Origin of the sequence: Embleya sp. NPDC059213, from assembly GCF_042754445.1 — a bacterium.
Classification (GTDB): domain Bacteria; phylum Actinomycetota; class Actinomycetes; order Streptomycetales; family Streptomycetaceae; genus Embleya.
Genome location: NZ_JBHZAV010000044.1, coordinates 1 through 57,671, shown reverse-complemented (window position 1 = coordinate 57,671; position 57,671 = coordinate 1). Strand labels below are relative to the sequence as shown.

The window sequence follows — 57,671 nt, the reverse complement described above, 5'->3', positions numbered from 1 at the left end:
GGGCCGGCGAAGGCCCATTCCATCGGGATCTGCTGATCCAGGAGCATGCCGACCAGCGCCGCCAACGCACTGCGCCCGAGCAATTCGTCCGCCTCGGCCTGCTGGGCGAGGTGCACTGTCGTATTCATCCTTCGATGATCTCCCGGCGGACACCGCACGCGCACTCGGACTCGCCGAGGTGGGGGCGGGGCGTTCAGTGGCTGCCGGTGCGCGGTACGACCAGTCCCGATTCGTAGGCGACGACCACCGCCTGGACCCGGTCGCGCAGGCCCAGTCGGCGCAACACCCGGCTCACGTGCGACTTGACCGTCTCCTCGCCGACCACCAGGCGGGTGGCGATCTCCGCGTTCGACAGGCCCTCGGCGACCAGACGCAACACGTCGACCTCCCGGGGGGTCAGGTCGGCCAGACCGGGTGGGGCCGGGCGTGGCCGCAGTCGGGTGAACTCGCCGATCAGCCGCCGGGTGACGCTCGGCGCCAGGAGCGCCTCGCCGGCGGCCACCACGCGGACCGCGTCGAAGAGGCGTTCGGCGGTCACGTCCTTGATCAGGAAGCCGCCGGCGCCCGCGACCAGTGCGTCGTAGACGTGCTCGTCCAGGTCGAACGTGGTCAGCATCAGGATCCGGGGCGGCTCGCCGTCGCCGACGTCGGTACGGATGCGCCGGGTCGCCTCGATGCCGTCCATGACCGGCATCCGTACGTCCATCACCACGACGTCCGGCCGCTGCTCGCGGCAACGCGCGATCGCCTCCGCGCCGTCCGCCGCGGTGCCGACCACGACGAAGTCCGGTTGGGTGTCCAGGAGTGCGGCGAAACCGGCCCGGACCACCTCCTGGTCGTCGGCCACCACGATCCGCAACGTCGCCTGCCCGTTCATCCCGTGCCCCCGGCGCCGGCGAACCCGCCGGCGCCGACGGTGCCGCCCGCACCGGCAAGCCCGCCGGCGCCGGGTATGCCGCCGGTGCCGGCCGGCCCACCGGTGCCTGCCGGGCGCGGGGCCGGGAGGGTGGCCTCGACCAGGAAGCCGCCCATCGGCGTCGCCCCGGTACGCACCTCGCCGCCCACGCTCGCAGCGCGCTCGCGCATGCCCGGCAGACCGTGCCCGCCCGGGCCGGCGCCGACGCGCGGGCCCGGTCCGTTGTCGCGCACTCGCACCCGCAACAGGTCTTCGTCGGAGTAGTCGAGCACTACGTCCACGGCGGCTCCGGGGGCATGGCGGCGAGCATTGGTCAACGACTCCTGGACGATGCGATAGGCCGCCAACTCGACGCCCGGGTCGAGCACCGCGATCCGCCCGTGCACGATCAGCCGCATGCCCGCGCCGGCGAAGTCGCGGGACTCGTCGATCAGATCGAGCAGTTGCTGGAGTCCGGGCTGCGGCCGGCGGGTCGGCTCGGCGCCGGCGTCCTCGCGCAGCACCCCGAGCAGGCGGCGCATCTCGGTCAGCGCGGTGCGGGCCGTGTCGCCGATCGCGAGCAGCCGTTCGGCGCCCTGCTTCGGCATCCCCGGGGTGGTCAGTCGGGCGGTCTCGGCCTGCACCGAGATCATCGAGATGTGGTGGGCCACCACGTCGTGCAACTCCCGGGCGATCCTGGCCCGTTCGCCGCGCGCGGTGAACTCCAGCAGGGTGCTTTCGATCGCGTGCCGGGAGGCGTTCCGCTCGGCGGTGCGGGTGCGGGCGCCGCGCACCCGGATCCGGACCAGCGTCGCCCACGCGGCGAGCAGCGCGACCGAAGCGGCGATCGGCACACCCTGGTAGAGCACGGCGGTGGGCACCGCGGCCGCGGTCATCGCCACCGCGACCGTCGCCGGCCGGCGCGGCGCGAACAGCAACGGCACCGTCGCGCACAGGCCCAGGATCAGCGCGATCGACAACGTGCCCGCCGCCTGGCCGGAGCGCAGCGCGGTGCGCAACACCGTCTCCGGCAGGGAGAACAGGCCGAGCGCCACCCCCGCGGCGAAGGCGAGGGAACCCCACGGCGGTTCCGTGCGCCATGGGTGGGTCGGCCACGGGTGGGCGGGCCGGCGGGGTCCGCGCCACGGTTGTGCTCGCCGCGGTCGTCCGCGCCACAGCGACTCGCTGCGCCGCCGACCGGGGTCGAGGGCGCGGCCCGGGATCGGATCGCTGTGCTTCATGGCGCCATTGTCTCGGCCGGTCCACCCGGCCCGCTTCCCCCGGGCCGGGGAATCCGCCTCCCCCGCAGCGGGGAGACGGACCGCGGGCTTCCCCCCATGCGGGGAACCCGGTTTGGCTCGCTTGCGTGATGTCTCGGAACCGGTCGCCTTCATAGCCTCGTGGACATGGAAGCAACCATCGAAGTACGCGGACTGCGCAAACGCTACGGCCCGCATACCGCCGTCGACGGGCTGTCGTTCACCGTCGAGCCCGGCCGGGTCACCGGCTTCGTCGGACCCAACGGCGCCGGCAAGTCCACCACGATGCGGATCATCCTCGGCCTGGACCGCCCGGACGAGGGCTCCGCACTGGTCGGCGGCCGGCAGTACCACACGCTGCGCACGCCGCTGCGCGAACTGGGCTCGCTGCTGGACGCCGCCGCGCTGCACCCGGCGCGTCCGGCCCGCGACCACCTGTTGTGGATGGCGCACTCCAACGGCCTGCCCGCGCGCCGGGTGGACGACGTTCTGGCGACCGTGGGCCTGACGTCGGCGGCGCGCCGGCCCGCGGGCGGCTTCTCGCTCGGCATGCGGCAGCGGTTGGGCATCGCGGGCGCGCTGCTCGGCGACCCGCCCATGTTGATGCTCGACGAACCGGTCAACGGCCTCGATCCGGAGGGCGTGATGTGGATTCGGGGCTTGCTGCGCTCGCTCGCCGCGGAGGGCCGCGCGGTGCTGGTGTCCAGCCACCTGATGAGCGAACTGGAGGACAGCGCCGACCACCTGGTGGTGATCGGTCGCGGCCGGCTGATCGCCGACACGAGCATCGGCGAGCTGCTCGCGGGTGCCTCCGGCGGGCGGATCCTGCTGCGCACCGCGCAGCGCCGCGAGGCGATGACCGTGCTGACCGGGGTCGGCGCGACCGTCGCGGCCACCGATCGCGACGCGCTGACCGTCACCGGCCTGTCGGCCGAGCGCATCATCGGGCTGCTCACCGAGCACGGCGTGCCGTTCTCCGGGATCGCCGAGCACCGGGCCTCGCTCGAAGAGGCATACATGGAACTCACCCGGGACGCGGTCGACTTCCGCGCCGCCGATGTCGAGGAGCGAGCATGAGCGGCCCCACGACCACGCCCTACCGCAGCGCGCTGACCGGCGGGCGGGACACCTTCGGTCGGCTGCTGCTCGCCGAGTGGACCAAGCTCAGGTCGGTCCGCAGATGGATGCTTACGCTGATCTCGGCGGCCGTGCTGACCATGCTGGTCGGCCTGCTGATCGCAAGCGGCTCCGGCGGCACCCGGGAGGTGACGGGCGGCGGCGCGGGCGGCAAGGTCAGGCTGGCCGACCATTACACCGACGGGGGACAGTTCGTCGAACGAGAGTTGGCCGGCGACGGCGAACTGGTCGCCCGGGTCAACACCCAGGAACGCAGCGCCGGTCGGGCCAAGGCGGGCCTGATGATCCGGGCGAGCGACGCACCCGGCGCGGCCTACGCGGCGGTGGTGGTCACCCCCGACCACGGGGTCCGGTTGCAGAGCGGGTACGACCGCGACCGGGCGGGCGGCGGAGGGCCCGTGCCGCGCTGGCTCAAACTGGTCCGGGCCGGACACACGATCACCGCGTACGAGTCCGCCGACGGCACCGGTTGGCGACGGGTCGGCCGGGTCGACCCGGGGCAACTTCCGCAGACCGCCCGGATCGGGTTGTTCGTCGGCTCCCCGGACGCGGTCGAGGTCGAGCGGCAGTTCGGCAACGAGGGCATCTCCGGGCAGACCACCACCGGCAAGGCCACCTTCGACCACGTGCGGCTGACCCCCGCACAGCCGCAACAGCCCACCGGGACCTGGCACAACCGGGTCGGCCCGGACGGTTCGACCGGCCCCTCCGGCCCGGCGGTCGAGCGCCCCGGTGCCGGCCCGCCCCCGGGCTTCACCGAGGTCGACGGCACCTTCACGGTGATCGGCACGGGCGACATCGGCCCCGACCCGTTCGGCGAGGACGGCACCCAGACGATCCTCGGTGGCGTACTGATCGGCCTGATCGCGGTGGTGGCACTCGGCGTCTTGTCGATCACCGCCGAATTCCACCGGGACACGATCCGCACCACGTTCGCGGCCGTACCCCGGCGCGGCCGGGTGCTCGCCGCCAAGGCGATCGTGATCGGCGCGGCCACCTTCGTCGCCGGACTGGTCGGCACCTTCGGCGCGTTCGCCATCACCGGCCCGGTGGAACGCGGCAAGGACCGCATACCGGCCGGCCTGTCCGACCCCAACGTGCTGCGCGCGCTGATCGGTACGGCCGCGCTGCTCGCGGTGGTCGCGGTGTTCGCGCTGGCGATCGGCGCGATCCTGCGCCGAGGCGCGCCCGCGATCGCCGTCGTGCTCGCGCTGCTGTTGATCCCGCGCATCGTCGGCTCCGGCCTGTCGGTGTCCACCGCGACCTGGCTGGAACGGCCCACCCCCGCAGCCGGATTCGCCATCCAACGCACCTTCGACCGCTACGACAGCACGGTCGGCCCGTGGACCGGGCTCGGCGTGATGTGCCTCTACGCCGCGGCCGCCCTGGTCGTCGCCGGATGGCGGCTGCGCCGGCGGGACACATGAGAAACGCCGCCCACGCCGAATGGACCAAGCTGCGCACCGTGCGCTCGACCGGATGGCTGCTGCTCGGCCTGATCGCGGCCACCGTGCTGGTGAGCGCACTGGCCACGTCGGCCATGCACACCTCGCACTGCCCGACCCCGGCCGGCTGCTTCGAGGACATCACCAAGGACAGCCTGATCGGCGTGCGGGTCGGCCAGATCGCCGTCGTCCTGCTCGCGGTGTCGGTGATCGGCAACGAATACGGCACCGGGATGATGCACACCTCGCTGACCGCCCACCCCCGCCGCCTCACACTGCTCGCCGGCAAGGCGCTGCCGCTGGCGACGCTGGTCGCCACCGCAAGCACGCTCGCCGTACTCGCGTCGCTGTGGGCGGGGCGCACCATCCTGGCCGGCAACGGCTTCACCCCCGAACACGGCTACCCCACACCGCCCCCCATCGACGGCCCCACCCTGCGCGCGGCCGCCGGCACCATCCTCTACCTGACCCTGATCGCCCTGCTCTCCTTCGGCATCGCCCTGCTGATCCGCGACACGGCCGGCGCCCTCACCGTCGTACTGACCCTCCTCTATATCCTCCCGCTCCTGGTCACCGCGATTACCGACCCCGACTGGCACCGCCGCCTCGAAAAACTGACCCCCATGACCGCCGGCCTGGCCATCCAAACCACCCGCAACCTCGACCGACTCCCCATCGCCCCCTGGCCCGGCCTCGCCGTACTCGCCGGCTACACGGCAACAGCCCTGCTCCTCGGTACCCTGACCTTCACCCGCCGCGACGCGTGAGCGGGCGAGGATCGGCGATTCGTCAGGCCGTAACGGACGAGTCCTGGCCGATGAACTCGTACAGACCAGGGGCCGTTCCGTCGGGAGTTCCGATCAGGGCCGCGCGATCGAGAAAGCTGTTGTTGGTCTCGCAGCTGGTTTCCGGCAAAAGCACACACGCATGGCAGGCGGCGAGATTGAGGCTGTCCGTGCCGCTCGCCTCCGACTCCATGCACAAGGGATCCGCGGAACACCAGGACACACGTCGCAGTGCGGAAACGATCGACCGGGCGAGCTTGGCCGGTTCGCCTTGGCCGATGATGCCTCCCAGGCTGCCCGCCGAGTCACTGGTCGCCGTGTAGATCAGGACACCGGCCATTTCCGGTGACACGTACAGCCGTTCGCGAAGCGCGGCCGCAGGATACCCGGCGTCGAGACTCCATTCGTTGATCAGGACATGTGCGAGCGTGTGCAGCAGGATGAAGCGCGCGGTGATTTGGGATTCCGCGACGGGATCGCGGCTGCGGTCCCGGAGTTGAAGGCTGTGGTTGGCGCGAATGAGCCGGGACCGGTGTCGCGTTCCGGGCAGGTTCTCCCACGCCGAGACACGGGCCTGGTCGAGTCGGAGGAATACCCCCTCACCGATCACTTCGATGGCCGGCAACCATGCCATCGGCTTCAGGCTCAGAGCTCCGCGCCGCGCGGCGGTGTCGGTGGGCATCGGCATCTCGACTCGGGTGAACCCCTCGAGCACCCGAACCTCGCGGAGCCGCTTGACCAGCATGACCTGCTCGATGGCGGGGACCGGGGCAGCGGTTTCGTCGGCCTTCGGGGGCACGCACACGAAGCGAATGTGGTTCGGGTCCTCCGGCGTGGTTCGGATCAACTTCGCGTACTCCTCCTGGCGAAGCCGGGAGGAGGCTTCGTGGCCGGTCGACGCATCCATCTCGACCGTGCCGTCCAACCTGCTCAGGTCCTCACGCTCGCGGACGGCGAGGATCAGATCTCGAATCGTGTACGTGTCGTCCTTGAGACGATCGAGAAGCCCGAGTTTGAGCGCGTACTTTTCGATCTCTGCGTCCGACTCGTCGCGGAACATCGGGAAGTGTCGGTCGAGCAGACGCTGGAGGGGGCCATCCCACGGCGGAATGGACAGCGCGGAACGCATTCTCGGGAACCAGGCAGCCGACGAGCCACGCTGGAGTGTCCTGGGAACGCGGTTGCACTGCTCCACGGGAGCCGCCGCCCCCAGCCAGGGCCGCCGCCCCGCGCACCGGATTCCGATCTTGCCGAGGGCCATGCCACTGAACGCTCCCTCCATGGAGGCCTGTTTTCCGCACGTGCATCGGATGACAACTCCGCGAAGCGAAGCCGTGCGCCGGTCGGTGTGCAGGCTGAGCCGGTGTCCGGTGGCCGTGGACGGTTCCGATCGGCTGTGCACCCACATCCAGTAGGGGAAGTCGTCGAGGTGCCCGTCACCGCATGCCACGACGAATCGCGACGGGGTGAGATCGACGAGGCATTCGGGGCAGCGGCTTCTATTCGGAGGTGAGGCGAACTTGCCCCACTGCTGCAGTTTGTGACAACCGCGACAGGAGTAGATCGCGGGAAATCGGCGGACGCGTACCCCGTCCCCACTTGGCGGCGAAGCGGCCGGCGGCAGGCGGAAGTCCGCCACGCCCAGCCGAGCCGACAAGCGCGGTTCGCTGACCACCGACGCGTCGTCGTCGACTTTCCACGAGTCCAATCCACTGACAATGAAGGATTGCTCGCCGATCGCGATCATCGCGCCCACCCCGTACGTGGTGATCTGCTGGGCTCGCCGCACAGCGCCGATCGGCTTGCGCGCGGGGGGACGGGGGACCGTGACAGACGCCGACTTTCCGGATCGAAGGGCCATGTCAGTTCTCCAGGTAGAGGTCGGATTCCGCGTCCACATCCCGGAGACTCCAAGGTGTTGCGGCGTACGCGTCACCCAGGTCCTCGTCCTCGTGTGCACGCAGCAGGGCGGTGTCCTCGGCTCGGGTCTCGCTTCGCTTCCAGCGATAGGGCGCCTCGTAGACGACCTCGGTATTCTGCTCGGCCAAAGCCCGCCAGTGTTCGATGATGTCGTCCAAGTGGGCGGCGGTAGCCTGGTGTTCCTCGGGGGCAATGGCGTGCACCCGAGTGAGCACCAGCGCTCGCAGATCCACCAGCTTCTCGTGGAAGCGCTCCACCCGGGCCGCGCCAGAGTTGGGCCGGGCCTCGCGGATCATCAAGCGGGCCAGGCCGATGAACATGGCGTGCAGTGCGCGGTCGCGAGCACGGGTCGAAAAGGGCGTCACACTGGTGGACTCGACCTGGCGGTACAGGGCCGAATGGTATGAGGCGAAGCTCTCGTAGTGTGAGCGGTCGCGCGAACGAGCTCCGTTGAGCAGGGTCACGACGAGACCCGGATATCTGCGACCGACCCTGCTGGTGGCCTGGATGTACTCCGCCGTGGTTTGCGGCTGGCCCATGACCACCATGAGGCCCAGTCGGTCGACGTCCACTCCGACGGAGATCATGTTGGTGGCGAGCACGGTGTCCAAGGGGGACGCCGGCAAGGCGGTTTCCAGCTCCTGGAGGTACCGCGGGATGTCGCTCGAAGGGATTCGACTCGTCAGTTCGGCGTGCCGATCCACTACGCAGGAAGCGGAACCGGAGCGTTCGACCAGTTGCCGCAGCCGGGCCTGCACATCGTCCGCGACCTGCAACTCGGCGGCGGCGAGGAGCCGAAGGCTGTTGAAGTAGCCGATCAAGGTCCAGTAGGGATCGCGGACGGCATCGACCGCAGCGAATGTCCGCGTGCTGTGCAGCAATGAAGCGTACGTGCGGACCAGCAGGGCTGCCTGGCTGACGCTCGGCGTCAGCACCCCGACATAGCGTCGGCCCGCCTTCGAGTCCGGTGGCGTTTCGACGGAGAACCAGGTGTCCCGGGTATCCAGACCGGGCGGAGGAAATTGCCGGACCTCGCGATCGAACAAGGCCCTGCCCTGCTCCCGCGCGCGACGGATCGTCGCGGTGGAGGCGATTACCTTCGGTCGGTCCGCGGCGATGTCGACGGCCGTTTCGTACAGGCCGGCCAACGTGCCCAACGGCCCCGAAATCAAGTGGAGTTCGTCTTGGATTACCAACTCGGGCGGGGGGATCGAATCGGCCCGATCGCGGTTGAAGAGTGCGGCCACATCCGCGCGCCAGGCCAGTTGGGCGAATTTGTCGGCCGTGGCGATCACCAGGGTCGGTCGCGCGTCGTACAGGGCCTCGTCGACCAGGTGCACCGGAATCCCCTGGGCGAAGTCGCAAGTCTTCGTACGGCAAAGGACATACATTCGCTTGAGCGCCGATTCGACGCGATAGTCGTTGTCGTCGAGCGGGGTTCCGCACCACGGGCATCGGCGCAGTTGTACGGGATTCATCTTGTCCAGGACTCGGCGTTCGCGCAGCTCCTGCAGCTTGCCTGCGGCATCCTTGAGCGAGTTCGGCGTGGCGTCCTTTCCGACCCACATGCCGAGTGACATCTCCTCCGTGCCGTATCGCTGCGGGTTTTGGCGACGGACCCATTCCATGGCACACAACAGGGCCGCTGCACGCTCGAACTGTTGCAGTGTCAGTAGGCGGAGGGTGTACCGCATGAGCACCGTGACCCCGCCACCGCGTGGCCCCAGTCGCATTCTGCGCAGGAATGTGGTGAAGGCGACCAGTCCCAGATATGCCTCGGTTTTTCCGCCCCCGGTCGGGAACCACAGCAGGTCCGCGAGTTCGCGGTCGGGATGCGCGGGGTCGGCGATGCCTTCGATACACAACAGGAGGAAGCCGATCTGGAACGGCCGCCAGGTGCCGGTCGGCTCGGGTTCGCCAACGCCTCCCGCGCGCACCCACGATGTGCGCCCGCGTTGGATCGCCATGACTCGATTGGCGAGCCGGAACGCCTCCAGTGCTTCGGGGTCGTGCTCCAGCAGTCTGATGCCCGCGAGCATGCGTTCTCGCGCGGCCCGGCAGAGTTGCACGTGTTCGGTGCCGGCCACCCGGAGTCGGGCGTCCGGCAGGTAACCGGACTCCGCGGCGCGATCCTCGATCCAGCCCGCGTAGCCGGCGACGAGGGCGTGCAGCGACGCGAACACCTCGTGGTCGGCCGCATGCGAGAGGTGATCCATACCCAGGTGGCGATCGTCGATCTCCGGATTCGAGTCGGTCGGCAGTACTTCGTACGAGGGGACGAACTCCGTCCAGACCGCGGGCACGGCAGCGCGATCTCCGACCGTGTCCGCCGACGTGCGCGGGCGCGGAGGAATCAAGGCCCAGGCCGCGGCGCATCCGTGGCCGGCGGCGAACGCCGGGGCATGTCGGTGCAGGAGTCTCGAAGCATCGGCTTCGACATCGCTGTCACCGGTGAATGGGCGCTCCACGAAGATCGGCTTGCCGTCGGGTGCTTCGACTCGAATCACCGGTTGAAAGACGCAATACGCGTCCTGGAGGTCGTACTCGCCGACCAGCGCCGTGTTCACCAGTGTCGCGGTGATCGCCACCACACCGTGCGGGTCCGGTTGGCGTACGCGCAGCCGCAGTTCGAGGTCCGTGGTCAGTACGACGGGCGCCGGGAGTCCCTGCCGAAGGTCTACCGTCACCGATTCCGGCAACAGCGCCTCGCGTCGCCAAAGGAGATCCTGCTCATCCGTGGTGCGACGTTCGGGGCGTTCGGCCTCGACGGGGTTCCCGGAGCGATCCGTCGGCCGATATCGGGCCCCCCGGACGGTGACGGTCAGGAGCCGGCCACGCGTCGTGTCGACCGCGAACGTGAGCCCCATCGAGGACGGCCGGCGCACGTTCGCCAAGGCGATGCCGAGATCGGGTACGTCCTCGGGTCCGGGTCCGTCGGGGTCGAGATCGATGCTCAGGATTTCCTCGTGGGCTCGTGCCCGCGAAGTACTGCGTGGGAAGAGGATGCCGGTGATGTAGGACGTGATCGGAGTGTCTGACAGAACCTCGTTCGTGCCACCGGTCGGGCCCAGGACGTCCGCGCGAAGCTCGTCCACGAGTTGGTCGCGGAACATGCGGTGCTCGGTGTGCGGTTCGGTTCGCTCAGTCATCGGTCGCGTCTCCGCTCGAACGGGTATCGGAGCCGAAGCGGCCCAAGCCGATCAGTCGTGGTGCCAGCCAGTTGCCGTGCCCGCCGATACCGGCGATCGCCGCGGAAGCCGCACTTCCGACGACGGTTTCCACGGTGTCGATCCGCAACCGCGACACGCTTCGCGGCCAACGAGCCGCGGCCGCGTCGCGCCGATCGTGGACATGGGTGTGGAGGTCACGACGAAAGCATTCCGAGGTCGCGCCGATGGCTCGGCCCGCGTGTGAGATCACGTAGTGCGGGGCGAGCATCGAGCCGTCCGGAGCACCCTCTCGGTGGCCGGATTCCACCCGTGTGAGGATCACCGCGTCTCCCGTGTGCACCTCTGTCCGCAGATACTCCTGCAACGCGACGGGATCCGCCTCGAATCCATACGTCCCGGCGGGATCGGTCGTGTGCACGTCGCCCGAACGAACCTCCAGTCCCCATCGATGGTGGCGGGCCGGCCCGCCACGCGCCCACCGACCGGTCGCCGTGTCCTTGCGCACGAAGCGCATCTCGGGTGGAGCGAGTCTGTACAGGGATTCTCGGGCGCGAGTCATCGCCACGAACAGAACACGGGCCTCCTCGGCGGCATTGACGAATCCCGCATCGGGCAGGTCGCCGGGGTCGACGACCAGGACCCGATCGAACTCCGAACCCTTGGCGCGATGCGTGGTGGACACCGACAACAACGTTGCCGCGCGGTCGCTGAGTTCGTCGCCGATGGATCCCTTGGCCACGGCCGCGTGCAACCCGGAAAGGTCAAGGGTGTTCGGGGAGCCTCGCCCTACGGCATTGCGGAGCGAGCGCCAGGTCCGGTCCGGATCCAGGTCCGGCGCGAGCCGTCCCAGGGCTTCCAGGAACACCACGCGAGACATGACGGGGTCGGCACTGCGAAGCATCGTGTCGACCCAGCCGGGCACCACATGGTCACTTGCGGCCCGACGCACACTGTGATCGATTCGACCACGGTGCAGTTCCTCGGCGATGAGCAGAGCCTGCCCGTTGTCGCGACACAGGATCGCCGTCGTCTCGTGGCCCGCCGACAACGCGTCGCGGACGAACGGAACGGCAAGATCTCCGAAGTCCTCCAGCTCCAGCAGTTCGGTGCGCAGCGCTCGGTGCAGGTCGCGTTTCGCCGTGTCGCTTCCCTCGACGGCCAACACCGAGGCGTGACGTAGCACCTTGCGCGTTTCGGCGGTGCGGGCTCGGAAGTTCGTTTCGAGGGTGAGTTCCACCAACTCGTCGGCGAAGAAGGTACGCAGCCAGGTCACGAAGTCCCCGGCCCCGAATCGACGTCCGGTGGAGTCGGCGGTTTGGAAGCCGTAGATCGCCTGCGCGGGATCACCGACGAGTGTGAAGCCCGCATCGAAACGCTCGAGCAGCGCTCGGACCATGAGCTGACGAATACCCACCAGGTCCTGTACCTCGTCGATGAGGACGTGGGCGAGGTCGGCGTGCACGTGGTCCGTCTTCCCGCTCGTGATCGCCGTCGTGACCTCGTTGATCCGATGGTCGAAGGACAGCCGGTGCCAATCGACGGTCGCCTCGACGGCACCGAGAACTTCCAGGGCCCACGCGTCGAAGGTCAGCACCCTGATCCCGCGGGCACCCTCGGTGTCCCGGGCCAGCCGGGTGCGCAGCTCGCGGACGGCGGCTCGCGAGAAGGTCAGCACGAGAATGTTGCCCGCGTCCAGGTCTTCCCGCTCGACCAGAAACTCCAGCCTGCGGGTCAGGGTATGGGTCTTTCCGGTGCCCGCACCGGCGGTGACGAACAACGGCGTTCGTGCCGGCTGCTCGATGATTTGCCTCTGCTCGACCGTGGGCGCCGGGGTTTCGGGTGAAAGCCGAGGCGTCATCACTTGTTCCACAGGTACTCGAACTGGGTGTAGGCGAGGTCGCGGCCGAAATTCTCGATATTGTCGCGGACGTTGAGAATCAGACAGCTTTCCTTGCCGCCGTTGACCGGGCCGCGGAGTCCACGACCGATCATTTGAATGTAGGTGTTCGGGCTGTACGTGGGGCGGGCAACCACCACCGCGCGCACGGCAGGTGCATCGAACCCCTGTGTGAACACGTTGTAGTTGGTGAGTACTCGGATCCGTCCCGCCCGAAAGTCGTCCACCCGGCGGGTGCGCAGGCCACTGCGGGTGGTGCCGTCGACCTGAGCGGAGGTTACGCCTCGCTCGTTCAGCAGGGCGGTGAGGATCTTCGAGTGTTCGACGGAGGTCGCGAAAACGAGGACGGGCCAGCTCGGGTCGAGCTGTTCGATCTCCGCCAGGATGCGCTTGGTGCGTTGGGTGTTCTCGGCGAGATCCTTGGTGACCGCATCGGGCAGCGACATGCTGTTGTTGTTGTCCGTCTCGGCACGCTGTTCGGCGGTGAGTGTGACGGTATGCCCCTCGAGTTCGCGTTGCTCGACCTGCGAGAGCACCCCGATGCGCTGCAGATGCGGGTACGGATTGTTCTCGTCCTCGCCGATGAAGACTCCGTGGTCGAGGCGTTGTTGCCCGAAGCGCAGGGCGAGCCGCCGGGTCTCCTCCACGTTGTTGCCGCGGAAGGGGGTTGCGGTGAGCCCTACCAGCGGACGTGCCGTCCGGTGCTGGGTGATGCCGAGCTGGTCCAGGATGTGGGTATAGCTGCGCGGGATCGCGAAGTGTGCCTCGTCCACGATCACGACCGAGGCCTCGCGTAGCCACGCGTAGCCGTCGGTTGCGATGTGCCGGTGGACCGACTCGTCCACCGCAACGACCAACTGTGGCCCCGAGGAGACCGGTTGGGCCCGATGGCCGGTCCACATGCGGCTGATCCGCAGCGGGACCTGCGGACCGAGTTGGGACCAGACGGACTTCCATGTCTCGATCGCCTGTTCGCACAGCTCGGCGCTCTGCGCGATCCACAGGACCGGGCCGTTCAGGTGCCCGTCCCCGAGCGCGCGGATCGTGGCCTCGGCGGCCACCCGGGTCTTGCCGGCCCCGGTCGGAAGCCGAAGCATCGCCCGCCCGGGATTGCTCTCCAGCAGCAGCCGGTACATGTTCGCGGCGATCAGTTCCTGGTAGCTGTGCAGCCGGGGAAAATCGCGCGGTCCCGGGACGTCCTCGAACGACACGGGCGTCGTCATGTCGGCGCTGCCTGCCCAACTCGCGGGAAAGCCGTACTCGCGGACGAATTTGAGCGCGGTGCTCCCGCCCACCCATTGCATGGGCGCCGGGAATCCGTGCTCGCGAAGCGCGGGGGCAAGTGCCCGCAGGACGTCGTCGCCGTGCGCGGCGATGACGAGCCGAGCCACTCGGACATCGTCGGGAACGACATGATTGATCGCCCGGTCGGCGGTCGCCAGCCCCTCGGGAAGGTGCTCCCGGAGCTCTTCCACGCCGACTGCGAGCAGGAGTTTGCAGGCCGGGTCCGGCTCACGGCGCACGGTGACGAAGCGCTGGTCGTGTCGGTGCTTCTCCTGGAGGTCCAGCAGCGCTTGGCAGCGACCTCGGTCCAGGTCCAGACCCAGGGCTCGGCAGACGGCCATCAGCACGGAGAGATCGTCGTCGGCGGTCCGCACGAGTACGAGGCCGTGATCGATCGCCTCGTCGAGTTCCTGCTCGCGGCGGCCGTTCGGAGTGAGAACGACCTGGGTCAGCGACGAGCACTGGGTCAACCGCAGATCCGTTCGTCCGGACAACCAGGGGCGCAGCCGCGGGAACAGGTCGATCAGCGGTACGGTTTCGCCCTCGGCCGTGTACTCCAACTGCTTGCTGATCAACCCTTGGGGATCCTTCATTCCCCAGGCGCCGTCGATCATCCGGCGGGCGTCCGCCTCCGCGGGGACGAGCAGGGCGGGCAGACCTTCGCGATTGAGGGCGCGGAAGACCTCGGGGTCGGCGGTGACGGCGATTTCGTCGTCTGCACGGGTGGTCCATTCCGCTCCCACCCGACATCGGGTTGCACTGTCTTCGGGCCAGGGCACGTCGGGGACCGACACCAGTAGGGCGTAGGCCCGTCCCACGAAACGGTCGTCGGTACCGACGGCGATCCGCTCGAACAGTTCCGACCACAACAGGTCGGGCACCGACGTCAAGTCCGAGGGAATCCGCAGTGTTTCGGCGACGTACTCGTCGATTTCCGCCACCGGCAGCAGATCGCGGTAGGCACCGAGAGACGGTGCCACGCACTGGGTGACCTTGCGCAGGCCCAGTGACGTGGGTACGGCGCCCTGGCGCTGGACATACCAGGTCAGTGGCGAGGGGATGGACGCGCTACGCATGGTGCGCCGGTTCACGCTCATCGTCCAGTCGGCGACCACGCCGAGTGGCGGAAGCGCCCTGACGAACGCTGCCCGCCCCGCGACGGACAGTTGCTTCAGTACGTGCAGGGGCCCGGCCGGGTAAGCGCCCTCGAAGGCGAAGGCAGAGAGCGAGGGCCGGCTTTCGGCAGCCTTCAACTGCCTGCAGTAGACGGTTCGGTAGTACTCCCGGTATTCCTCGAACCAGGGATCATGACGTGGGTCGCACGAGGGCGCCGGCCGGTCCGACATCCCCAGTGCACGAAGCACGGCCCCATCCGGCTGGTGGAAGCCGGGGTCGACCAGGACCTGCGCGTCCCGGGATCCGTCCGCGGGGATCACCGATCCGGCGAGCAGGCAATCGCGCATCGGCCGGAAGGTTCGATCCGCGGTGCGGACGTGGATCTGCCGTCCCGGGGTGGCCATCTTCCGTTTGATCTCGTCGGCCGCCGGAGCACCGACTCGGCGCACCAGGTCCCAGAATTCCGTCCATTCCCGGTCGCCGTATCGAACGAACCCCCGATCGAGCACCGCGCGGAACCGGCCGTTGGCGTCGGCTTCGGGAATACCCAGGATGTCCAGGGCGCGGGCGGCTTCCGGATCCGAGACGACCAGGGGATGTACGTACGTCAGGTTGTCCCGCAGGCTCGTTGCGGTCGTGCTGCGGCGAAAGACCTCACCGGTGCGTGGCGCGATGAAGCGATCGTCCTGGGTGAGCAGGATGTTTGCGGTGGCGGCAAGGTCGGCGTGCGTCGAGTTCTGTGCACGCATGTCGGCGACGATTCTGAGCGCGAGTGCGGATCCCGCCGCGGATCGATCGGCGACCAGCGCCTCGAGCCATTGCCGGACCGACGCCGTGGGGATCCCCGAGCGGTCCATGATGTCCCTTACGCGCGAACGCCGTTCGCGACTTTCCACGCTGTGATGGACCCACGCGCGTGGGCGACCCGAGTGTTTCGACCACAAGGCGAGCCACTGCGGTTTCAAGTCCTCGGGATGCAGATGTAGGACGGTCGGAAGCGACAACCGGCCGGTCTGGTCGGGCAGCGACGGCCGCTTCGACGCAGCGTCGAGGATCGTGTCGCCGAGCAACTTGTCGGCCCATTGCGCGGCTTCTCGTCCACGGGCGGTCAGCAGCGGGAGATACGATCCGGGGTCGTTGTCGTCCAGCAGTTTCGGCAGGAACTCGACGATCATCGTTGCGGTGGCGGTGATCAGTTCGGTGTTGAAGTCGCTCTGGAGGAGGTTCTGCCGGTCCTCGTTCGTCTTCCACGCGGCATTGACCACACCGGTCAACGTGGTGTCGTAGTTCGTCGGGAAGAAGGCCCAGAACCGGCCGCGTTCCCCACGCGCTCGTACGCCCTTCTCCGGAACCGCCCACGACAGCCTGATGACCGGCCGGTTGTGCAACTCGCCCGCGGTCTCGCGTGCCTCGGCGGTGGGTTCGTGATCGATGGCGAACACGCGCCAGCGTTCGTTGCGGACTTCTCGTCCGTCACCCTCTTCTCGAATGGTGTGCAGATCGCCCTCCGAGTGATGCGTGAGGACACGTCGCGCCGTCCGGCCGGGGCAACGATCCTCGATCACGACGCTTGCCACGTGATCGGAGAACAACGGGAAGTGGGACGGGAAGTTCTCCAGGTCCCGCGCCAGTCTCTGCGCCGCATTCGGCTTCAGAGGCAGGACCACGACCGTGGATGCCCACGTCATCAACTCGTCGAGGACGAGGTCGGTGGTGCGCTCGGTGATCAGATCCAACGGTTTGGCCATGCGTAACACCGGAGTTTCGCCGGCTGTCGGCACGACCGACCGGATGAGCGTGGCGGACCACTCCCGATCGAATCCGAAGCTGCCCGATGTACTGAAGAACCGCGGGGTGTCGGAGACGCTGAGGACGGACTTGACGCCGACACCGAAGCGGCCGATTTGTCCACCCCGCTTACGCGAGACGCTCATTCGCAAAATCGTCTCGGCGCCGTCGGCGGTGATCGGCGAGCCGGAATTCGCGCAGTAGAGGTGCGTCTCGGTGAGGACCACGTGAATTCGTCCGTCGTCCGAGCCGCCGATCTCGTCGGCACCGTTCTGCACGAGTTCGAAGACTTGCCGCTCGCCGTAGCCGCCCTGGGTGATCCGGCGTTCGCCGTTGGCGTGCTCCTCCACGTGCCCGGGATCGGCGTGATAGACGCGGAGCGTGCTTTCGGAAAGAGCGATCACACGTTGGGCGACATCGGCGGCAGGTGGGGGAAGGGCATCCACGGCTGAGACTCCTTGGACCGGGCTCTGATGAGGGACAGGCGTGTGCGAAGGCGGATGCGCTCCCCGCGTACACGGCGGTCCGCCGGCCTCCGGGCAGCGAGAACCGCGTTCATCCGGATGTCGCTTGCACATGCCGCAAGCGGCCGGAATCGGATCGCCAACCAGCCGTACGACCCGTTCACGCTAGCGCGCCGGCCGTGATCTGTCCGAGTCTCGAAGCTCGCCGTAGCGAGATGGTGATGAGGGGTTTCCGGTGAAGCCGACACAAATGTGGTGTCATCGCTTCGCGAACGGTCGGCGTGTGATCGGACCGCAGGTCACTCGTCGGATCGACACCACTTCTCGTCGCGGGTCGCAGGGTCGAGGACATCTGCGCGGGACACCGCGATGTGCCTCGCCGGCTCCGGGTCCAACTCGGGTGCCACGTGCGATGGTTGCGGCCCCTCAGCCGTGGGCGGCTGCGGTGACGGCGGCTTGGGCGGCGGTTTCGAGTTGGGTTATGCCGGCGGGCATGGAGGGTTGGTTGTCGGAGAGGATGGCGATCAGGAGGGGGTGGCCGGTGTGGGTGATGTGGGCGATGCTGTTGATCACCCACAGGCCGGTGGCGTCGCGGGGGAGCCAGCCGTTTTTGAGGGCCGGGGTGGTACCCGGATCGGCGGCGGTGGATACGCCCCAGGTCTGGTCGGCTTGCACCGAGGTCATCAGGTCGGCCAGGTAGGCGCGGGACGCGGCGTCGAGGGGGGAGTCGGCGGCGGTGATCGCGTCGAGCAGGCGGACCTGGTCGCCGGCGGTGGTACGGGTCAAACCCCAGGAGAGGCCGGTGGGTTCGGTGTCGGTCAGGCCCAGGGTGGTGTTGGCGGTGCGGAGGCCGGCGGCGCCGCCGATGGCGGACCACAGGGTGTCGGCGGCGTCGTTGTCGCTGGTTTCGATCATGGCCGCCGCGGTGGAGCGTTCGGTGTCGGTCAGGGTGCGGTTCGCCTGTTGGGCCTGGAGGAGGAGGGTGGCCAGGATGTCGACCTTGACGATGCTCGCGGTGACGTACGGGCGGTCGGCGTTGTAGGTGACGAGGGTGTCGGCGGTCGGGTCGAGGACGGCCACCGACAGGTTGCCGGTGATCTCGGGCAGGGCGGCGGCGAGGGCGGTTTCGGTCGGGGTGGGGCCGGGGGTGTGCGACGGTGGCAAGGTGGGCTCCGGGCTTTCGGGCGGGGCGGCCGTCGTGGTCGCCGCGGCGCCGAACGGGGTCGGGTCGGCGCGGTTGCCGGAGACGACCAGCCACAGCAGCGTGGCACAGACGAGCACGATCGCGGCCGGTGCGAGGAGCGATGGGCCGCGGCGTGGAGCGCGGTGGGTGCCTTCCCGAGCGGGGCTCATGGTCGGCACGGTGCTGTGCGGGTGTGTGTGGTGGGTGAGACGAGTCTTAAGAGTGGGTGAGAGTCGGGGGAGTGCCCGGGAGCGCCGGGGAGCTTCGAGGGGAGCGCCGCGGCGAGTGGTGGCGGGTGGACGTTGTGGCGGTGCGGGACTGGGAGACTCGGCGGATGTTGCGCTTTCGGTTCGTGTTGCGGCCCGTGTCGGCGGTGCGGCCCTGGGGTGCGGACCCGCCTCGACTGGGCTGGTTCATCCTGACGGACGGTTGGTATCGGATCGAGGTGGGCGGCCATGAGCTGCTGCGCTACGCGGACGTCGCGCCGGACTCGGAGCCGCCGTGGGTCGACTACCACGTGGTCCGGTTGTGGGAGGACGTGCTCGACCTGATGCCGCAGGCCCTGGAACCGGTGCCGGCGGATCTGCTCGATTTCGTCGCGGGCGAGCTGCCGGCGGCGACGTGGCCGGCCGCGCCGGAGATCGAGGCGGCGAGGGCCTGGCACGCGGGCCACTCGTTGACCATGGGCCACCTGCGGGCTGCTCCGGACATCCGGTTTTGGCGCACGGTCTCGGGCGGCGCCGACACGATGACCGTCGCGTGGTCGCATCCCGTCGATCCGGACGACGACGACCCGATCGTGTTCACCGCGCCGCCGACCGGCCGGGTCGTGCTCCCGACCGATGCCTTCGTGGCCGCGGTCACCGCGTTCGATCGCGAGTTGTTCGCCGCGATGGAGGAACGGGTCGCCGGCCTGGAAGCGGCCGGCCCACCCGCCGGGGTCGACCTCGATCTGCGCGGGCTGCGCCACGAACAGCGCGACCGTGCGGGCTGGTTGGCCGAGGCGACGACCCGCGACGCCGACACCGATTGGCCCGCCGTACGAGCGGGCGCAGGCACGCTGCTCGGGCCGGCGGGCGAGTCGGCGCGGGATCGGGAGGGGTCAGCTCGGGGGTTGGTCCAGTAGGGCGATGGAGGCTTCGCGCATTTCGATCTTGCGGATCTTGCCGGTCACCGTCATCGGGAAGGCGTCGACGAGGTGGACGTAGCGCGGGATCTTGTAGTGGGCGAGGCGGCCCGTGCAGAACTCGCGGAGTTCGGCCGCGGTGAGTTCGGGGGCGCCGGGGCGGAGTTTGACCCAGGCCATCAGTTCCTCGCCGTAGCGTTCGTCGGGCACGCCGACGACCTGGACGTCCTCGATGTCCGGGTGGCCGTACAGGAATTCCTCGATCTCGCGCGGATAGACGTTCTCGCCGCCGCGGATCACCATGTCCTTGATCCGGCCGACGATCGAGACGTAGCCGTCCGCGTCCATCGTGGCCAGGTCGCCGGTGTGCATCCAGCCGTCCGGGTCGATCACCTCGGCGGTGCGCTCGGGGTCTCGCCAGTAGCCGAGCATCACCGAGTAGCCCCGGGTGCAGAACTCGCCGGGGGTGCCCTCGGGCACGGTCGCGCCGGTGGTCGGGTCGACCACCTTGATCTCCAGGTGCGGGTGTACGCGGCCGACCGTACCGACGCGGCGTTCCAACGAGTCGTCGCGGCGGGTCTGGGTGGACACCGGGGAGGTTTCGGTCATGCCGTAACAGATGGTCACCTCGGTCATGCCCATCCGCTCGATCACCCGCTTCATCACCTCGACCGGGCACGGTGAGCCCGCCATCACGCCGGTGCGCAGCGAGGAGAGGTCGTAGGTGCCGGAGTCGAAGTCGGGCAGCGCGAGTTCGGCGATGAACATGGTCGGGACGCCGTACAGGACCGTGCAGCGTTCCTTGTGCACGGCGCGCAGGGTGGCGGCCGGGTCGAACAGCGGGGCCGGGACGACCATGCACGCGCCGTGGCTGGTCGCGCCGAGGTTGCCCATCACCATGCCGAAGCAGTGGTAGAAGGGCACCGGCAGGCACACCCGGTCGGCGGCCGTCCAGCCCTGGATCTCGGCCACCTGGAAGCCGTTGCCCAGGATGTTGCGGTGCGAGAGCGTGGCGCCCTTGGGGAAGCCGGTGGTGCCCGAGGTGTACTGGATGTTGATCGGGTCCTCCGGCCGCAGCGTGGCCTCGCGGGCGCGCAGCCGCTCGACCGAGACCGCGGCGCCCTCGGCGACCAGCGCGGGCCAGTCCGGGGTGTCGATGTGCACGACGCGTTCCAGGTCGGGGCAGGCGGGGCGGACCTCGGTGACCATCGCCGGGTAGTCGCTGGTCTTCACGCGCGACGCGGCGATCAGCAGCCTGGTGCCGGACTGGGCCAGCGCGTACTCGATCTCGTGCACCCGGTAGGCCGGGTTGAGGTTGACCAGGATCGCGCCGACCCGGGCGGAGGCGTACTGCACGAGGGTCCACTCGGCGCAGTTGGGTGACCAGATGCCGACCCGGTCGCCCGCCTCGATGCCGGTGGCGATCAGGGCGCGGGCGAGGTCGTCGACGGCGGCGTCGAACTCGGCGTACGTCCAGCGTCGGCCACTCGCGCACTCGACGAGGGCGTCGTTGTCGGGGTGGGTGGCGGCGATCCGGGCCAGGTTGGCGCCGATGGTCTCGTGCGGGAGCGGCGGCGTGCGCTCACCCTGGCGGGTGGCGGGCCCGGCCGGCGCGGGGGCGTCCTGGGGCTGCGGGGGCGGGGGCGCGGAAGCGGTCATCGCGGGTCACCTGGCCTGGTCGGGGTGTGGTGGGAGCGAGCGGTGCGGGTCGGCGTTGCCGCGACGGTAGGCGGGGTGGGCGGGGACGGCGAGCGTTGTACCCCCGAATGGGGGTGATGCGAGGCGGGACTCGGCAGTACGTTTCCCTTGCGGCCGGGGCGTGCCGTTCGTGCCGGGTGGACGCGAGCCGACCCCGGGCCGAGGACACGGAGGAGCCATGAGCCAGGGCGCGGGATCGGTCGGCGATCCGGTGGGTCGTGCCGTCGAGCGGTTTCGGGCGCGGACCGGGGTGGACGTCGCGTTCGCGGGTCCGTGTCCCGACGTGGGCGATCGGCTGGTGATCTCGTATCTGAGCGGGACCTCGACGCGCGTGTTGGCGGGGCTGACGGTGGTCGCCGGGACCGGGGTGGGCGGCAAGGCGATCACCACGCGGCGGCCGATCCGGGTGGTCGACTATGTCGCGGCGTCGGCGATCAGCCACGAGTACGACCGGGCGGTCACCACCGAGGGGGTGCGGGCGGTGTTCGCGGTGCCGGTGCTCGCGGGGCGCGAGGTGGCGGCGGTGTTGTACGGGGCGCTGCGTCGGCCGTGCGACTTCGGCGACGGGATCCTGACGACGGCCTGCGACGCGGCGCGTGACGCCGGGCACGAGATCGCGGTCGCGCGCGAGGTCGAGCAACGCATGGCGCAGGCGGCGGAGCTGCCGGGGTGGGCGGCGTCGGAGATCCGGTTGGCGTATGCCGAGCTGTTGGCGCTGGCCGGGGCCGCGACGGATCCCGGGCTGGGGGAGCGGTTGCGGGAGGTGTGTGGCCGGTTGGCGCGCACCGCGGGCGCCTCCGGCGGGGATACGGGTGGCCTCGGCGGGCCCGGGAGCGCGGCGGCCGGAGTGCGGCTGACACCCCGGGAGACGGACGTGCTGGCGCTGGTCGCGGTGGGTCGGAGCAACGCGGAGGTGGGGCAGACGTTGGGGGTGGGGGCGGAGACGGTGAAGAGCTACCTGCGCTCGGCGATGCGGAAACTGGACGTGCACAACCGGGTCGAGGCGGTCGTCGCGGCGCGCGCGGGCGGCTATCTGCCGTAACCGGCGGGTCGGCCGAGGACGGGAAGCCCTCCCGGACGGGCGGGACCTCCGTGCGGTGGGCGAGCGCGCCCCGACCCGCGGCCGGGCTTGTCCTCGAACGCGGGACGGGTGGGATCGGTGGGGTCGTGGACGTCGGCCGTCGTGCGGCTTCCGGCGCTGCCTGTGCCTCGGCGGGTGGAGTCGAGTACGTGCTCGGATTGGGCTTGCAGCTTGGTGGGCTTCTCGGCGGCGTTCTCCGGTTCGGAACCGGAGTCTTCCGGTGTGCTGGTGGGTCTCTCGTTCGGCGGGTGGGGTGGGGTCAGGATTCGGCGAGGACGGATTTGAGGAAGCGTTGGGTGCGTTCGTGGGTCGGGGTGGTGAGGAGGGAATCCGGGGGGCCCGATTCGATGATTTTGCCGTCGGAGAACATCAGGACCCGGTCGGAGACGTCGCGGGCGAAGCGCATGGCGTGGGTGACGCAGAGCATGGTGACGTCGGTGGTGTGGGCCACCTCGCGCAGCACGTCCAGGACCTCGGCGGCGAGTTCGGGGTCGAGTGCGGAGGTGACCTCGTCGAGCAGCAGGATGTCCGGCTCGACGGCCAACGCCCGGGCGATGGCCACCCGTTGTTGTTGACCGCCGGAGAGCTGGGCCGGGTAGGCGGACAACTTGTCGCGCAGGCCGACCAGTTCGAGCAGGTCGGCGGCGCGGGCCTCGGCCTCCTCCGTCGAGACGCCGTGTACGCGGATCGGCGCCTCGGTGACGTTGCGCAGCACCCGCATGTTCGGGAACAGGTTGAACTGTTGGAAGACCATGGTGATCCGACTGCGGATGGCCCGGATGTGCCGCTCCGACGCGGGTACCAGATTCCCCTCGCGCCGCTCGTGGAAGAGTGGTTCACCGCCGACCTCGATCACCCCGGTGTCCGGCCGGGCCAGCGTCATGAGCATCCGCAGGATGGTGGTCTTGCCGGAACCGCTGGGCCCGATCAGGGTGACCCGCTCGCCGGCGCGCACGCCGAACGACAGGTCGTCGAGCACCACGTTGTCGCCGAAGCGTTTGCCCACCCGGTCGAAGGTGATCAGGTCGGTGGGTGGTGCCTGGTCCGCCGGGGGCGTCGGCGCCGCCTGGGTCTGGGTCATCGTGTGTTCCTCCAACGTCGAGCCGGGTGGTCCGTGCGTTCGCGGGGCGTCAGGTCGCGCGCACCCGCCCGAACCGCCGCTCGACCAGCCGCAACAGCGCGGACATCACCAACGTGACGACGAGATAGAAGACGCCGGCGACGGTGAACGGCTCCAGCGTGCGGAAGGTCTCCGCGTTGAGTTCGCGGGCGGTGGAGAAGACCTCCACCACGGTGATCGCGATCAACTGCGGTGTGTCCTTGAACATCGAGAGCAGGTAGTTGCCCAGCGCCGGCAACACCCGCGGCACCGCCTGCGGCAGGATCACCGACGTCCACACCCGCCGGCGCGGCAGGTGCAGTGCCACGGCCGCCTCCCACTGGCCGACCGGCACCCCCTCGATGCCCGCGCGGTAGACCTCGGACACGTACGTCGCGTAGTGGATGCCCAGGGTCAACGCGCCGACGGTCAGCGGTGCCCAATCGATCCCGATCGTGGGCAGTACGTAGAACATGAAGAACAACTGCACCAACAGCGGGGTACAGCGGATCAGTTCGCAGATCAGCGCGACCGGTACGGACACCCAGCGGGTGGGGCTGCGCCGCAACAGCGCGAACACCAGGCCCAGTACGAGGGCCAACACGTAGCCGTACGCGGTGGCCTGGAGTGCGACCAGCATGCCGGACCACAGATCCGGGACGATCTCCCACGCGTAGTCCCAATCCCAACTCATCGGGCCACCTCCGCACGCCGCAGCAGCCGTTGCAGCGGCCCCGGCTCGGGTGTGCGGCCGAGCGAGCGCACGGCGTGCCGTTCCAGCGCGCGGATCAGCGTGATCAGTACCAGCGCGATCAGCGCGTAGCCGAACAGCAGGCCGGTGAACACCAGGGTGGTCTCACCCGAGGACATCCGGATGAGTTGGGCGTTGAAGGTCAGATCCGGGATGGACACGATCGACACCACGGCGGACATCTTGAGCAACTCGATCAGGTTGTTGCCCAGCGGCGGGAGCATGGCCCGATACGCCTGGGGCAGCAACACCCGGCGGATGCGCTGGGCGCGGGTGAAGTTGAGGGCGATCGCGGCCTCGATCTGCGCGGCCGGCACCGCCTGGATCGCGCCGCGCACCACCTCGGCGGCATACGCGCCGATGTTCAGGCCGAGCGCCAGCATGCCGGCCCACATCGGGTGCAACTGCCAACCCAGGACCGGGACCACGAAGACGAACCAGAAGGCCAGCACCAGGGTGGGCAGGCCGCGGAAGACCTCCACGTAGCAGGCGCCGAGCAGCCGGGGCAGCCGATGCTCGCTGCATCGGGCCAGCCCGGCGGCCAGCGCCAGGAGCAGGCCGAGTGCCCCGCCGCCCAGCGTGAGGTAGACGGTGTTCAGCGCACCGTGCAACAACAGGTCGAGTTGCCCGGACGTCATCCGGCGGCCTCCGATCGGGAACGGGCGGGTGGTCTGCGCGAGCCGGCGCGGTTGCCCTCGCTCATGCCGCACACACCCGTTGCGCGGTCAGCTCCGGCGCCGGAATATCGGCCTCGGTGAAGCCGAACGGCCGCTGGATGCGCAGCAGTTCGCCACTGTCCCGAAGCTTGTGCAATTCCCGATCGAAGGCCGCGACGAAGTCCGTCTGATCCGGCGTCACCGCGAACGCACCCGCGGCGGCCGTGATCGGCCGGCCGTCGACGACCGGCCGATACGGCGCGGTGACCTCCAGGTCGGCGTGTTTGCGCTGCTGCAGGCCCCAGTTCAGCGAGATCGAGGTGAGCGCGACCGCGTCCACCCGGCCGCCGATCATCCCGTCGAACGCACTGGGCTGGTCGGCGAACCGGGTGATCCGGGCGCCGGGTACGCCGCTTCGTTCGGCCACGTCCGCCTCGACCGCGCCGAGCAGGACGCCCAGCCGGACATTCGAATTCGCGGCCACATCGGCCATGGTGGCCAGTCCGCGCGGGTTGCCCTTGGGTACCAGGAACGCTTCGGCCGCATCGAACTCGGGGTCGGTGAACAACACTTGCGCACACCGTGCGGGAGTGATGGACATGCCGGCGCCGACGATGTCGAACAGGCCCGCCCGCAGGCCCGGGATCAACGCGCCGAAGTCGGAGGGCACCGGCTCGATCCGGCGCACGCCCAGACGATCGAAGATCGCCTTGGCCAACTCGGCTGCCTCACCGGCGAGTTCGGCGTCCTTGTCGAGGAAGCTGTAGGGCGCCTCGTTGGCGAACCCGATGCGGACCGAGCCCCGCTTGCGCAGTCGGTGCAGCAACGTACCGCCGCCCGGTTCGTCGTTCAGGTCCACTCGGCTGCACGCGGCGGCGGTGCCGGCCGCGGTCACCGCCAAGCCGACGGCTCCGACGCCGCGCAGCAGACCGCGGCGGGAGAGTCCGGGACCGGGTCGGGGTCTGGCATCGACGGCACGCAAAACGCGGTCAGCTCCTTCCGCAGGGGACAGGGCACGCCCCGCCGCGGCCGTCGCTGCGAGAGCCTCGACCCCGAGAGCCGTCGACGCGGGGCCGAAACGGTCGGAGTCGGCGCCCGGAAGCGAGCCGGACCCGGTGGTGCGAAGTGGCGACCCTAGGCCGATCCGACACCGGCCGACAAAGAGTCGGGCAAACCCGAACGGCCGTTTCGTGATCGCCCTGTGGCCGGAGCGGCCGATTGTCACGAATGCATCACGACTGGTGTCCGACTTGCCGGATACCCGAGGTGGCCGGCGTCCTCGGCGGAGCCCGTGACCGGCCGCGTTCGTTATTCGGACGTGACGGCCGGCGGGCCCGGCAGGGCGGGCAAAGTCGTCTCGGAGGGTGACCGCGCCCTCGGCCGGAACGGGTCGAGACGGTAGTTTTGGGATCGTTCACGATCGCTTTCGCACCCGAAGGCGAACGAGGACCCAGCGCCCGGGGAGCCCGCCCCGATTCAGTAGCCAAGGAGGGACGCCATGTCCTTGCTGACCGTCTGGCCCGAGACCGACGCCGCCGAGTCGATCCTGCGCACCTCGGACCCGGCCGAGATCGCGAGTGCCCTGAAGCCGATCGGCGTGCGTTTCGAGCGCTGGACGGCCGACGTCGAGCTGCCCGACGGCGCGACGCAGGACGAGGTGATCGCGGCGTATCGAACCGAGGTGGACCGGATCACCGCCGCCGAGGGCTACATCCAGGTCGACGTGATTCGCCTCCAGCCCTCGGACGACCCGGAGTGGCCGGCCAAGGCCGCCGGCGCGCGGGCCAAGTTCCTCACCGAGCACACCCACGACGACGACGAGGTGCGCTTCTTCGTCGAGGGCGCGGGCATCTTCTACCTGCACATCGCCGGCCGCGTGCACGCCGTGCTGTGCGAGGCGGGCGACCTGCTCTCGGTGCCCAAGGGCATCACCCACTGGTTCGACATGGGCGTCGAGCCCTCGGTCGCCGCGATCCGCTTCTTCCACGACGAGGACGGTTGGATCGGCGACTTCACCGGCGACCCGATCTCCTCCCGCTTCCCCGACTTCGACCAGATCTGGGCCGGGTACGCGGCGTGAGCGAGGGCACCGCCACCACACCGCTGACGGTCGTCGTCGACATCGAGGGCACCACCAGCGCCACCGGCTTCATCACGGAGCAGCTCTACCCGTACTCCCGCGTGCACTTCGCCCGTTGGCTGGACGAGCACGGCGACCACCCGGACGTGGCGCGCGCGGCGGAGGGCGTCCGCGCCCTGATCGGCGAGCCGGACGCGGACACCAAGCGCATCGTCGAGGCGCTCGACGGCTGGCTCGACCGGGACGAGAAGGTCACCCCGCTCAAGGCGCTCCAGGGCCTGATCTGGGCCGAGGGCTTCGCGTCCGGCGAACTGACCTCGCACTTCTACCCGGACGCGATCCCGGCGCTGCGCGCGTGGCACGCGGCGGGGCACCGGCTGTACATTTTCTCGTCCGGCTCGGTGGCCGCGCAGCGCGCGTGGTTCGGCAGTTCGCCGGAGGGTTCGTTGTTGCCGCTGTTCTCCGGCCACTTCGACACCGAGAACGCCGGCCCCAAGCGGGTGGCCGACTCGTACCGCGCGATCGCGGCGATGATCGGCGAGCCGCGACCGGAACGTCTGGTCTTCCTGTCCGACCTGGTCGAGGAGTTGGACGCGGCGCGCGAGGCCGGCTGGTGGACGATCGGCGTGCGTCGCCCCGACGCGAACGAGCCGTACTACGACCGGGGCGTGGGCGACCACCCGGAGACGGCGACCTTCGCCCGCCTGGATCTGAGCGGCGACCGCCCGATCCTGCGCGACTCCTGAGCCCGCCCGTGCGGGCGGACAAGGCCGAAGCGCGGTCGGTGGCACCGAGGTTGGTGCCACCGACCGCGCTCAGCCGAACCGCTCCACCCGGATCCGCGACGTCGGCACCCCCGCGGCGGTGAGCAACCGCCCCGCGTGCTCCGCGAAACCGGTCGAGCCACAGACGAACACCTCGTAGCGCTCGTCCGCGAGCACCGCCGCCGCATGCGGCGCGATCGCCCGCGCGTCCAGCCGGCCCACCGGATGCGGATACCCGGCCGGCGCCGCCCGGCTGTACAGCACGGTGTGCTCCTCGCCCGGCAGCGGAGCCAACTCGCCCGCGTACAACAGGTCTTGCGGGGTGCGGGCACAGGCCACCAGGCGCAGCGGCACGGTCGATCGACGCCGGCGCCGGTGCCGGACCATGGCCATCAGCGGGACCAGCCCGGAGCCGCCGGCCACCAGCAGTGCCGGCCGGTCGCCCGGCCACGCGAAGAACCCGCCGAGCGGGCCGCGCACCTCCAGCACGTCGCCCACCCGGGCCACGTCGTGCACGAACCCGGACACCTCGCCGCCCGGCACCCGGTCGACGGTGAACTCGACGTGTCCCTCGTCGTCCGGCGCCGAGCCGACCGAGTAGTGCCGCTGGGCGGTGTAGCCGTCGGCGGCGGTCAGGCGCAACATGTAGTGCTGGCCCGCGACGTGCGCGTGCCATACCGGCAGCGCGAGCCGGACGGTGACCGCGTTGGGCGTCTCGCGGCGCACCTCGACCACGGTCGCCGGCTGCCAGTCCACCTTCCCGCGCAGACTCGGCGCGGCCCGGCCGGGCGCGGCGAACGCGGGAATCGGCGGCGCACCGGACCCGGCCGCCCCGCTCGCCGTCCCGGCCGTCGCCACGGTCGCCTCAGTCACCGGAATACCTCTCCTCCGCCCACGGATCACCACGATGGTGATAGCCGTTGACCTCCCAGAACCCCGGTTCGTCGTGGTCGAGCAGGCGCAGGCCCGCGATCCACTTGACGCTCTTCCAGAAGTACAGATGCGGCACCAGCAGCCGGGCGGGCCCGCCGTGCGCCGGAGTCAGCGGCGCGCCCTCGAAGTCGAACGCGATCCAGGCCCGGCCGCCGGTCAGGTCGGCGAGCGTGAGGTTGGTGGTGTAGCCGGTGTGCGAGTACGCCACCGCGTGGGTGGCGCTCGACCTCGGCGCGACCTCGGCCAGGAACGTGTCCAGCGCGATGCCCGTGAAGTCGGTGCTCAGCTTGGACCAGGACGTGACGCAGTGGATCGGTCCGTCGTAGGTCTCGCGCGGCAACTCGCGTGCCTGCTCCCAGTCCCACGCGCGCGGCCGGTCGACCAGCCCGTCGATCCGGAACGACCAGTCGGCGGGCGCGAGTTCGGGGGTGACCTCGGCGGAGAGCACCGGGAAGTCACGGTGTGCGTCGTACTGCCCCGGGGGCAGTCGCGGGTCGCGCTCGGCGGCGGTGTGCCGACCGACGAAGCCGCGGGTCGTGGAACTCATGTCGATGCCTTCGCACTCGTCTCGACCGCATTCGTCTCGGTCGCACTCATCTCGATACCTCCGCGCTCATGCCGGGATCGCCGGCGAGGGCGTCGAGCCGGTGTCGGTCACGTCGGGATCCCGATTCGCTCGACCGGACGGGTTCGGCAGCGTGGCGGCGAGGGTGTTCAGCTCCTCGATCGCCGCGCCCTCGTCGATCGTAAGCAGTCGCCGGTCGCGCAGCACGATCCGGCCCTCGATCACCGTGTCCCGCACATCGGCGGGGCCGGCCGCGTAGGCGAGCATCGACCACGGGTCGTGCCGGGGCGTCAGGTGCGCCCGGTTCAGGTCCAGTACGACCAGGTCGGCCGCCTTGCCGACCTCGATCGACCCGGTCAGCGCGCCGAGCCCGATCGCCCGGGCGCCGTCCGCGGTGGCCATCCGGACCGCGGTGCGGGCGCCGATCAGGGTCGGATCGGGCGCGGCGCCGGGGGAGACCCGGTGCAGCGTGGCGGCGGCGCGGATCGGGCCGAACAGGTCCAGCGCGTTGGCACTGACCGCGCCGTCGGTGCCCAGGCCCACCGGCACGCCGGCGGCCAGCAACTCGGGCAACCGGGCCACGCCGGAGGCGAGCTTGAGGTTGGAGACCGGACAGTGCGCCACGCCCGCGCCGGAGGCGGCGATCAGCGCGATCTCCTCGTCGGTCAGGTGCACCGCGTGTGCCAGCAGCGTGCCCGGACGCAACAGTCCCAGATCGTGCAGGAGTTCCACCGGACGGCGGCCGTACCGACGGCGTACGGTCTCCGTCTCGACCGCGTTCTCGGCCGCGTGGATGTGCAACAACGCGTCGTGCTCGCGGGCCAGTTCGGCGACCGCGAGCAACTGGTCCGGGTTCAGCGTGTAGGTGCTGTGCGGGGTCACGCAGCGAGTCGCCGAACGGGTCAGCAACCCGGGTGCCCGGCGCAGGCGCGCGGCGAAGTCGAGACCGTCCGGCGGCCCGGGCACATCCATGAAGGTGGGCCCGGTGACCAGCCGAAAACCCGCCTCGGCGGCGGCGGCCAGCCCCGCCTCGGGGAACCAGTACATGTCCATCGCGGTGGTCACCCCCGCCCGGATCGACTCGGCCAGCGCCAACCGCACCGCGGCGCGCACCACCTCGGCGGTCAGCACCGCGCTCTCGGCGGCCACCAGCCGCTCCAGGAACACCTGGAGGTCGACGTCGTCGGCCCGCCCCCGGAACAGCGTCATCGCCGAGTGCGCGTGCGCGTTGACCAGCCCGGGCAACACCAGGCACCCGCGCGCGTCCAGGGTCGGCGCCGCCGGATGGCGCGCGCCCAACTCGGCCGCCGAGCCGACCTCGACGATCCGGCCGGCCGCGATCGCGACCGCGCCGTCGGGCAGGTACGTGTCGGCGGCGTCCGCGGTGAGCACCGCGCCGCCGGTGACGAGCAGGTCGATCACGCCCGGTCCGCCGCCTCGCCGGCCTCGTCCAGGGCCAGTCGGTACAGCGCGTCCAGCGCCACCACGACACCGCGCTCGACACCCTCGGCGACCACCTGCCGGTGCGGGTCGTAGGTCGAGCCGCCGGACTCGTCGACCAGGTCGTCGGCCGCGATCCCGTCCACGACCAGCACGCCGCCCGCCCGGTGCCCGCCCAGCGCGGCGAACACCAGCAGCGCGGACAACTCCATCTCGATCGCCAGCACGCCGGCCGCCTGGTACGGCTTCATCGGCAACTCCAGCACACCCGGCATGAACGCCGCCCGGGTCCACACCACGCCCCGGTGATGCGGCGCGGCGTGCGCGCGGGCCGCGCCGTCGAGCGCCAGGACCACCTCGGGCGTGGCAAAGGCCGGGAACTCGGCCGGGACCAACTGCTGCGTCACCCCGTCGTCGCGGACCGCGGCGGTGGCCACCACCAGGTCGCCGTCGCCCACGCCGCGCGCCATCGCGCCCGCCGTGCCGAGCCGGATGAAGGTACGCACCCCCGCCTCGGCCAGTTCGCCGAACAGGCACACCGCGCCCGGGCCACCCACGCCGTGCGAGGACACCACGACCGGTACGCCGCGCCAACTGCCCGCGTAGCTGACGTACTCGCGGTTGGCGCCGATCCGCCGCGCGTCCTCCAGCCGTTCGGCGACCAGTGCGGCGCGCGCCGGGTCGCCGACGACCAGGGCGTGGGCGGGCAGTCCGCTGCTGGGTATTTTCGTGATCGGCAGGACGGCCGGGCGGGTGGCGCTGCTCATGACTGGGGCTCCGAGGTGGTGCGGGCGAATCGGCGAGGACGGGGGATGCGGCCGGTGAGCCGGCCCGGGGGCGCGGCGCCGCGGCGGGCGCGCGAGCGGGTGGCCAGGAACAGCGCGACCAGGGTCATCACGTACGGCGCGGCATCGGCGGCCTGCTGCGGCATGCCCTCGCCCTGGAGCCGGAAGCCGACCGCCTCGACCAGGCCGAACAGGATGCCCGCGAGCAGCACGCCGATCGGCAGTGCGCGTCCGAGCATCACCGCGACCACGGCGATCCAGCCGCGACCCGCGGTCATGTTCTCGGAGAACAGGGTCACGTTGCCCAGCGCGAGCTGCGCGCCGGCCAGCCCGCACAGCGCGCCCGAGGTCAGGATCGCGGCGTAGCGGTAGCGGGCGACGCTGACGCCGAGCGACTGGGCGGCCTCCGGCGCCTCGCCGACGCCGCGCAGCCGCACGCCCCACGGGTGTCGGGACAGCAGCACGGCGATCACCGCGACGGCGACCCAGGACAGGTACACCAGCGGCGAGTGGCCGGACAACGCGCGGCCCAGGAAGGGCACCGACTCCAGGCCGGGGATGTCGACCGGTTGCAGGCCCTTGAGGTCCGGGTCGCCGAAGGTGCCCTGCTTGCCGAAGACGGTGCGCAGCAGGAAGCCGGTCAGGCCCACGGCGAGCAGGTTCAGCGCGATGCACAGCACCACCGCGTCCGCGCCCAGCGTGACCGCGCCGATGGCGAGCAGCAGCGAGAAGACCATCGCGGCGAGCACCGCCGAGATCACCCCGACCCAGACGCTGCCGCCGAACCAACTGCCGGTGACGGCCGCGAAGCAGCCGATCAGCATGGTGCCTTCCAGCGACACGTTGAACACGCCGGCGCGCTCGCACAGCGCGCCGCCGAGGGCGGCGAACAGGATCGGGGTGAGCGCGCGCAGCGCGGAGAAGATCAGTTCGGCGTCGAAGGACATGGTCACTTACCTCCGTCGCCGCGCGCGGGGGCGGGCGGCCCGGCGACGCCGGTGTCGAGTACTGCGGCTTCCGGTACTGCGGCTTCCGGTACTGCGGCTTCCGGTACTGCGGGTTCGAGCACGCCGGTTTCGAGGTCCGGTGGTGGCGCGGCCGCGCCGTCGGGTCCTCGGCCGAGCCGGTGCAACCAACCACCCTTGCGGAAGATGCCGCCGCGCACCGCGAGGAAGAGGATCACCACCGCCTGGAGCACGGCGGTGAGCTGCTGCGGCACCGCGGTCTCCTGTTCCATGCCGAAGCCGCCGATGGTCAGCGCGCTGAAGAAGAACCCGGCGGCGACCGTGCCCAGCGGGGACGCGGCGGCCAGCAGCGCGGCGAGCAGACCGGTCCAGGTGTAGCCGGGCGTGGTCAGCGCGCCGTCGACCATCCGGTACGGGAAGCCGAGCACGGTGATCGCGCCGACCAGGCCGGCCAGCGACCCGGACGCGAACATCAGCCGCAGGGTGAGCCGGGCGCGGTCCACGCCGGCGTAACCGGCGAAGCGCGCGCCCAGGCCGGTCATCCGCACCTCGTAGCCGGCGGCGGTGCGATGGTCGACCACGAAGTAGACCACCGCGGCCAGCACGATCAGCACGATGCCCACGCTGACCCCGGTGCCCGCACCGGATCCGGCGGCGAACTCGGGCAGCTTGACGCCCTCGGGCAGTCGGTCGGTCTGCGGGATGCCGGAGCCCTTCTGGAGCAGCGGAAAGCGCACCATGTAGGACACGAACGACATCGCGGGGTAGCTCAGCAACAGGCTGCTGACCAGCAGCGGCACCCCGCAGCGGGTCTCCAGGACGGCGGCGAGCGCGGCCCACAGGCCACCCGCGAGCATGCCCGCGAGCAGCGCCAGGATCACGGTGATCGCGCCGGGGAAGGGCGAGTACAGGCCGACCGAGACGGCGGCCAGGCCGCCCAGCACCAGTTGGCCGTCGCCGCCGAGGTTGACCAGGCCCGCGCGCAGCGGGATGGCCAGCGCGAGCGCGAGGCCGACGATGGGGATGCATTCGCCGAGCGTGTCGCCGATGCCCTCGGAGCCGAACGCCCCGGTGAGCACCGAGCCGTACGCGCTCAGCGGATCGGCGCCGGTGCCGGCCAGGATGATCGCGCCCAGGATCAGCGCGGCCACGATGGAGACGGTGACCGGGGAGAACACGGCGCCGCGCACGTGCAGCGCCCACCGTGCGGCCGGACCCGATGGATGCTCGATGGCCGTACCGGCCTTGCTGGCAGTCATATCTGATAACCCGTCAGGCCTGGTGGGCGGTGGTCGTTGCGGTGGGGCGGGTGTCGTCGTCGGGCCGGGCCGGGCCGCCGCCCGCCATGGCCAGGCCGATCGTGTGCACGTCCGCCTCGGCGCGCGGCAACTCGGCGACGATCCGGCCCTCGTACATCACCAGGACCCGATCCGACAGCGCGAGGATCTCGCTCAACTCGGCGGAGACCAGCAGTACGCCGTGGCCGGCGTCGCGATACTCGACCAGGCGCGCGTGGATGTTCTCGATCGAGCCGATGTCCACACCGCGAGTGGGCTGCTCGACCAGGAGCAGCGGCGCGTCGTGGGTGATCTCTCGGCCCAGGATGGCCTTTTGCTGGTTGCCGCCGGACAGCGTGCCGATGGTGACGGCCGACGAGGCGGCCTTGACGCCGAAACGTTCGATCACCTTCGCGGCGTGTGCGCGGATCGCCGCGCGGCGCAGGAAGCCGCCCCGACCGGCCAGCGCCGGGGTGCGGTGGAAGCCCATCGCCAGGTTGTCGGCCAGCGAGGCGTCGCGGGCGGCGCCGACGCCGGCCCGGTCCTCGGGCACGTAGGCCAGGCCCGCGTGCCGGCGCTGCGCCACCGAGGCGGCGCCGACGTCCTGCCCGGCCACCAGCACCCGGCCCGCGTCGATCGGGCGCAACCCGGCCAGCGCCTCGACCAGTTCGCTCTGCCCGTTGCCGGCCACGCCCGCCACGCCGACGATCTCGCCCGCGCGCACGCGCAGCGACACGTCCTCGACCAGCGGCTTGGCACCGCGTCCGGCGGACACGGTCAGGCCGCGCACGTCGAGCACGTCGGCGGCGGGGGTGCCGGCCGGGTGCATGCGGTCCAGATCGATCCGGCGGCCGGTCATCGCCAGCGCGATCTCGGCGGGCGTGGTCTCGGCGGTGGCCAGCCGGGCGGTGACCCGGCCGTCGCGCAGCACCGTGACCCGGTCGCTGACCGCCATCACCTCGCCCAACTTGTGGGTGACCAGCAGGATCGTGCGGCCGGAACGGGCCAGGCCGCGGATCACCTCCAGCAGCCGGTCCGCCTCGGCCGGGGTCAACACGGCGGTGGGCTCGTCCAGGATCAACACGCGCGCGTCGCGGTAGAGCAGCTTGAGGATCTCCACCCGCTGCTGCACCCCGACCGGCAGGTCCGCGACCCGGGCGTCCGGCGGTACGTGCAGCCCGTGCGTGTCCACCAGTTCGGCGACCCGGGCCCGGGCGGCGGCCCGATCCACCAGGCCGCGCCGGGTGGGTTCGCTGCCGTAGACCACGTTCTCCGTGACGGTCAGCGAGGGGAAGAGCTTGAAGCCCTGGTGGACCATGCCCAGTCCGGCCGCGATCGCCTGCACGGGCGAGCCGAAGGAGTGCTCGGTGCCGCGCAGCAGGATGCGGCCGGCGTCCGGGCGTTGCAGGCCGTACAGGATCGACATCAGCGTCGACTTGCCCGCGCCGTTCTCGCCCATCACCGCGTGGATCTCGCCGCCGGCGACCCGCAGGTCGACCCGGTCGTTGGCCAGCACGCCGGGGAAACGCCGGACGATGCCGCGCATCTCGACCTCGGCGATGTCACCGGGGGCGGCGGCGTGCTGATCGTTCATCGGGCGTCTCTCCGGTCGAAAGGGGCGAAACGGGACGGGCGTTCGCCGGTGTCGGGTCCGCGGCCCCCACCCCGGCGCGGCGGTCCTACTTGGCGGCGGCCGGGTCGGTCACGGTGATGCCGCCCGCGACGATCTGGTCGCGCAGGCTCAGCACGGTCTTGAGCACGTCCGGGTGCTGGGCGATCAGGCACTGCGAGGTCTCCAGGCCGGGCTCCATGCCGGTGAGCGTGATGCCGCCCTCCTTGAGGCCGTACGAGGTGACGCCGCCGGGCTTGCCGGCGGCGATCTGCTCGACGCCCTTCTCGACCGCGATGTCGGTGCGCTTGATCACGTTGTCCACGACCGTGCCCGGCGCCGCCGAGCACTGGTTGACGTCGACGCCGTATGCCTGCACGCCCGCGGCCTTGGCCGCGCTGAACACGCCGAGGTTGCCCGCGGCGGAGGCGGCGCCCATGATCTGGTCGACGTCCTTGGCCTTGAGCGACGCGGTCTGCTCGCTGGCCCGCGCCGGGTCGTTGAACGGCTTCTGGCCGCCGACGAAGAGCTGGGTGAAGGCGCTCGCCGGGTTGGTCTGCTTGGCGCCCGCGGCGAACGGGTCGGAGAAGCGGCGGATCTGCGGGCTGTCCAGCGCGACCACGGCGCCGACCTTGCCGCTCTTGGTCAGCAGGCCCGCCTCGGCGCCGGCGAGGTAGGTGCCCTCGTGCTCGCGGAAGGTCGCGCAGGTGATGTTCGGGTACGGCTTGCTCGTGCACGAGTCGACGAAGAGGAACTGCTGCTTCGGGTTGGCCTCGGCCTGCTGGGCCAGCACGTCGGCGAACTCGAAGCCGACGGCGACCACGACGGAGGGCTTCTGGCGGACCGCGGCCTCCACGTTCTGCTGGATCGCGCTGGTGTCCTTGCTCTCCAGGATGCTCGCGGTGCCGCCGGCCTTCTTGGCCGCGTTCTGCGCGCCGGTGGCGGCCAGCTTGAGGAAGTCGTTGACGCCGATCGGCTCGGGCGTCACCAGCACGACGTTCTTGGCGGAGTCCCCGCCGCCGGTGCCGCCGGCGGCCGGCGTCTTGTCCTTGTCGGCGGAGGCGTTGCACGCCGTGGCGGCCAGTGCGGTGCCGACGACGACGGCGGCCACGGCCAGGCGGTGGCGGGAGGTGATGCGGTACATGAGTGTCCTTGGGAGGAGTGTCGATCCCGGCGGGGCGGAGTCGGTGGTTCGGAGACGGGAACCTCGCGGTCCCATCGGTCTCGGCGCCCGAGGGCGCCTCGGTTCCGCGCGCGGCGGTGAGGCGCGGCGCTCGATCGGCGGTCGGCGCGATCGGGTCAGTACGGGCGCCGGCGACAGCGGCCGGTGCGTCGGACGCAGACGCCGCGGGCACCGCGCTTGTCGAGCGGAAGCGGCGGACGGTCACACGCCATGGAGCGGCCGCAGCACTCGATACGTACGTCGCAACACCACGTTTCGGCCACAGCCGACTCCTTTCCGGTCGCACCAGCCCAAGTCTCGATGTGATGATCACACCCGACTGGTTTCGGGGGGAGGTTAGCACCCTCACCAGGCACTTCTCGCGCTTGTTCATAATGTGGACCGATTGTCCACCATGTGAACATTGGGTTACCGCGCCGACACCCAGCCGCCCCGGATCCCGGGCGTCGTTCGGGAGTGCGTTCGAAGCGTGCTGCCGGGCGACGTAGCATCCGTAGTGCCACCGCATGCGCTCGCTCCCGCCGCGGTGTGCCGCCGAGCCGGTGACCTCGCACACGTTCGCGGCCGTCGTGCTCGCCCGGCGCTCGCCCATCCGCCCGGAAAGGACCCCCGATGGCCCCCGAGATACGCTCGCTCGCCTGGCACGGCACCGCCCTGCGCCTGCTCGACCAGACCGCGCTGCCGCAGCGGATCGTGTACCTCGACATCACCGACGTGGACGCGCTGATCGACGCGATCCGTCGCCTCGCGGTGCGCGGCGCACCGGCCCTGGGCGCGGCCGGCGCCTTCGGCGTCGCGGTGGCCATGCTGCAGGGCACGCGCGAGGGCTGGGACGCGGACCGGCTGGCCGGCGAGATCGCCCGGATCCGGGACGCCCGGCCGACCGCGGTCAACCTGGCCGGCGGCGTGGACCGGGTGTTGCCGTTCGCCGCCAAGGGTGTGGACGCGGTGCTCGCCGAGGCGCAGGCGGTGGTCCGCGAGGACGTCGAGGCCAACCACGCGATCGGCCGGCACGGCGCGGACTGGATCCTGTCCCGGGTCGAGCGACGCCCGCTGCGGGTGCTGACCCACTGCAACACCGGCTCGCTGGCCACCGCCGGCTGGGGGACCGCACTGGGCATCGTCCGCGAACTGCACGCGCGCGGCGTGCTCGACGTCGTCCACGTCGACGAGACGCGCCCGCTGCTCCAGGGATCGCGGCTGACCGCCTGGGAGTTGGACCAGGAGGGCATCGCCCATCTGGTGCAACCGGACGGCGCCGCCGCGAGCGCGATCCTGCGCGGCCTGGTGGACGTCGCGGTGATCGGCGCGGACCGGATCGCCGCCAACGGCGACACCGCGAACAAGATCGGCTCGGTCGGCGTCGCACTGGCCTGCGCCGACGCGGGCATCCCGTTCGTGGTCGCGGCCCCGCTGACCACGTTCGACGACGCGACCGCGCACGGCGACGAGATCACCATCGAGGAGCGGCCCGAGTCCGAGGTGCTGGAGGTGGCCGGCATCCGCGTCGCCCCGGCCGACTCGCGCGCCTTCAACCCGGCCTTCGATGTCACGCCGGCCCGACTGATCAGCGCGATCGTCAACGAGACGGGCGTACGCGAGTACCGACCCTGAACCGATCCCGGGACGCGGCCCGGCCGCGTCCCGGACCCGGTTCGGGAGGCGTGCTCGGACCGGCCGGTCCCGGCCGAACCCTCACGCGGCTCCGCCGCCGGCTCAGCCCTCCGCGATGCGGTACTCCAGCAGCCACTCCACGACTTCGACGTGATGGCGGGCCCGGATCGCATCCTCACCCCACACGTACATCCCGTGCGAGGCGACCACGACGGCCGGCACCCCGGGGACCAGCGCGGCCTCCAGGCGATCGCCCAGTTCGGTCATGTCCTGGCTGTTGGCGATCACCGGGATGGTGACCGTCTCGTCGTGCGCGGAGCGGCCGATGCCCTTGAGCATCTCCAGATCGCGCAACTCGATCCCGGCCGGCCAGCGTCGACCCGCGCGCACCGCCGAGACGGTGTGCACGTGGAACACCGCGCCCGCGCCGGTCAGCGCCACCACCCGGGCGTGCAGCCCGGCCTCGGCGGACGGTCGGCGCGGCGGCGTGCTCGCCTCCTCGGGGACCGGTACGCCGGCCGCGTCCACCACGACCAGGTCGTCCGCCGCCAGTTCGCCCTTGTCCAGGCCCGAGGCGGTGACCGCGAGGCGCAGTGGTTCACGCGAGAGCACCACGGACAGGTTCCCGGAGGTGCCGCGCATCCAGCCGAGGCCGGCGAAGCGCGCGGCCTCGCGCGCGAGGGTGGCCCCGGCGGCGGCACGCGCGGAGGCCGGGACCGAGGCGGGGTTACCGGCTTCGGGGGTCGTCATGGGGGTCCTCACTGTTCACTCACGGTCCGGTCGAACCGGCTCACAGTGTGGTCGAACCGGCAGATCGGGCCATCATTTCACCCACGCCCCGGCGATCCGGGATCGGTACCGGCCGGACGCCGGGTCGGGTCGCCACGCCGCTCACGGCCGGGCCCGGCTCTGGCCGTCGTAGCGCAGGATCGGGCTGTCCTCGCGCAGCAGCCGCTGCCGGTAGGCCACCGCGAGCCACGCGGCCTCGCGGTAGGCGGCCTCCAACTCGTGGTAGACGGTGTCGATCAGGGCCGGTGCCGGACCGTTCTCGGTACGAAAGGCCAGGAACAACCGGACCGTGAGCGGATCGCCGGCCAGCGGCCGGACCGCCATGTCCGGTCGCGGGCGGGACGTGGGTTGGCACGGCGTGACCACCTCGCCGATCGCGACCAGGGACGCCGCGGTGAGGTAATCACCGTGCAGGATCCGGGGGTTGATGCCGGCGTCGGACAACACCTCGCGCAACCCCTCCCATTCGCCGTCCACGCTCGGGTCGACCATCCACTGATCCTCGGCCAACTCGGCCAGCTTGACCTCGGTTTCGGCCGCGGCCGGATGGTCCGGCGACATCGCGATGAACTGCGGTTCCCGCTCGACCAGTACGCGCCCGCGCACCCCGTCCGGGACCCGCAGCGGGAAGCCCTCGACCTCGTGCACGAACGCGACGTCGAGCTGACCCGCGGCGACCATTCCGAGCAGCGTGTTCGCCGACACGTCCACCCGCAAATAGGTGTCGGTGGTGGGCAATCGCAGCCGGAGCCGGCGCAACCAGTCGGCGATCACCCGGTTCGCGGTGCCGCCGATCCGCAGGTGGGGCCCGGCGGTTCGGATCGCCTCGGCCTGGGTGTCGATGACCAGGGCGCTCATCTCGGCCATGATGGGTCGGGCCCGGTGCAGCATCGTGAGGCCGAGTGGAGTGGGTCGGCTGCCGGTCCGGTCGCGGACGAACAGGGGTGCGCCCAGGGCGTTTTCGATTCTTCTGAGCTGCGCGGTCAAGGACGGCTGGGTCATGCCGAGCAGCCGGGCCGCAGCATGCAGGCTGCCGGTGTCGCCGATGGCACACAGTGCGCGGAGGTGCCTCACCTCTAGCTCCATGATGCGGAGGATAGGACGCACTATCGCGGTCGTACCAGACACCGACGGGCGTGGGATCCGGGGGTGGGGCGTGAATCTTCCGTAACACGATGCGTGCCGGGGCGGTGACGGTCCGGGAACGGGGGTGATACGACGGTGCTATCGCCGGTTGTCATCATCCGGGCCGGACCGGGCTCCGGTGAGACTCAGTGCGCACCGAACAGGTCTTCGGCACCCCAAGGAGCCCCCCATGTCCCCAGTGCGTCCCCGGAACCCCCGTAAGACCGTGATCACCGCAATACTCGGCCTCGGCCTCGCGGCCGGACTGATCGCCGCGCCGGCCGCATCGGCCGGCAACGACGGAGTCGCGGCCCCCCTTCGTGCCTCCGCGCAATACGCCGGTCAGGAAGACCAGGCGCAGAACCAGGCGTTCTTCGACGCCGTGCTGAAGTCCGTGGCGGGCAAGCGCGCCGCGGCGGGCAACTCGGCGGCGGTGGTCACCGTCACCTACAGCGCCGCCAGCGCACCCTCCTTCCGCAGCCAGATCGCCCAATCCGCGCAGATCTGGAACAGCTCGGTCACCAACGTCCGCCTTCAGGAAGGCAGCAACCCCGACTTCCGGTACTACGAGGGCAACGACTCGCGTGGTTCGTACGCGAGCACGAACGGCCACGGCAGTGGCTACATCTTCCTCGACTACCGACAGAACCAGCAGTACAACTCGACCCGGGTGACCGCCCACGAGACCGGCCACGTGCTGGGCCTGCCGGACCACTACTCGGGTCCGTGCAGCGAACTGATGTCCGGCGGCGGCCCCGGCACCTCCTGCACCAACCCGAACCCGAACGCCACGGAACGCGCTCGGGTCAACCAGCTCTGGCGCAACGGCCTCGCGGCGCTCGCCGCCCAAGCGGCCTCCTGACCTCCCGGGCGACGTGCACCCGGACACCCGGGCTCCCCTGTACGTCGCTCCGACCCCTGACCCGGCACCCGGCCACCGCCCCCCGCGGCGGCCGGGTGCCGTTCCATTGCATTCGGCCTCGCGGTCATGGCTGCGGTTGCCTTGCGGCTGGGAGGCGTACCCACCCGTTGCCTCGGGCTTCGGTTTCAACGGCATCGGGGCGGCCCGCTCGGGCCTCTCGGCCACTACTCCTCTGTGTGTGCTTCCTGCTTCGGCGGGGAGGATGGGGGGATGGTCGGTGACGCGGATGTGCCTCTCGTGGTGGTCGATGCGGCGAACGTGGTGGGCTCGGTGCCCGACGGGTGGTGGAAGGATCGGCGGGGCGCCACCGAGCGGTTGCGGGACGCGTTGGCGTCGATGGCCGCGGCGGGGCTGCCGGAGGGCGGGAGCGCCGTGCCCGCGTGGGCGCGGCGGGGGCCGCTGGACATCGTGCTGGTGGTCGAGGGCGCCGCCGGCGGCGTCGCCGAGGTGCCGGGCATCCGGGTCGTCCGGGCCGCGGGCAGCGGCGACGACCGCATGGTCGAACTGGTCGCGGCCGAGCACGCGAGCGCGCCCGCGCGGCACTGCCTCGTGGTGACCGCCGATCGCGGCCTGCGGGATCGCGTGCGCGCCCTGGCCGCCGAGGTGACCGGTCCCCGAGCGGTGCGCCCCGGGTGATCGGGCGGCCGGGATTCGGGTTCCGCGTCGGAGGGCGGATATCGTGAGGGGCGGCGGCCCGCCCACGCGGGGCCGACGATCCGAGGTCCCGTCCGCGCCGCCGGCCGTACTCGACACCCCGCCCCGTGGGCAATCGCCGGAGGAAGCATGACCACCAACCGAGTCCGCAAGGGCGTGATCCGAGGCCGGATGGCCGCCGCCGGCGAGTCGTACGTCGTCGCCGCACGCCGGATGACCGTCCCGCGCGGGTCCAAGGCCCCCGACGTCCGGACCGCCGAGGCGCTGGCCACCCGCTACTGGGAGCCCGCCGAGAGCCTCGACCTGCCCTGCCCGTGCGGCGGCACCTGTGCCCCCGGCGAGCGCTGCACCCGCTGCCACGCGACCTACCGGCACGCCGCCCGGATCCCCGGCAGCGACACCGACGTCGAGGTCTGGCAGGACCGGTACGACTGCACCGGCTGCGCGAACAGCTACTCCTTCACGGTGACCCTCCCGGACCGACCCTGGGGCACCACGCAGACCGTGCCGCAGCGCGGCGGCCAGGAGCCGATCGTGCGGATCAAGCCCTTCGAGGGCGTCGACCACCCGACCCTCCGGGCCTGAACCCGGCACCGAGGACGCGGCTCACTGCCCGGCGGGAAGCGGCTTCTTGCCCTTGACCGTCTGCAGTCGAAAACGTTGGTCGGCGGCCCCCGAGCAGATCGCCTGGGCCGCCTCCGCCTTCGGGGTGACCTCGGCGGGGCCGCCGAGGATGCCGATACACAGGCCGCTGTGTACCGGGCGGAGCCGGAAGACGCCCGGATCCACCGGTTCGATCAGGAAACGTTCGTTGGCGGCGCCGGTGCAGTCGCCGGGACTGAGCAGCGCACCGGGCACCAGGATCGCCTCGTCCACCCGCAGGCAGCCGACGCCCTCCACCGGATGGCGCCACTTGATCAGGTAGACGTCCGGCGCCACGGCGACCAGGTAGGTGTCCGGGACCACGCCCTCGCACGAGCGCTGGACCGCGATCGGGCGGTCGGTGCGAAGGTTGCGTTCTCTGCCCTCACCCAGACACAACGACCCGTCGGCGATATGGGTGGGCTTGATCAGGTAGAAGCCGTCACGGGGTCGGCTGGGGAAAGCGGCGGAGTCGTCGCCGTCGCCGTCGTCCGTGCCGTATCGCACGGCGAGGATCACGCCGATCGCGATCAGCAGGCAGGCCATGCCGATGGCGATCGCCATCGTCCCCGGCCGACGCCGACGCCCCGGCGGTGGGGCAGGCGCGGCGTCGGGCACCTCGGCGGGTTCGGGCGCGGGCCGTTCGCTCACCCGCCCCGCCGCGAGATCCTCGCGGATCGTCAACCAGCGGGCGGCGGCATCGGTGTCCAAGCCGCAGGCGAACACCAGCGCCTCGACCAGATCGGCCCGGGGCAGCGTGCTGCGGCCGAGCGCGGCGGCCACGGTGCTGGCCGGCAACACATGCCCGGACGCCTCGGCCTTGGCCGCCAGTTGACGGTACGTCAGCGCCGACCACTCGCGTAACTCCCGTAACGCGGCGACGTACTCCGCGGCGGTGGTGGCGGTGTCCGGCCGCGGAGCAGAGTCGTCACGTCGGGTCACAAGACTCCCGTTCGGTCACGCGAAAACGTACGCGCGGTAGCGGATGCGGCACCCATGGTGCCGGCAGTTCGGCGGGTCGGGGAGTCCCAGAAAAACGATAAATAGGACCGGAATCCCGTCGCCCGCCCGGCACGCCCGCTCCCGGCCGAACCGAGCCCGCCGATCGGTGATCGGTGCGCACACCCGTCCCGAACGGTCCGGGACACGGGCCGGTCGACGCCGTGACCAGCCGGGACGGCCGCGTGTTGTCCGGGACGGCCCGATCGGCTTGGCAGCGGCCGCGTCGATCCCCCAGTGTCGGGATCGTCCGACGGTTCGGCCCGCCGCGCGAGGGTGCTCATCGGGGGTGGCGGGCCGACCGGTCGGGGCGGCCCGGCCCGGGCGCCCGGTGGGCCGGCGCGCGCCGGCCGGTGACGATGCGGTACGACATCACCTGTGACCGACGACGAATCCCCGACCGCGCCCCGGACCGTACGCCTGTTCGTGGCGCTCGCCCCGCCGGACGACGCCAAGGACGAACTGGCCCGGGTGCTGCGCCCGATCCACCACGCGCATCCCCGGCTGCGCTGGAACCGGATCGAGGACTGGCACATCACGCTGGCCTTCCTCGGCGAGGTGCCGGTCGACGTGGTCGAGGCCCTGCGCGCACCACTGGCCGAGGTCGCCGCCTCCACCCCGCCGGTCGACCTCGAACTGCGCGGCGCCGGGCAGTTCGACGAGCGGGTGTTGTGGAGTGGCGTGCACGGGGAATTGCCCGCACTGCACACGCTGGCCGACGCGGTCCGCGGCGTGGTGCGGGCGGCCGGCGTCGCCCTGGAGGACCGACCGCTGCGTGCCCACCTGACCCTGGCCCGGGCCCGCCGGGACAACCCCGACGGCATCTCGGCCGCCGCCCGCGAGCTGGCCGATTTCGTCGGCAGCCGCTGGTCGGCCCGGCGACTGCACCTGGTCGGCAGCAACTTCGGCCGCGGCCCCGGCCCGATCCACTACCGCGACGTGGACGCCTGGCCGCTGACCGGCCGCTGAGGCCCGAGGTCCCGACGCTCCCACCCACCCCCGAGGCACCCGTCGGCGCGCCCGTCGACGGCGGCCGGTCGGGTCCTCTACGATCGCGCTGTGATCCTCGGCCACCGCCGCACCGACCCGAGCGCGCCCTCGCGCCTCGATGTGCCGCGCCGTCGCTGTTGTTGATCCGTACTTCTCCTCGCAGTCGATGCATCGCCGCGCCGGTTCGCCCGCGCGCGCCTCCCCGACGTTTCCTGAGCAGAGGAAGTCCCGATGACACCGATCAGTGAAGTCGCCTACGACCGCCACCGGTTGCGGCAGTGGTTGGGCGGATCCGCCCGCGCGGACGGAGTGCTCAGACGCGACCTGCTCAAGCTGCTCGGCACGGCCGGCGTACTCACCGCACTACCCGCGGGCACCGCGTACGCGACCGACCGGACCGACACCACACCCGCGGCCGCGGCCCCGACCGGCAACACCCCGGCAGGCAACACCCCGACCGCCGGCGCCGCCCCGGGCATCCGCAAGCCGCTGCCACCCGAGCTGTTCACCATCCGCGGCACCAACGCCGAGACCAACTTCCCCGCACTGCGCGACACCGGCTACCACACCCCGGTCGATCGATTCTTCGTGCGCAACCACACCGCCACCCCGCAACTACCCACCCAGGACTGGCGGTTGCGCCTGTGGGGGAGCGGACTGCGCGGATCCACCGACTACGCCGGCGCGATCGAGCTCGACCTGGCCGACCTGCGTCGGCTGCCCGCGCACACCCACTCGGCCGCGATCGAGTGCGCCGGCAACGGCCGCAGCTTCTACGCCTCCCAACAGGGCGAACCGGCGGCCGGCACCGCCTGGACGCTCGGCGCGATCGGCGTGGCCCGCTGGCGCGGTGCGCGCCTGTCGGACGTGCTGCGCCGCGCGGGGCTGCGCCGGGAAGCGGTGGACGTGTTGCCACGAGGGCTGGACGACGAGTACGTGACCGGCGGCGTCAACCTGGGCCGGGTGCGTCGACCGTTGCCGGTGGCCAAGGCGCTCGACGACGTGCTGCTCGCGTACGAGATGAACGGCGAGCCGCTCGCCGCGGATCACGGCGCGCCGGTACGGGTGGTGGTGCCCTCGTGGGTGGGCATCTCCTCGATCAAGTGGGTCGGGGACATCGAGGTCGCCGCGCAGCCGCTGTACTCGCCGTGGAACACCGACTTCTACCGCCTGTTCGGGCCCGCCCATCCCGAGGGCGGCAGCGCGCCGCTGACCCGACAGACCCTCAAGAGCGCGTTCGAACTGCCCGTCGACGCCCGCTTCGCGCCGGGTCGCACGCACCGGCTGCACGGCCGGTCCTGGTCCGGCGCGGGCGGCGTGCGCCGGGTGGAGGTCAGCACCGACGGCGGCGCGAGTTGGCGGCGGGCGCGGCTGTGGGACGAGCCGCGGCGCGACGGTTGGGTGCGCTGGAGCCTGGACTGGCGGCCCGCCGAGGCCGGTTCGACCCACCTGCTCGCCCGGGCGAGCGACACCGCGGGCCGTACCCAGCCGGATCGGTCCACCTTCAACACCCAGGGCTACTTCTTCGACGCCGTCGTGCGCCATCCGGTGACGGTGGGCTGAGCACCGAGCCGGCCGCCCCGACACCGCACCGCATCGCCGAAGGACCGGGCCGCCGCCGCACCCGGAAGACGACGAACCGCCCCCGCCGGGCGTGTTGCCGGCGGGGGCGGTTCGGCGGGATCGATCAGGCCAGCGAGGCCACGGCCTCGTTGAAGGTGGCCGACGGGCGCATCACGGCCGACGCCTTGGCCGGGTCGGGACGGTAGTAGCCGCCGATGTCGGCGGGCGAGCCTTGGACCGCGATCAGTTCGGCGACGATCGTCTCCTCCTGCTCGGACAACGTCCGGGCCAGGCCCGCGAACGCCTCGGCGAGCGCCGCGTCCTTGGTCTGCGCGGCCAGCTCCTGGGCCCAGTACAGCGCCAGGTAGAAGTGGCTGCCCCGGTTGTCGATGCCCCCGAGCCGACGGCTGGGCGACTTGTCGTTGTCCAGGAAGGTGCCGGTGGCCCGGTCGAGCGTGTCGGCCAGCACCTGGGCGCGGGCATTGCCCACGGACTGCGCGAGGTGCTCGAAGCTGACCGCGAGCGCGAGGAACTCGCCCAGGCTGTCCCAGCGCAGGTAGTTCTCCTTGACCAACTGCTGCACGTGCTTGGGCGCCGAGCCGCCGGCGCCGGTCTCGAACAGGCCGCCGCCGTCCATCAGCGGGACGACCGAGAGCATCTTCGCGCTCGTGCCCAGCTCCAGGATCGGGAACAGGTCGGTGAGGTAGTCGCGCAGCACGTTGCCGGTCACCGAGATGGTGTCCTCGCCGCGGCGGATGCGCTCCAGCGAGAACGCGGTGGCCTTCTCCGGCGACATGATCTCGATGGTCAGGCCCTCGGTGTCGTGCTCGGGGAGGTACTCCGCGACCTTCGCGATCAGGTTCGCGTCGTGCGCGCGGCCCTCGTCCAGCCAGAACACCGCCGGGCTGCCGGTCGCGCGGGCGCGGCTGACGGCCAGCTTGACCCAGTCCTTGATCGGCAGGTCCTTGGTCTGGCACATCCGGAAGATGTCACCCGCGCCGACGACCTGCTCCAGCACCGCGGTGCCGGCGGCGTCGACGACCCGCACGGTGCCGGTGGTCGCGATCTCGAAGGTCTTGTCGTGGCTGCCGTACTCCTCGGCCTTCTGCGCCATCAGACCGACGTTGGGCACCGAGCCCATCGTGGCCGGGTCGTACGCGCCGTTGGCCCGGCAGTCGTCGATGACGACCTGGTAGACGCCCGCGTAGCTGCTGTCCGGCAGCACGGCCAGGGTGTCGGCCTCCTTGCCGTCCGGACCCCACATGTGACCGGAGGTACGGATCATGGCCGGCATCGAGGCGTCCACGATCACGTCGCTGGGCACGTGCAGGTTGGTGATGCCCCGGTCGGAGTCGACCATCGCCAGCGCCGGCCCGGCGGCCAGCTCGGCGTCGAAGGACGCCTTGATCGCGGCGCCCTCGGGCAGCGACTCCAGGCCCTTGAGGATCGCGCCGAGACCGTCGTTGGGGCTCAGGCCGGCCGCCGCGAGCGCCTTGCCGTGCTCGGCGAAGGTCTGCGGGAAGAAGGCCCGAACCGCGTGGCCGAAGATGATCGGGTCGGAGACCTTCATCATGGTGGCCTTCAGGTGCACCGACAGCAGGACGTTCTCGTCCTTGGCCCGGGCCACCTGCGCGGCCAGGAACTCGCGCAGCGGCGCCGCGCGCATCACCGAGGCGTCCACGACCTCGCCCGCGAGCACGGGTACCGATTCGCGCAGCACGGTGGTGCTGCCGTCGTCGCCCACCAGCTCGATGCGCAGCGAGCCGGGCTCGGCGATCACCGCGGACTTCTCGGTGGAGCGGAAGTCGTCGGCGCTCATGTGCGCGACGTTGGTCTTCGAGTCGGCGGTCCAGGTGCCCATGCGGTGCGGGTGCGCCCGGACGTAGTTCTTCACCGACGCGGGGGCGCGGCGGTCCGAGTTGCCCTCGCGCAGCACCGGGTTGACCGCGCTGCCCAGGGTCTTGCCGTAGCGCGCCCGGACGTCCTTGTCCTCGTCGGTCTTCGGGTCGTCCGGGTAGTCCGGCAGCGCGAAGCCCTGCTCCTGGAGCTCGGCGATGGCCGCCTTGAGCTGCGGGATCGAGGCCGAGATGTTCGGCAGCTTGATGATGTTGGCCTCGGGCGTCTTGGCCAGTTCACCGAGCTCGGCGAGCGCGTCCTCGATGCGCTGGTCCGCCTTCAGGTGCTCCGGGAAGTGCGCGATGATCCGCCCGGCCAGGGAGATGTCACGGGTCTCCACCTTGACCCCGGCCGTCGCCGCGTACGCCTGGACCACGGGCAGGAACGAATACGTCGCCAGGGCCGGGGCCTCGTCGGTGTGCGTATAGATGATGGTCGGGTCAGTCACAGGATGCTCCGCTCCATGTCCGCAACATTGCTCGACATCAAGATATCTTGCGGGCGGATCCCCGCGCGTCGCGGCCCCGGCGCGGCGGGCCCCGGCACGGCGCGCCGTGCCCGGATCACCCCGGTGGTGTCGCGTCCGGCCGCTCCGGGCCGGCCAGGTCGCGGAGTTTGAGGCCCAGGTGCAGGGTCAGCCGGTCGTCGCCGCGGTCGAGCCGGCAGCCGGTGAGCGCCTCGATCCGCCGCAGGCGGTGGTACAGGGTGGCCCGGTGCACGCACAACAACGCGGCGGTGCGCCGAACGTCGCCGGCGTGGTCGAGGAACGCGGCCAGCGTCGACAGCAGCACTCCGTGAGCGTCCGCACGCTCCAGCGCGACCAGGGCCGGCACCCGCGCCGCCGCGCGCAACTCGGCCGCCGGCAGTCGCAGGAGCAACTCGTAGGGACCCAGCTCACCACTGCGGGCGAGGTCGCCCAGGCCGGGCACCAGCAGCGCCGCACGCACGGCCAGCAGCGCCTGCCGGTACGAATCCGGCACCCGGTCGAGGCGATCCACCGGCGCGCCGACGCCGACCACCACCCGCCCGGCGCCGCGCGTCAGATCCGTGAACCGGGCGATGATCCGCCCACCCAGGACGTCCGGCAGCTCCGCCGCCGCGGTGGCCGGCGGCCCCAGCAGGATCCAGGCCCGCGAGCGCTGGGCGACCATCAGCCGGCCCTGCTCCGGAAGCGCGCGCAGCCCCTCCTCGACCGCCGCCTCCAGCGCGACCTCGTGCGCGCCGGCCGCCGCGCCGGGCTCGTCGACGCACTGCGCCGCGACCACCCGGAACGGACCGGCCTCGGCGGCGAACACCTGCTCGGCCCGCAGGTCCGCGGCGGCCTGGAGCCGACCGGCCGGATCGGATCCGACCAACTCGCGCAGGATCGCCTCGTGCCGGGCCTTGACCCGCTCGTGCAACAGCAGCCGCCGATACAACACGATGCCCGCTCGCCCGGCCGCCGCCTCGGCCGACGCGAGTTGCGCCTCGGTCGCCGCCGACGCGTCGTCGATCAGCCACAGATAGCCCAGCAGCAGCCCGTCGCAGCGGATCGGGACACACCAGCGCGGACGGCAGCCCGGGACGTCGATCCGCACCCGACCCGGCCGGGTCCACCCGGCGATCCCCTGGCCCAACACCCGATCGGCGATCTCCGGCCGCACCCCGCGATTGAGCACCGAGGCCACCCGGACCGCGTCCTCGTCGCCGAAGTGCCGGCTGGCCGCCAACAACCGGAGGCCCACGTCGTCGATCGCCACCGACCGTTGCAGGCGCTCGGAGAGCTCGTCGACCAGGGATTGCAGATCCTCGTCACCCATCGGTCGACCTCCGTACGCGCCACGCCGCTTCGGGCACCCGCCGCTCCGGGCACCCGCGCCGATCCGAGACCCGCCGAACCGGGCTCGGGGTGCGGCCAGCGTACGGCCGCGTGCGACGGGGCGCCGGGCCCGGAGCGGTGGACGACGCGACGATCGTCGCGTCGGCGTGCCGCGATCCGCGACCGCGGTCGGCTGCCCGGGCGGTGGGCCGCCGGTCAGACTGGACGTGTGGAGCAGGCGGTGTCCCGGCACCGGGGCTCCCGTTCGGCGCGTGCGGCATCGCCAGGGAGGAAACCCGAATGAACACGGATGTCGTGGTGATCGGAGCCGGCGTGATCGGCTCCGCGATCGCACTCGAACTGGCCCGCGCGGGCCGGCGGGTGCTCGTGGTGGACAAGGCCGGCGGTGTCGGCCTGGGTTCGACCAGCGCCTCCAGCGCGGTGGTGCGCTTCAACTTCTCCACCCACGCCGGCGTGGCGGCCTCGTGGGAGGCCCGGTTCTGCTGGCAGGCGTGGGGCGACCACCTGGGCTGCGACGTCGGCGACCTGGCCCGCTTCGAACGCAACGGCCTGGCCCTGCTGGACGTGGACGCGGTGCCGCGCGAGACCTACCTCCCATTGTTCGACGCGGTGGGCGTGCCCTACCAGGAATGGGACGCCGCGACGCTCGCGGCCAGGATCCCGGGCCTGGACACCGGACGGTTCTGGCCGCCCCGACGCCTGGACGACGAGCGCTTCTGGGCGGAACCGACCGGCACGCTCGGCGCGGTGTTCACGCCGGACGCGGGCTATGTCAGCGATCCGCAACTGGCGGCGCAGAACCTGGCCGCGGCGGCGCAGCGGCACGGCGCCGAATTCCGGTTCCGGCGCACCGTCGTCGCGGTCGGGTCGACGGGCGGTCGGGTGCGCTCGGTGACCCTGGACGACGGCACCGAGGTGGCCTGCCCGACCGTGGTCAACGCGGCCGGTCCGTGGTCCGGCCGGGTGAACGAACTCGCCGGAGTGGGCGCCGACTTCACGATCGGGGTGCGGCCGATGCGGCAGGAGGTGGCGCACCTGAGGGCGCCGGCCGGCTACAACCCGACCGGGGCGGCCGGGGTCACCCTGGCGGACCTGGACCTGGGCGTGTATCTGCGCGGGGAGGTCGGTGACGGCATGCTCGTCAGCGGCACCGAGCCGGAATGCGACCCATTGGAATGGCTCGACGACCCCGACGCCGCCAACCCCAACCCGACGCCGGAGGTCTTCGAGGCCCTGGTGACCCGGGCGGCCCGGCGGCTGACCGGGCTCGCGGTGCCGAACCGGCCGCGCGGCATCGTGGGGGTGTACGACGTCGCCGACGACTGGACGCCGATCTACGATCGGACCGAACTCGACGGCTTCTACGTGGCGATGGGCACGAGCGGCAACCAGTTCAAGAACGCCCCGCTGGTGGGCCAGGTGATGGCCACGCTGATCGACCGGGTGGAGAGCGGCGTCGACCACGACGCGGATCCGGTGTGCTTCGTCGGCCCGCACACCGGCGAGGCGATCGACCTGGGCGCCTTCTCCCGGCGGCGCAGCGTGAACGCGGCCAACTCCGGGACGGTCTTCGGCTGAACACCCGGCCCGGGCCCTCCCGTGCCGCCCGCCCGCCCGCACCGCTCCCCGCCCGCCCGCACCGCCGCCCCGCTCGGCGCCGGGTTCCGGTCGTGGGCTCCGTGACCTCGAAGAATGGGAGATCCCTTTGATACCCGACCACTTCGCCACCGCCGACGACGCTTGCCGGCCGTCCGCCGCCGACCGTTTCGCCGCCGTCGAAGAGCACTTCCGGAAGGTGTACGAACCCGCGTTCGGCGCGGTCGGCAGCGCCGCCGACCCGCACATCCGCCCGGACGGCGCGGCGGTGGCCTGCACCGGCACCATCTTCACCGAACTCGTCGGCACCGGCACCACCCGCGTCTGTCTGGCCGAGGCGGGTCGGGTCCGGATCCTGACCGAGGGCGCCGGCAACCAGCGCCTGCCCCGATTCTCCCCGGACGGGACCCGGCTCGCCTACCTGTCCGACGCCGAACGCACCGGCGACTTCCAGGTCGAGGTGCTGGACCCGGCCACCGGCGCGCGGATCGGCCGGGCCCGGGTGCCCGGCATGGTGGAGTACCTGAGTTGGTCGCCGGACGGCACCCGCCTGCTCCTGGGCGTCGCCGCGTACGGCGCCGATCTGTCCGGTGGTCAGGGTTCGGGCACCGTCACCGGGACGGCGGACGAGGCGCCGGCGTGGGCGCCCGAGGTGTTCACCGACCTGGCCGAGGACGGGTGGCGTTCCGCCTGGGTCGCCGAACAGCCCGACGAATCAGGCGAGTTCGCGGTACGCCAGGTGAGCCGGCCCGGGACCAACGTATGGAACTCGTGCTGGGCGGGCCCGGACGCGCTGATCTGCGTGGCCGGGGCCGCGCCCGGCGAGGAGTCCTGGTACGTCGCGGACCTGCGCCGGATCGCACTGGCCGACGGCGCGGAGACCGTACTGCGCACCAGTGACCGGCAGTTCGGCCCGGTGTCCGCGTCGCCCTCGGGCCGCACGGTGGCGGTGGTGGAGGCGCTGTGCTCCGATCGCCTGCTGGAGGCCGGGGACGTACTGCTCCTGTCGGCGCGGCAGACCCCGGACGACGACGCGGTGCGGGTGGACACGAACGGCGTCGACGTCACCACGATCGGCTGGATCGACGAGGACCGGCTCGGCTGGGCCGGACTGCACGGATTGCACACGGTGGTCGGGGAGTACCGTCGGGATACGGACAGGGCCACCGAACTGTGGCGCAGCGACGAGACCTTCGGTGCCCGGTATCCCGAACTCTCCTTCTCCGCGCACGGGCACGCCGGAGTGCGGCACAGCTACCGGCGCCACCCCGAACTGGCGATCCTGGACGGCCACGTGATCCGCACGGTCGCCGACCTGACCCATCCCGGCGCGGACCACCTGACCGAGATCGCGGGTACCGCCGAGGCGGTGACCTGGACGGCCCCCGACGGCCTGGAGATCCAGGGCATCGTGTGTCGGCCGGCGGGCCCCGGACCGTTTCCGCTGGTGGTCCACGTGCACGGCGGCCCGGTCTGGAGCTACCGGAACTGCTGGTCGATGATGTACCCGTACACACCGCTGCTGGTCGATCGCGGGTACGCGGTGCTGCATCCCAATCCGCGCGGCAGCAGCGGGCGCGGACAGCGCTTCGCCGAGGCGGTGTTCGGCGACATGGGCGGTGCGGACACCCACGACATCCTGTCCGGGATCGACGCGTTGGTCGCCCGGGGCATCGCCGACCCGGACCGGATCGGCGTGATGGGCGGTTCGTACGGCGGGTTCATGTCGGCGTGGTTGACCACCCGGGATCAGCGGTTCGCGGCGTCGGTGCCGATGTCCCCGGTCACCGACTGGATTTCCCAGCACCACACCTCGAACATCCCCTACTTCGACCGGATCTTCCTCAACGACGAGCCGCTCTCGTACACCGGTCGCTACGTCGAGCGCAGCCCGCTGCGCTTCGTGTCGCAGGTGCGTACGCCCACGTTCCAGACGGCCGGCGTGCGGGATCGGTGCACCCCGCCCGGGCAGGCCCTGGAGTTCCACCGCGCGCTGGTGGAGGCGGGCGTGGAGTCGGCGCTCGCGGTGTATCCGCAGGAGGGCCACGGGGTGCGTGCGTTCCCCGCGCTGATCGACCACTGCGCCCGCATCCTGGGCTGGTTCGAGAAGCACATGGCACCGCCGACGGCCGGCTGAGCACGACGGGGAAGGGCCCCACCCCGCCGTCGGCGGGGTGGGCCCTTCGGTGTGCGTCGAGTGGGCGGGCCGTCAGGCCGGGAGGCCGGCGCGGGCCGCGACCGCGGTGTCGGGCTGGTCGGCGAAGACGCCGTCCAGGCCGAGGCCGTAGAAGAGTTCGTACTCGGCCGTGATGTCGCCGCGCGCGTTCGGGTCGGCGCCGAGGCGGAAGTCCAGCGGGAGGAACTGGTTCTCCGCGCGGAACGTCCAGGCGTGCACGATCAGTCCGGCCCGGTGCGCGTCGCGCACGACCGAGGTCGGGGCGAGCAGTTTGCCGCCGGCGTCACGCGGGACGATCAGGTTCTTGTTGGTGCCGATGCCGTCCGCGTAGCCACCGATCCACTTCAGGTTCTCCGGCTTGACCAGATCCTGGTACGTGCGCGGGTCGTTGGCCGCCACGAAGTCGTACGGCCGACCGGACGCGTCGAGCAACTGCACGAGCTTGACGTCGATCATCCGGTTCAGCTTGCGCAGGTTGGCGGTCTCGAAGGACTGGATGAACACCTTGTCCTTGCGGCCGGAGAGCCGGTTGTGCCTGAGCGCCTGCACCAGCGGCTCCTCCAAGGGCAGCCCGATCGACTGGAAGTAGGTCGGGTGCTTGGTCTCCGGATACACGCCGATCGGGCGGTCGACCCGGCGGCCCTCGGTCCGGGCCAGGTCCAGCACCTCCTGGAAGGTGGGCACCTCGAATCGGCCGTCGAACGTGGTGTTCGTGGGCCGCACCTGGGGCAGCCGCTCCTTGGCCCGCAACGTCTTGAGCTCGGCGAGGGTGAGGTCCTCGGTGAACCAACCGGTGACCGGCGTCCCGTCGATGGTCTTGGTGGTCTTGCGCGCGGCGAACTCCGGGTGCGCGGCGATGTCCGTGGTGCCGGAGATCTCGTTCTCGTGCCGGGCGACCAGGACACCGTCCTTGGTCGAGACCAGGTCGGGCTCGATGTAGTCGGCGCCCAGTCGGATCGCCAGGCGGTAGCTCTCCAGGGTGTGTTCGGGCCGGTATCCGCTGGCACCGCGGTGGCCGATCACGATCGGGTGGGCCGAGGGCCGCGACGAGGCGCGGGACGTGTCGTCCTGGGCCGCGGCGGCGGGCACCGCGACCAGGGTCGCCAGCAGCACGCCGGCCACACCGAGCGCGGGAAGGATACGTCGCAACGCCATCTCCTGTTCGTCCGGACGCGGCGAGGCCGCGCGGAGCACCAATCGTGCGGGCACGCCGAGTCAACCCGGATCGCCCGAAGGCTCGCCAGGACGAACCCGTGGCCCATGGATGAACCTCCGGAAAACGCCCGGGGGCGCTTCCCGTCGACAGGAGGCACACCGGCGGCCGGACCGGGGGCCGACCCCCGCGCGGTCCTCGATCCGGCCTCGGTGCGATGTCGTCGGGCGCGTGACGTGCTCGGGTCGGTGCTTGGGTCGGTGCTTCGGCCGGTCAGCCGGTGGTGGTCGCCACCGGGAGTTCGGTGAAGGTCTCGAAGCGGGTCAGGTGTTCCGGGGCGAGCGCGCGCAGGAAGCTCTCGGCGGGGAACGCCTGGCCGGCCGCGACCGTGCCGGTCGCGGTGTGCGTGCCGGCGAGGATGCGCTCGACGGCCTCCACCACGATCGGCGCGGTCACCGCGTAGATGTCGCGCCCGGCGACCACCGCACGGCGTTCCCGGTCGCCGCGCCGCACGACCGCCTCGACCAGGTAGGTCTGCTCGGACCGACCGCGGTCGTCGGCGGGCGAGGGAGCCGGGGTGGCGGGGTCGCGGATGTCGGTCAGCGGCGCGAGGTTCATCACCGCGCGCACCTCCGGAGTGTCCAGGTGCCGCGGGATGGTGACCTGGTCGGCCGTGGCGAACTCGTTGGTCTGCTGCTTCCCGAGCGGCACCGGGAACTCCCACGTGGAGATCTCGGTCGAGTAGGAGAACGGGCTCAACCGCCCCTTGGTGTAGACGAGATGGTGTCCCGCGTTGGTCTCGCCGGTGAGCCGGGTGCCCGCGGTCGGCAGCCAACTGTCCAGCCCGAAGGCGATGGTGATCTCGTCCGCGCTCGGCCAATCGCCGATGGCGACGGTGGCCAGCAGGTCGCCCAGTCCGCCGTAGAAGGCCATCGACGGGGCGAGTACGAGTCCGCGCTGCGCGGCCTGCTCGGAACGGGTGTCGAACAGGGCGGCGGTGGCGCCCTGTTCGGCGGCCACGTCCAGGTAGTGCGCTCCGGCGCGGATGGCCGCGTCGGCCACCGGGAGCGTGGTCTCGGAGAAGGGGCCGGCGCAGTTGACGACCGCCGCGACACCGGCGAACGCGCGATCCAGCGCCTCGGCATCGTCGGCGGCGGCGACCCGGCGCGGCGCGTCCGGGTAGTCGGCGCCGAACGCGTCGAGCCTGGCCCCGTCCCGGCCGACGAGCACCACCGGCCGGCCTCTGCGGTGCAACTCCGCGACCACGAAGCGCGCCGTGTGCCCGTAGGCCCCGTAGACGGCGACCGGGCGAGCCGAGGAGGTGGACGAAGTCTCGGCGGTGAGCGGGTTCGAGGCGCTGTTCTCGGTCATCGTTTTCTCTCTCTGGAACGAGGCCCGGGCGGTGCGGCGGCCGGGCGGTGCGGGGTACGTGTCCATGATCCGGTGGCGCCGAGACCCACACCAGTGGCTGAAACGACATTGGTCGAACAGTTTCGGACAGGGCCGGGGATGGGCTCGTGGCCCGGGTCGAATGCCTGCTCGCCGAGGGCGCGTCGGCCGACCCCTGTCACCCGGATGATTGCCCGGAGCTGGTTCTTCGTCCGGGAGTTCGACCGTAGAGTGATTGCCGGCGCGGGCCGATGTTCGCGTGCTTTGTACTGCTGTATCCGTATTTCCCTGTCCGACCCCTCGCCGGGTCGGATTCGTGTGTCCTGTCGTGTCGCGTCGCGGTCCTGTCACCGGCCGGGGTGTGTGGGCTCGGTGCGCGGACCCGGCGACGCGTTGATCGTGTGCGCCGCCGGATCCGCCGACACCTCGGCATTCAGCCACGACACAGGAGGCCCACGCCTTGGCATCGAAGTTCGCCCGCCCCGTCCTCGCCCTCGTCGCGACCCCCGTACTCGCCGCCCTGCTGGCCGGCGCCGCCACCTCCGGAGGTGCCGCGACGCCCGGTGCCCCGGGCGCGGGGGACCCGTACTTCCCGCTGTCCGGCAACGGCGGGTACCACGTCGCCCACTACGGTCTCGATCTCGACTACACGCCCGCGACGAGACGGCTCGAAGGCACTGCCGACCTCGCCGTCACGACGACGCGCAAGCTCTCCTCGTTCAACCTGGACCTGTCCGGACTGACCGTGGACAGTGTGCGCATCGACGGCAGGCGGGTGGCGTTCAGCCGCGACGGCGCCGAACTCACGGTCAAGCCGGCGCACGCGCTGGACAAGGGCCGCAGGTTCCATGTCGTGGTCACCTACTCGGGTGTGCCGGAGCACGTGACCGACCCCGACGGATCTCCGGACGGGTGGATCATCCAGCCGGACGGTTCGGTCTTCGTGGCCAATGAACCGCAGGGTGCGATGACCTGGTTCCCGAGCAACAGCCACCCGAGCGACAAGTCCACCTACGACGTGCGGGTGACCGTTCCGGACGGCTGGACCGCGGTGTCCAACGGCCGACTTCGCGACCGGCGCAGCCGGGCCGGCAAGACCACCTTCTCGTGGTCCGAGTCCAAGCCGATGGCCGCCTATCTGTCCACCGCGAGCATCGGCCGGTTCGAGACCGAGCAGTACGTCACGCGGAGCGGCCTGCCGGTCTACAACGCCGTGGCACCGAGCCAGGCCGCGGCGGCCAAGCCGGTACTGGACCAACTGCCCGCCGTGATCGAGTGGGAGAGCGGCCTCTTCGGCCGGTATCCGTTCGAGGCGGCCGGCGCCATCGTCGAGGACGCGCCCGACATCGGCTACGCGTTGGAGACGCAGAGCAGGCCGATCTACGACCGGGCCCCGAGTATCGAAACGCTCGTCCACGAGACGGCGCACCAGTGGTTCGGCGACTCGGTCACGCCGACCAAGTGGCAGGACATCTGGCTGAACGAGGGCTTCGCCACGTATGCCGAGTGGCTCTGGGCCGCCGAGCACGGCGGGCTCGGCACGGCCCAGCAGTTCGCCGCCGACTACGCGCTGCCGGCCACCGACTCCTTGTGGTCCTTCCCGGCCGGTGACCCCGGGGACGGTGGGAACCTCTTCGCCAAGCCGCCCTACGAGCGCGGTGCGATGGTCCTGGAGAAGTTGCGCCAGACCGTCGGGGACCGGGCCTTCTTCACCATCCTCAGGACGTGGGCCGCCGACCACCGCTACGGCCACGGCGACTCCGCCCAGTTCATCGCCCTGAGCAAGCGCATCTCCGGGAAGAACCTGGACGCCCTCTTCGCCACCTGGCTGTACGGACAGGGCAAGCCGGCCACCCCGTGACACCGTCGGGCCCGCGTGCGGCCGCGGGGGCCCCGGCGCGGGGGGGGGCGCCGGCCGCCGGGGGGGGCCCCCCCCCCGCGGGCGGGCCGGGGGGGCCCGCGGGGGCGGGGGGGGGCCGCGGGGGGGAT

General features: G+C 71.3%; 44 protein-coding genes (1 of these 44 running past the window's edge). 16 read left to right on the top strand and 28 right to left on the bottom strand.

Annotation, left to right across the window (positions count from 1 at the left end; all coding sequences use genetic code 11):
• From ACFXMF_RS18570 to ACFXMF_RS18560, 3 genes are all read right to left on the bottom strand, one after another.
• Positions 1-128 carry the start of an HhH-GPD-type base excision DNA repair protein gene (locus ACFXMF_RS18570; RefSeq protein WP_360305509.1) on the bottom strand. The gene continues 469 nt to the left of window position 1, outside the view, so only the first 128 of its 597 coding nucleotides appear in the window; its start codon is at positions 126-128; its stop codon lies off the left edge, out of view.
• A gap of 65 nt (positions 129-193) precedes the next feature.
• A complete protein-coding gene (locus ACFXMF_RS18565; protein ID WP_360305511.1) occupies positions 194-877 on the bottom strand; it encodes a response regulator transcription factor in 684 nt (227 codons plus the stop codon).
• Positions 874-2,136, bottom strand: a complete 1,263-nt coding sequence (locus ACFXMF_RS18560) for a sensor histidine kinase (RefSeq protein WP_380020689.1) — start codon at positions 2,134-2,136, stop codon at positions 874-876. Before ACFXMF_RS18560 ends, ACFXMF_RS18565 begins: the two co-directional genes overlap by 4 nt.
• A 165-nt stretch (positions 2,137-2,301) precedes the next feature.
• Here ACFXMF_RS18560 and ACFXMF_RS18555 point away from each other — a divergent pair, with 165 nt between their 5' ends.
• From ACFXMF_RS18555 to ACFXMF_RS18545, 3 genes are read left to right on the top strand one after another with little or no spacing between them, the layout of a single operon-like run.
• Entirely contained in the window at positions 2,302-3,231 is a 930-nt protein-coding gene (locus ACFXMF_RS18555; RefSeq protein ID WP_379989667.1) for an ABC transporter ATP-binding protein, read from the top strand.
• Positions 3,228-4,718 (top strand): ABC transporter permease subunit, encoded by a 1,491-nt coding sequence (locus ACFXMF_RS18550; RefSeq protein ID WP_379989666.1) that lies wholly within the window; start codon positions 3,228-3,230, stop codon positions 4,716-4,718. The genes ACFXMF_RS18555 and ACFXMF_RS18550 overlap by 4 nt, the downstream gene beginning before the upstream one ends.
• Positions 4,715-5,503, top strand: coding sequence for an ABC transporter permease (locus tag ACFXMF_RS18545; protein WP_379989665.1), 789 nt, complete (start codon positions 4,715-4,717; stop codon positions 5,501-5,503). The genes ACFXMF_RS18550 and ACFXMF_RS18545 overlap by 4 nt, the downstream gene beginning before the upstream one ends.
• A 22-nt stretch (positions 5,504-5,525) precedes the next feature.
• On the opposite strand, the gene drmB is transcribed toward ACFXMF_RS18545, so the two are convergent.
• The 5 genes from drmB to ACFXMF_RS18520 form a co-directional block, all read right to left on the bottom strand.
• The gene (gene drmB, locus ACFXMF_RS18540; RefSeq protein WP_379989664.1) at positions 5,526-7,268 is read right to left on the bottom strand and encodes a DrmB family protein; all 1,743 of its coding nucleotides are present in this window, start codon (positions 7,266-7,268) and stop codon (positions 5,526-5,528) included.
• Between the two features lie 115 nt (positions 7,269-7,383).
• Positions 7,384-10,590, bottom strand: a complete 3,207-nt coding sequence (locus ACFXMF_RS18535) for a helicase-related protein (protein WP_379989663.1) — start codon at positions 10,588-10,590, stop codon at positions 7,384-7,386.
• A complete protein-coding gene (locus ACFXMF_RS18530; protein WP_379989662.1) occupies positions 10,583-12,469 on the bottom strand; it encodes a UvrD-helicase domain-containing protein in 1,887 nt (628 codons plus the stop codon). Before ACFXMF_RS18530 ends, ACFXMF_RS18535 begins: the two co-directional genes overlap by 8 nt.
• A complete protein-coding gene (locus ACFXMF_RS18525; protein ID WP_379989661.1) occupies positions 12,469-17,142 on the bottom strand; it encodes a DEAD/DEAH box helicase in 4,674 nt (1,557 codons plus the stop codon). Before ACFXMF_RS18525 ends, ACFXMF_RS18530 begins: the two co-directional genes overlap by 1 nt.
• Before the next feature lie 444 nt (positions 17,143-17,586).
• Positions 17,587-18,513 carry a serine hydrolase gene (locus tag ACFXMF_RS18520; protein ID WP_379989660.1) on the bottom strand — a complete coding sequence of 309 codons (927 nt, stop codon included), beginning with the start codon at positions 18,511-18,513 and terminating at the stop codon, positions 17,587-17,589.
• A gap of 125 nt (positions 18,514-18,638) precedes the next feature.
• Between ACFXMF_RS18520 and ACFXMF_RS18515 the strand changes: the two genes are divergently transcribed.
• The gene (locus tag ACFXMF_RS18515; protein WP_379989659.1) at positions 18,639-19,469 is read left to right on the top strand and encodes a DUF5984 family protein; all 831 of its coding nucleotides are present in this window, start codon (positions 18,639-18,641) and stop codon (positions 19,467-19,469) included.
• Here ACFXMF_RS18515 and ACFXMF_RS18510 read toward each other — a convergent pair.
• Entirely contained in the window at positions 19,446-21,128 is a 1,683-nt protein-coding gene (locus ACFXMF_RS18510; RefSeq protein WP_379989658.1) for an AMP-binding protein, read from the bottom strand. The two genes, ACFXMF_RS18515 and ACFXMF_RS18510, sit on opposite strands and share 24 nt — an antisense overlap.
• 217 nt (positions 21,129-21,345) lie before the next feature.
• Here ACFXMF_RS18510 and ACFXMF_RS18505 point away from each other — a divergent pair, with 217 nt between their 5' ends.
• Positions 21,346-22,209, top strand: coding sequence for a LuxR C-terminal-related transcriptional regulator (locus ACFXMF_RS18505; RefSeq protein ID WP_360305527.1), 864 nt, complete (start codon positions 21,346-21,348; stop codon positions 22,207-22,209).
• Positions 22,210-22,507: 298 nt separating this feature from the next.
• Here ACFXMF_RS18505 and ehuA read toward each other — a convergent pair whose 3' ends face one another.
• From ehuA to ehuB, 4 genes are all read right to left on the bottom strand, one after another.
• On the bottom strand, positions 22,508-23,329 hold the full coding sequence (gene ehuA, locus ACFXMF_RS18500) for an ectoine/hydroxyectoine ABC transporter ATP-binding protein EhuA (RefSeq protein WP_379989657.1): 822 nt from the start codon (positions 23,327-23,329) through the stop codon (positions 22,508-22,510).
• A 49-nt stretch (positions 23,330-23,378) separates the two neighbouring features.
• Entirely contained in the window at positions 23,379-24,041 is a 663-nt protein-coding gene (gene ehuD / locus ACFXMF_RS18495) for an ectoine/hydroxyectoine ABC transporter permease subunit EhuD (protein WP_360305531.1), read from the bottom strand.
• Entirely contained in the window at positions 24,038-24,736 is a 699-nt protein-coding gene (ehuC, locus tag ACFXMF_RS18490) for an ectoine/hydroxyectoine ABC transporter permease subunit EhuC (protein ID WP_360305533.1), read from the bottom strand. Before ehuC ends, ehuD begins: the two co-directional genes overlap by 4 nt.
• A gap of 61 nt (positions 24,737-24,797) precedes the next feature.
• A complete protein-coding gene (gene ehuB / locus ACFXMF_RS18485; RefSeq protein WP_379989656.1) occupies positions 24,798-25,736 on the bottom strand; it encodes an ectoine/hydroxyectoine ABC transporter substrate-binding protein EhuB in 939 nt (312 codons plus the stop codon).
• A gap of 516 nt (positions 25,737-26,252) precedes the next feature.
• On the opposite strand from ehuB, the gene ACFXMF_RS18480 reads away from it, so the two are divergent.
• Both ACFXMF_RS18480 and mtnC read left to right on the top strand, forming a co-directional pair.
• A complete protein-coding gene (locus ACFXMF_RS18480; RefSeq protein ID WP_360305537.1) occupies positions 26,253-26,834 on the top strand; it encodes a cupin in 582 nt (193 codons plus the stop codon).
• A complete protein-coding gene (mtnC, locus tag ACFXMF_RS18475; RefSeq protein ID WP_360305539.1) occupies positions 26,831-27,580 on the top strand; it encodes an acireductone synthase in 750 nt (249 codons plus the stop codon). The genes ACFXMF_RS18480 and mtnC overlap by 4 nt, the downstream gene beginning before the upstream one ends.
• 69 nt (positions 27,581-27,649) lie before the next feature.
• Here mtnC and ACFXMF_RS18470 read toward each other — a convergent pair whose 3' ends face one another.
• From ACFXMF_RS18470 to ACFXMF_RS18435, 8 genes are all read right to left on the bottom strand, one after another.
• The gene (locus ACFXMF_RS18470) at positions 27,650-28,456 is read right to left on the bottom strand and encodes an FAD-binding oxidoreductase (protein WP_379992297.1); all 807 of its coding nucleotides are present in this window, start codon (positions 28,454-28,456) and stop codon (positions 27,650-27,652) included.
• 7 nt (positions 28,457-28,463) lie between these two features.
• Positions 28,464-29,078 carry a sulfite oxidase-like oxidoreductase gene (locus ACFXMF_RS18465; protein WP_360305541.1) on the bottom strand — a complete coding sequence of 205 codons (615 nt, stop codon included), beginning with the start codon at positions 29,076-29,078 and terminating at the stop codon, positions 28,464-28,466.
• A gap of 66 nt (positions 29,079-29,144) precedes the next feature.
• Positions 29,145-30,518: an amidohydrolase family protein gene (locus ACFXMF_RS18460; RefSeq protein WP_379992295.1), complete on the bottom strand. Its 1,374-nt coding sequence runs from the start codon at positions 30,516-30,518 to the stop codon at positions 29,145-29,147.
• Complete coding sequence (locus ACFXMF_RS18455) at positions 30,515-31,303, bottom strand: nucleoside phosphorylase (protein ID WP_360305545.1); 789 nt, start codon at positions 31,301-31,303, stop codon at positions 30,515-30,517. Before ACFXMF_RS18455 ends, ACFXMF_RS18460 begins: the two co-directional genes overlap by 4 nt.
• A complete protein-coding gene (locus ACFXMF_RS18450; protein WP_360305547.1) occupies positions 31,300-32,268 on the bottom strand; it encodes an ABC transporter permease in 969 nt (322 codons plus the stop codon). Before ACFXMF_RS18450 ends, ACFXMF_RS18455 begins: the two co-directional genes overlap by 4 nt.
• 2 nt (positions 32,269-32,270) lie before the next feature.
• Entirely contained in the window at positions 32,271-33,545 is a 1,275-nt protein-coding gene (locus ACFXMF_RS18445) for an ABC transporter permease (protein ID WP_379992293.1), read from the bottom strand.
• Between the two features lie 13 nt (positions 33,546-33,558).
• The gene (locus ACFXMF_RS18440; RefSeq protein WP_379992292.1) at positions 33,559-35,157 is read right to left on the bottom strand and encodes an ABC transporter ATP-binding protein; all 1,599 of its coding nucleotides are present in this window, start codon (positions 35,155-35,157) and stop codon (positions 33,559-33,561) included.
• 85 nt (positions 35,158-35,242) lie between these two features.
• Positions 35,243-36,316: a BMP family ABC transporter substrate-binding protein gene (locus ACFXMF_RS18435; RefSeq protein WP_360305553.1), complete on the bottom strand. Its 1,074-nt coding sequence runs from the start codon at positions 36,314-36,316 to the stop codon at positions 35,243-35,245.
• A 651-nt stretch (positions 36,317-36,967) separates the two neighbouring features.
• Between ACFXMF_RS18435 and mtnA the strand changes: the two genes are divergently transcribed.
• A complete protein-coding gene (gene mtnA, locus ACFXMF_RS18430; protein WP_360305555.1) occupies positions 36,968-37,969 on the top strand; it encodes an S-methyl-5-thioribose-1-phosphate isomerase in 1,002 nt (333 codons plus the stop codon).
• Positions 37,970-38,071: 102 nt separating this feature from the next.
• On the opposite strand, the gene mtnB is transcribed toward mtnA, so the two are convergent.
• Together mtnB and ACFXMF_RS18420 are read right to left on the bottom strand one after the other, a co-directional pair.
• Positions 38,072-38,719 carry a methylthioribulose 1-phosphate dehydratase gene (gene mtnB, locus ACFXMF_RS18425; protein ID WP_360305557.1) on the bottom strand — a complete coding sequence of 216 codons (648 nt, stop codon included), beginning with the start codon at positions 38,717-38,719 and terminating at the stop codon, positions 38,072-38,074.
• Between the two features lie 141 nt (positions 38,720-38,860).
• On the bottom strand, positions 38,861-39,844 hold the full coding sequence (locus ACFXMF_RS18420) for a LysR family transcriptional regulator (protein ID WP_360305559.1): 984 nt from the start codon (positions 39,842-39,844) through the stop codon (positions 38,861-38,863).
• Between the two features lie 229 nt (positions 39,845-40,073).
• On the opposite strand from ACFXMF_RS18420, the gene snpA reads away from it, so the two are divergent.
• The 3 genes from snpA (at position 40,074) to ACFXMF_RS18405 (ending at position 42,044) form a co-directional block, all read left to right on the top strand.
• A complete protein-coding gene (gene snpA / locus ACFXMF_RS18415) occupies positions 40,074-40,745 on the top strand; it encodes a snapalysin (protein WP_360305561.1) in 672 nt (223 codons plus the stop codon).
• A gap of 270 nt (positions 40,746-41,015) precedes the next feature.
• The gene (locus ACFXMF_RS18410) at positions 41,016-41,441 is read left to right on the top strand and encodes an NTP pyrophosphohydrolase (protein ID WP_360305563.1); all 426 of its coding nucleotides are present in this window, start codon (positions 41,016-41,018) and stop codon (positions 41,439-41,441) included.
• A 147-nt stretch (positions 41,442-41,588) separates the two neighbouring features.
• Positions 41,589-42,044, top strand: coding sequence for a hypothetical protein (locus tag ACFXMF_RS18405; RefSeq protein WP_379987506.1), 456 nt, complete (start codon positions 41,589-41,591; stop codon positions 42,042-42,044).
• A 21-nt stretch (positions 42,045-42,065) separates the two neighbouring features.
• Here ACFXMF_RS18405 and ACFXMF_RS18400 read toward each other — a convergent pair whose 3' ends face one another.
• Complete coding sequence (locus tag ACFXMF_RS18400) at positions 42,066-43,043, bottom strand: hypothetical protein (protein WP_379987508.1); 978 nt, start codon at positions 43,041-43,043, stop codon at positions 42,066-42,068.
• 435 nt (positions 43,044-43,478) lie between these two features.
• Between ACFXMF_RS18400 and thpR the strand changes: the two genes are divergently transcribed.
• Together thpR and ACFXMF_RS18390 are read left to right on the top strand one after the other, a co-directional pair.
• Positions 43,479-44,069: an RNA 2',3'-cyclic phosphodiesterase gene (thpR, locus tag ACFXMF_RS18395; protein ID WP_360305569.1), complete on the top strand. Its 591-nt coding sequence runs from the start codon at positions 43,479-43,481 to the stop codon at positions 44,067-44,069.
• A gap of 252 nt (positions 44,070-44,321) precedes the next feature.
• Positions 44,322-45,653 (top strand): sulfite oxidase, encoded by a 1,332-nt coding sequence (locus ACFXMF_RS18390; protein ID WP_379987510.1) that lies wholly within the window; start codon positions 44,322-44,324, stop codon positions 45,651-45,653.
• Positions 45,654-45,777: 124 nt separating this feature from the next.
• On the opposite strand, the gene ACFXMF_RS18385 is transcribed toward ACFXMF_RS18390, so the two are convergent.
• Together ACFXMF_RS18385 and ACFXMF_RS18380 are read right to left on the bottom strand one after the other, a co-directional pair.
• Positions 45,778-47,997 (bottom strand): NADP-dependent isocitrate dehydrogenase, encoded by a 2,220-nt coding sequence (locus ACFXMF_RS18385; RefSeq protein WP_360305573.1) that lies wholly within the window; start codon positions 47,995-47,997, stop codon positions 45,778-45,780.
• Between the two features lie 115 nt (positions 47,998-48,112).
• Positions 48,113-49,348, bottom strand: coding sequence for a PucR family transcriptional regulator (locus ACFXMF_RS18380; RefSeq protein WP_379987513.1), 1,236 nt, complete (start codon positions 49,346-49,348; stop codon positions 48,113-48,115).
• Positions 49,349-49,647: 299 nt separating this feature from the next.
• Here ACFXMF_RS18380 and ACFXMF_RS18375 point away from each other — a divergent pair, with 299 nt between their 5' ends.
• Both ACFXMF_RS18375 and ACFXMF_RS18370 read left to right on the top strand, forming a co-directional pair.
• A complete protein-coding gene (locus ACFXMF_RS18375) occupies positions 49,648-50,946 on the top strand; it encodes an FAD-dependent oxidoreductase (RefSeq protein WP_360305577.1) in 1,299 nt (432 codons plus the stop codon).
• A gap of 127 nt (positions 50,947-51,073) precedes the next feature.
• On the top strand, positions 51,074-53,101 hold the full coding sequence (locus ACFXMF_RS18370) for a S9 family peptidase (RefSeq protein WP_379987515.1): 2,028 nt from the start codon (positions 51,074-51,076) through the stop codon (positions 53,099-53,101).
• A 72-nt stretch (positions 53,102-53,173) separates the two neighbouring features.
• Here the strand turns inward: ACFXMF_RS18370 and ACFXMF_RS18365 are convergent, their stop codons facing one another.
• Together ACFXMF_RS18365 and ACFXMF_RS18360 are read right to left on the bottom strand one after the other, a co-directional pair.
• Entirely contained in the window at positions 53,174-54,295 is a 1,122-nt protein-coding gene (locus ACFXMF_RS18365) for a glycerophosphodiester phosphodiesterase (RefSeq protein WP_379987570.1), read from the bottom strand.
• A gap of 271 nt (positions 54,296-54,566) precedes the next feature.
• The gene (locus ACFXMF_RS18360; protein WP_379987517.1) at positions 54,567-55,664 is read right to left on the bottom strand and encodes a saccharopine dehydrogenase family protein; all 1,098 of its coding nucleotides are present in this window, start codon (positions 55,662-55,664) and stop codon (positions 54,567-54,569) included.
• 478 nt (positions 55,665-56,142) lie between these two features.
• Here ACFXMF_RS18360 and ACFXMF_RS18355 point away from each other — a divergent pair, with 478 nt between their 5' ends.
• Positions 56,143-57,543, top strand: a complete 1,401-nt coding sequence (locus tag ACFXMF_RS18355; RefSeq protein ID WP_379987519.1) for a M1 family metallopeptidase — start codon at positions 56,143-56,145, stop codon at positions 57,541-57,543.
• Positions 57,544-57,671: the final 128 nt, after the last annotated feature.

Excerpts from the sequence above, each read along its gene's own strand:
- ACFXMF_RS18565 (WP_360305511.1), bottom strand. The coding sequence starts at position 877 with ATGAACGGGCAGGCGACGTTGCGGATCGTGGTGGCCGACGACCAGGAG.
- ACFXMF_RS18560 (WP_380020689.1), bottom strand. The coding sequence starts at position 2,136 with ATGAAGCACAGCGATCCGATCCCGGGCCGCGCCCTCGACCCCGGTCGG.
- ACFXMF_RS18555 (WP_379989667.1), top strand. The coding sequence starts at position 2,302 with ATGGAAGCAACCATCGAAGTACGCGGACTGCGCAAACGCTACGGCCCG.
- ACFXMF_RS18550 (WP_379989666.1), top strand. The coding sequence starts at position 3,228 with ATGAGCGGCCCCACGACCACGCCCTACCGCAGCGCGCTGACCGGCGGG.
- ACFXMF_RS18545 (WP_379989665.1), top strand. The coding sequence starts at position 4,715 with ATGAGAAACGCCGCCCACGCCGAATGGACCAAGCTGCGCACCGTGCGC.
- drmB (WP_379989664.1), bottom strand. The coding sequence starts at position 7,268 with ATGATCGCGATCGGCGAGCAATCCTTCATTGTCAGTGGATTGGACTCG.
- ACFXMF_RS18535 (WP_379989663.1), bottom strand. The coding sequence starts at position 10,590 with ATGACTGAGCGAACCGAACCGCACACCGAGCACCGCATGTTCCGCGAC.
- ACFXMF_RS18530 (WP_379989662.1), bottom strand. The coding sequence starts at position 12,469 with ATGACGCCTCGGCTTTCACCCGAAACCCCGGCGCCCACGGTCGAGCAG.
- ACFXMF_RS18520 (WP_379989660.1), bottom strand. The coding sequence starts at position 18,513 with ATGAGCCCCGCTCGGGAAGGCACCCACCGCGCTCCACGCCGCGGCCCA.
- ACFXMF_RS18510 (WP_379989658.1), bottom strand. The coding sequence starts at position 21,128 with ATGACCGCTTCCGCGCCCCCGCCCCCGCAGCCCCAGGACGCCCCCGCG.
- ACFXMF_RS18505 (WP_360305527.1), top strand. The coding sequence starts at position 21,346 with ATGAGCCAGGGCGCGGGATCGGTCGGCGATCCGGTGGGTCGTGCCGTC.
- ehuA (WP_379989657.1), bottom strand. The coding sequence starts at position 23,329 with ATGACCCAGACCCAGGCGGCGCCGACGCCCCCGGCGGACCAGGCACCA.
- ehuD (WP_360305531.1), bottom strand. The coding sequence starts at position 24,041 with ATGAGTTGGGATTGGGACTACGCGTGGGAGATCGTCCCGGATCTGTGG.
- ehuC (WP_360305533.1), bottom strand. The coding sequence starts at position 24,736 with ATGACGTCCGGGCAACTCGACCTGTTGTTGCACGGTGCGCTGAACACC.
- ACFXMF_RS18480 (WP_360305537.1), top strand. The coding sequence starts at position 26,253 with ATGTCCTTGCTGACCGTCTGGCCCGAGACCGACGCCGCCGAGTCGATC.
- ACFXMF_RS18465 (WP_360305541.1), bottom strand. The coding sequence starts at position 29,078 with ATGAGTTCCACGACCCGCGGCTTCGTCGGTCGGCACACCGCCGCCGAG.
- ACFXMF_RS18455 (WP_360305545.1), bottom strand. The coding sequence starts at position 31,303 with ATGAGCAGCGCCACCCGCCCGGCCGTCCTGCCGATCACGAAAATACCC.
- ACFXMF_RS18450 (WP_360305547.1), bottom strand. The coding sequence starts at position 32,268 with ATGTCCTTCGACGCCGAACTGATCTTCTCCGCGCTGCGCGCGCTCACC.
- ACFXMF_RS18445 (WP_379992293.1), bottom strand. The coding sequence starts at position 33,545 with ATGACTGCCAGCAAGGCCGGTACGGCCATCGAGCATCCATCGGGTCCG.
- ACFXMF_RS18440 (WP_379992292.1), bottom strand. The coding sequence starts at position 35,157 with ATGAACGATCAGCACGCCGCCGCCCCCGGTGACATCGCCGAGGTCGAG.
- ACFXMF_RS18435 (WP_360305553.1), bottom strand. The coding sequence starts at position 36,316 with ATGTACCGCATCACCTCCCGCCACCGCCTGGCCGTGGCCGCCGTCGTC.
- mtnA (WP_360305555.1), top strand. The coding sequence starts at position 36,968 with ATGGCCCCCGAGATACGCTCGCTCGCCTGGCACGGCACCGCCCTGCGC.
- mtnB (WP_360305557.1), bottom strand. The coding sequence starts at position 38,719 with ATGACGACCCCCGAAGCCGGTAACCCCGCCTCGGTCCCGGCCTCCGCG.
- ACFXMF_RS18420 (WP_360305559.1), bottom strand. The coding sequence starts at position 39,844 with ATGGAGCTAGAGGTGAGGCACCTCCGCGCACTGTGTGCCATCGGCGAC.
- snpA (WP_360305561.1), top strand. The coding sequence starts at position 40,074 with ATGTCCCCAGTGCGTCCCCGGAACCCCCGTAAGACCGTGATCACCGCA.
- ACFXMF_RS18410 (WP_360305563.1), top strand. The coding sequence starts at position 41,016 with ATGGTCGGTGACGCGGATGTGCCTCTCGTGGTGGTCGATGCGGCGAAC.
- ACFXMF_RS18405 (WP_379987506.1), top strand. The coding sequence starts at position 41,589 with ATGACCACCAACCGAGTCCGCAAGGGCGTGATCCGAGGCCGGATGGCC.
- ACFXMF_RS18390 (WP_379987510.1), top strand. The coding sequence starts at position 44,322 with ATGACACCGATCAGTGAAGTCGCCTACGACCGCCACCGGTTGCGGCAG.
- ACFXMF_RS18380 (WP_379987513.1), bottom strand. The coding sequence starts at position 49,348 with ATGGGTGACGAGGATCTGCAATCCCTGGTCGACGAGCTCTCCGAGCGC.
- ACFXMF_RS18375 (WP_360305577.1), top strand. The coding sequence starts at position 49,648 with ATGAACACGGATGTCGTGGTGATCGGAGCCGGCGTGATCGGCTCCGCG.
- ACFXMF_RS18365 (WP_379987570.1), bottom strand. The coding sequence starts at position 54,295 with ATGGCGTTGCGACGTATCCTTCCCGCGCTCGGTGTGGCCGGCGTGCTG.
- ACFXMF_RS18360 (WP_379987517.1), bottom strand. The coding sequence starts at position 55,664 with ATGACCGAGAACAGCGCCTCGAACCCGCTCACCGCCGAGACTTCGTCC.